The organism is Thalassotalea marina (assembly GCF_014656435.1).
GTDB lineage: Bacteria > Pseudomonadota > Gammaproteobacteria > Enterobacterales > Alteromonadaceae > Thalassotalea_C > Thalassotalea_C marina.
Genome location: NZ_BNCK01000009.1, coordinates 173015 through 226591 on the forward strand (window position 1 = coordinate 173015; position 53577 = coordinate 226591).

General features: G+C 40.1%; 50 protein-coding genes and 1 tRNA gene (1 of these 51 running past the window's edge). 22 read left to right on the plus strand and 29 right to left on the minus strand.

Going from position 1 to position 53577, the window contains the following annotated elements:
• Positions 1-844, plus strand: partial view of a S46 family peptidase gene (locus IE199_RS18115; RefSeq protein WP_189773494.1) — the 3' portion only. 1319 nt of this gene lie to the left of the window's left edge; the window shows 844 of its 2163 coding nt (coding positions 1320-2163); its start codon lies off the left edge, out of view; its stop codon occupies positions 842-844.
• A gap of 535 nt (positions 845-1379) precedes the next feature.
• Positions 1380-2603, plus strand: a complete 1224-nt coding sequence (locus IE199_RS18120; protein ID WP_189773496.1) for an FG-GAP repeat protein — start codon at positions 1380-1382, stop codon at positions 2601-2603.
• A 103-nt stretch (positions 2604-2706) separates the two neighbouring features.
• Here IE199_RS18120 and IE199_RS18125 read toward each other — a convergent pair whose 3' ends face one another.
• The 8 genes from IE199_RS18125 to IE199_RS18160 all read right to left on the minus strand — a co-directional run bounded on the left by IE199_RS18125 (position 2707) and on the right by IE199_RS18160 (position 8783).
• Positions 2707-2850, minus strand: a complete 144-nt coding sequence (locus IE199_RS18125; RefSeq protein WP_189773497.1) for a DUF2986 domain-containing protein — start codon at positions 2848-2850, stop codon at positions 2707-2709.
• A 162-nt stretch (positions 2851-3012) separates the two neighbouring features.
• On the minus strand, positions 3013-3549 hold the full coding sequence (locus IE199_RS18130; RefSeq protein ID WP_189773499.1) for a DUF924 family protein: 537 nt from the start codon (positions 3547-3549) through the stop codon (positions 3013-3015).
• Positions 3550-3719: 170 nt separating this feature from the next.
• A complete protein-coding gene (locus IE199_RS18135) occupies positions 3720-5003 on the minus strand; it encodes a tetratricopeptide repeat protein (protein ID WP_189773501.1) in 1284 nt (427 codons plus the stop codon).
• Positions 5004-5024: 21 nt separating this feature from the next.
• Positions 5025-5645 (minus strand): energy transducer TonB, encoded by a 621-nt coding sequence (locus IE199_RS18140; protein ID WP_229854821.1) that lies wholly within the window; start codon positions 5643-5645, stop codon positions 5025-5027.
• A 2-nt stretch (positions 5646-5647) separates the two neighbouring features.
• Complete coding sequence (locus IE199_RS18145) at positions 5648-6061, minus strand: ExbD/TolR family protein (RefSeq protein ID WP_189773503.1); 414 nt, start codon at positions 6059-6061, stop codon at positions 5648-5650.
• 24 nt (positions 6062-6085) lie between these two features.
• Positions 6086-6613 carry a MotA/TolQ/ExbB proton channel family protein gene (locus IE199_RS18150; RefSeq protein WP_189773505.1) on the minus strand — a complete coding sequence of 176 codons (528 nt, stop codon included), beginning with the start codon at positions 6611-6613 and terminating at the stop codon, positions 6086-6088.
• Positions 6614-6616: 3 nt separating this feature from the next.
• Complete coding sequence (locus tag IE199_RS18155; protein ID WP_189773508.1) at positions 6617-7993, minus strand: MotA/TolQ/ExbB proton channel family protein; 1377 nt, start codon at positions 7991-7993, stop codon at positions 6617-6619.
• A 13-nt stretch (positions 7994-8006) separates the two neighbouring features.
• A complete protein-coding gene (locus IE199_RS18160; RefSeq protein WP_189773510.1) occupies positions 8007-8783 on the minus strand; it encodes a DUF3450 domain-containing protein in 777 nt (258 codons plus the stop codon).
• A 347-nt stretch (positions 8784-9130) separates the two neighbouring features.
• On the opposite strand from IE199_RS18160, the gene IE199_RS18165 reads away from it, so the two are divergent.
• The 5 genes from IE199_RS18165 to IE199_RS18185 all read left to right on the plus strand — a co-directional run bounded on the left by IE199_RS18165 (position 9131) and on the right by IE199_RS18185 (position 13248).
• The gene (locus IE199_RS18165; RefSeq protein WP_189773512.1) at positions 9131-9865 is read left to right on the plus strand and encodes a substrate-binding periplasmic protein; all 735 of its coding nucleotides are present in this window, start codon (positions 9131-9133) and stop codon (positions 9863-9865) included.
• A gap of 101 nt (positions 9866-9966) precedes the next feature.
• A complete protein-coding gene (locus IE199_RS18170; protein ID WP_189773514.1) occupies positions 9967-10605 on the plus strand; it encodes a sulfotransferase in 639 nt (212 codons plus the stop codon).
• A 249-nt stretch (positions 10606-10854) separates the two neighbouring features.
• The gene (locus IE199_RS18175; RefSeq protein ID WP_189773516.1) at positions 10855-11394 is read left to right on the plus strand and encodes a hypothetical protein; all 540 of its coding nucleotides are present in this window, start codon (positions 10855-10857) and stop codon (positions 11392-11394) included.
• Positions 11391-12830, plus strand: coding sequence for a PepSY domain-containing protein (locus IE199_RS18180; RefSeq protein ID WP_189773518.1), 1440 nt, complete (start codon positions 11391-11393; stop codon positions 12828-12830). Before IE199_RS18175 ends, IE199_RS18180 begins: the two co-directional genes overlap by 4 nt.
• Positions 12831-12990: 160 nt before the next feature.
• A complete protein-coding gene (locus tag IE199_RS18185) occupies positions 12991-13248 on the plus strand; it encodes a hypothetical protein (protein ID WP_189773520.1) in 258 nt (85 codons plus the stop codon).
• 73 nt (positions 13249-13321) lie between these two features.
• Here IE199_RS18185 and IE199_RS18190 read toward each other — a convergent pair whose 3' ends face one another.
• Together IE199_RS18190 and IE199_RS18195 are read right to left on the minus strand one after the other, a co-directional pair.
• The gene (locus IE199_RS18190) at positions 13322-16000 is read right to left on the minus strand and encodes a TonB-dependent receptor plug domain-containing protein (protein WP_189773522.1); all 2679 of its coding nucleotides are present in this window, start codon (positions 15998-16000) and stop codon (positions 13322-13324) included.
• 81 nt (positions 16001-16081) lie between these two features.
• Entirely contained in the window at positions 16082-17686 is a 1605-nt protein-coding gene (locus tag IE199_RS18195; protein ID WP_189773524.1) for a beta-helix domain-containing protein, read from the minus strand.
• Positions 17687-18003: 317 nt separating this feature from the next.
• On the opposite strand from IE199_RS18195, the gene IE199_RS18200 reads away from it, so the two are divergent.
• Positions 18004-19164 carry an HD-GYP domain-containing protein gene (locus IE199_RS18200; RefSeq protein WP_189773526.1) on the plus strand — a complete coding sequence of 387 codons (1161 nt, stop codon included), beginning with the start codon at positions 18004-18006 and terminating at the stop codon, positions 19162-19164.
• 27 nt (positions 19165-19191) lie between these two features.
• Here the strand turns inward: IE199_RS18200 and IE199_RS18205 are convergent, their stop codons facing one another.
• Both IE199_RS18205 and IE199_RS18210 read right to left on the minus strand, forming a co-directional pair.
• The gene (locus IE199_RS18205; protein ID WP_189773528.1) at positions 19192-20568 is read right to left on the minus strand and encodes a sigma-54-dependent transcriptional regulator; all 1377 of its coding nucleotides are present in this window, start codon (positions 20566-20568) and stop codon (positions 19192-19194) included.
• The gene (locus tag IE199_RS18210) at positions 20565-21842 is read right to left on the minus strand and encodes a response regulator (protein ID WP_189773530.1); all 1278 of its coding nucleotides are present in this window, start codon (positions 21840-21842) and stop codon (positions 20565-20567) included. Before IE199_RS18210 ends, IE199_RS18205 begins: the two co-directional genes overlap by 4 nt.
• Positions 21843-21924: 82 nt before the next feature.
• Here IE199_RS18210 and IE199_RS18215 point away from each other — a divergent pair, with 82 nt between their 5' ends.
• Both IE199_RS18215 and IE199_RS18220 read left to right on the plus strand, forming a co-directional pair.
• Positions 21925-22473: a heme NO-binding domain-containing protein gene (locus IE199_RS18215; protein ID WP_189773532.1), complete on the plus strand. Its 549-nt coding sequence runs from the start codon at positions 21925-21927 to the stop codon at positions 22471-22473.
• Positions 22458-23891, plus strand: a complete 1434-nt coding sequence (locus IE199_RS18220; protein ID WP_189773534.1) for a sensor histidine kinase — start codon at positions 22458-22460, stop codon at positions 23889-23891. Before IE199_RS18215 ends, IE199_RS18220 begins: the two co-directional genes overlap by 16 nt.
• Before the next feature lie 19 nt (positions 23892-23910).
• Here the strand turns inward: IE199_RS18220 and IE199_RS18225 are convergent, their stop codons facing one another.
• On the minus strand, positions 23911-24750 hold the full coding sequence (locus IE199_RS18225) for a hypothetical protein (protein WP_189773537.1): 840 nt from the start codon (positions 24748-24750) through the stop codon (positions 23911-23913).
• A gap of 263 nt (positions 24751-25013) precedes the next feature.
• Here IE199_RS18225 and IE199_RS18230 point away from each other — a divergent pair, with 263 nt between their 5' ends.
• Together IE199_RS18230 and IE199_RS18235 are read left to right on the plus strand one after the other, a co-directional pair.
• A complete protein-coding gene (locus IE199_RS18230; protein WP_189773539.1) occupies positions 25014-25802 on the plus strand; it encodes a DUF1194 domain-containing protein in 789 nt (262 codons plus the stop codon).
• Positions 25799-26209 (plus strand): hypothetical protein, encoded by a 411-nt coding sequence (locus tag IE199_RS18235; RefSeq protein WP_189773541.1) that lies wholly within the window; start codon positions 25799-25801, stop codon positions 26207-26209. Before IE199_RS18230 ends, IE199_RS18235 begins: the two co-directional genes overlap by 4 nt.
• 36 nt (positions 26210-26245) lie before the next feature.
• Here the strand turns inward: IE199_RS18235 and IE199_RS18240 are convergent, their stop codons facing one another.
• The 7 genes from IE199_RS18240 to queA form a co-directional block, all read right to left on the minus strand.
• Complete coding sequence (locus tag IE199_RS18240) at positions 26246-26671, minus strand: hypothetical protein (protein WP_189773543.1); 426 nt, start codon at positions 26669-26671, stop codon at positions 26246-26248.
• 217 nt (positions 26672-26888) lie between these two features.
• On the minus strand, positions 26889-27317 hold the full coding sequence (locus IE199_RS18245; RefSeq protein ID WP_189773545.1) for a hypothetical protein: 429 nt from the start codon (positions 27315-27317) through the stop codon (positions 26889-26891).
• Between the two features lie 304 nt (positions 27318-27621).
• Positions 27622-28569: a protein translocase subunit SecF gene (gene secF / locus IE199_RS18250; protein ID WP_189773547.1), complete on the minus strand. Its 948-nt coding sequence runs from the start codon at positions 28567-28569 to the stop codon at positions 27622-27624.
• Between the two features lie 11 nt (positions 28570-28580).
• Entirely contained in the window at positions 28581-30428 is a 1848-nt protein-coding gene (secD, locus tag IE199_RS18255) for a protein translocase subunit SecD (protein ID WP_189773549.1), read from the minus strand.
• Between the two features lie 47 nt (positions 30429-30475).
• Positions 30476-30811, minus strand: coding sequence for a preprotein translocase subunit YajC (yajC, locus tag IE199_RS18260; protein WP_189773551.1), 336 nt, complete (start codon positions 30809-30811; stop codon positions 30476-30478).
• Positions 30812-30846: 35 nt separating this feature from the next.
• Entirely contained in the window at positions 30847-31980 is a 1134-nt protein-coding gene (gene tgt, locus IE199_RS18265; RefSeq protein ID WP_189773598.1) for a tRNA guanosine(34) transglycosylase Tgt, read from the minus strand.
• Between the two features lie 76 nt (positions 31981-32056).
• Positions 32057-33103, minus strand: a complete 1047-nt coding sequence (queA, locus tag IE199_RS18270) for a tRNA preQ1(34) S-adenosylmethionine ribosyltransferase-isomerase QueA (protein WP_189773553.1) — start codon at positions 33101-33103, stop codon at positions 32057-32059.
• Between the two features lie 205 nt (positions 33104-33308).
• Between queA and aceK the strand changes: the two genes are divergently transcribed.
• From aceK to rimI, 5 genes are all read left to right on the plus strand, one after another.
• On the plus strand, positions 33309-35033 hold the full coding sequence (gene aceK / locus IE199_RS18275; protein ID WP_229854822.1) for a bifunctional isocitrate dehydrogenase kinase/phosphatase: 1725 nt from the start codon (positions 33309-33311) through the stop codon (positions 35031-35033).
• Positions 35034-35127: 94 nt separating this feature from the next.
• Positions 35128-35204, plus strand: a tRNA-Trp gene (locus IE199_RS18280).
• A 174-nt stretch (positions 35205-35378) separates the two neighbouring features.
• The gene (locus IE199_RS18285; protein ID WP_189773555.1) at positions 35379-38540 is read left to right on the plus strand and encodes an EAL domain-containing protein; all 3162 of its coding nucleotides are present in this window, start codon (positions 35379-35381) and stop codon (positions 38538-38540) included.
• 70 nt (positions 38541-38610) lie between these two features.
• A complete protein-coding gene (locus IE199_RS18290; protein ID WP_189773557.1) occupies positions 38611-38988 on the plus strand; it encodes a DNA polymerase III subunit psi in 378 nt (125 codons plus the stop codon).
• Between the two features lie 2 nt (positions 38989-38990).
• The gene (rimI, locus tag IE199_RS18295) at positions 38991-39437 is read left to right on the plus strand and encodes a ribosomal protein S18-alanine N-acetyltransferase (protein WP_189773559.1); all 447 of its coding nucleotides are present in this window, start codon (positions 38991-38993) and stop codon (positions 39435-39437) included.
• Between the two features lie 19 nt (positions 39438-39456).
• Here the strand turns inward: rimI and IE199_RS18300 are convergent, their stop codons facing one another.
• Together IE199_RS18300 and IE199_RS18305 are read right to left on the minus strand one after the other, a co-directional pair.
• Positions 39457-40653: a M56 family metallopeptidase gene (locus tag IE199_RS18300; RefSeq protein ID WP_189773561.1), complete on the minus strand. Its 1197-nt coding sequence runs from the start codon at positions 40651-40653 to the stop codon at positions 39457-39459.
• Complete coding sequence (locus tag IE199_RS18305) at positions 40646-41041, minus strand: BlaI/MecI/CopY family transcriptional regulator (protein ID WP_189773603.1); 396 nt, start codon at positions 41039-41041, stop codon at positions 40646-40648. The genes IE199_RS18300 and IE199_RS18305 overlap by 8 nt, the downstream gene beginning before the upstream one ends.
• A 1105-nt stretch (positions 41042-42146) precedes the next feature.
• On the opposite strand from IE199_RS18305, the gene IE199_RS18310 reads away from it, so the two are divergent.
• The 3 genes from IE199_RS18310 to IE199_RS18320 all read left to right on the plus strand — a co-directional run bounded on the left by IE199_RS18310 (position 42147) and on the right by IE199_RS18320 (position 44094).
• The gene (locus IE199_RS18310) at positions 42147-42467 is read left to right on the plus strand and encodes a helix-turn-helix domain-containing protein (RefSeq protein ID WP_000122829.1); all 321 of its coding nucleotides are present in this window, start codon (positions 42147-42149) and stop codon (positions 42465-42467) included.
• Complete coding sequence (locus IE199_RS18315; RefSeq protein WP_189773563.1) at positions 42460-43674, plus strand: type II toxin-antitoxin system HipA family toxin; 1215 nt, start codon at positions 42460-42462, stop codon at positions 43672-43674. Before IE199_RS18310 ends, IE199_RS18315 begins: the two co-directional genes overlap by 8 nt.
• Before the next feature lie 225 nt (positions 43675-43899).
• Positions 43900-44094, plus strand: coding sequence for a helix-turn-helix transcriptional regulator (locus IE199_RS18320; RefSeq protein WP_039995236.1), 195 nt, complete (start codon positions 43900-43902; stop codon positions 44092-44094).
• Between the two features lie 52 nt (positions 44095-44146).
• Here the strand turns inward: IE199_RS18320 and IE199_RS18325 are convergent, their stop codons facing one another.
• The 4 genes from IE199_RS18325 to IE199_RS18340 all read right to left on the minus strand — a co-directional run bounded on the left by IE199_RS18325 (position 44147) and on the right by IE199_RS18340 (position 47116).
• A complete protein-coding gene (locus IE199_RS18325; RefSeq protein ID WP_040132767.1) occupies positions 44147-44359 on the minus strand; it encodes a hypothetical protein in 213 nt (70 codons plus the stop codon).
• A gap of 267 nt (positions 44360-44626) precedes the next feature.
• Complete coding sequence (locus IE199_RS18330) at positions 44627-45868, minus strand: tyrosine-type recombinase/integrase (protein ID WP_189773565.1); 1242 nt, start codon at positions 45866-45868, stop codon at positions 44627-44629.
• A gap of 1 nt (position 45869) precedes the next feature.
• Complete coding sequence (locus tag IE199_RS18335) at positions 45870-46016, minus strand: hypothetical protein (protein WP_008845653.1); 147 nt, start codon at positions 46014-46016, stop codon at positions 45870-45872.
• Between the two features lie 125 nt (positions 46017-46141).
• Entirely contained in the window at positions 46142-47116 is a 975-nt protein-coding gene (locus tag IE199_RS18340) for a ParM/StbA family protein (protein WP_189773567.1), read from the minus strand.
• Between the two features lie 482 nt (positions 47117-47598).
• Here IE199_RS18340 and mobI point away from each other — a divergent pair, with 482 nt between their 5' ends.
• Positions 47599-48024, plus strand: coding sequence for a conjugative transfer protein MobI(A/C) (gene mobI / locus IE199_RS18345; RefSeq protein ID WP_425322347.1), 426 nt, complete (start codon positions 47599-47601; stop codon positions 48022-48024).
• A gap of 66 nt (positions 48025-48090) precedes the next feature.
• Here mobI and iteS read toward each other — a convergent pair whose 3' ends face one another.
• The 3 genes from iteS to umuC form a co-directional block, all read right to left on the minus strand.
• The gene (gene iteS / locus IE199_RS18350) at positions 48091-50355 is read right to left on the minus strand and encodes a S8 family anti-phage peptidase IteS (RefSeq protein ID WP_189773569.1); all 2265 of its coding nucleotides are present in this window, start codon (positions 50353-50355) and stop codon (positions 48091-48093) included.
• A complete protein-coding gene (locus IE199_RS18355) occupies positions 50345-51478 on the minus strand; it encodes an AAA family ATPase (protein ID WP_189773571.1) in 1134 nt (377 codons plus the stop codon). The genes iteS and IE199_RS18355 overlap by 11 nt, the downstream gene beginning before the upstream one ends.
• A 526-nt stretch (positions 51479-52004) precedes the next feature.
• Positions 52005-53177 (minus strand): translesion error-prone DNA polymerase V subunit UmuC, encoded by a 1173-nt coding sequence (umuC, locus tag IE199_RS18360; RefSeq protein WP_229854823.1) that lies wholly within the window; start codon positions 53175-53177, stop codon positions 52005-52007.
• Between the two features lie 283 nt (positions 53178-53460).
• Here umuC and IE199_RS22175 point away from each other — a divergent pair.
• Positions 53461-53577 (plus strand): Tn3 family transposase (locus IE199_RS22175; protein ID WP_189773573.1); only part of this gene is annotated, 117 nt, incomplete at its 3' end.

Consider the following 53577-nt stretch of genomic DNA (forward strand, 5'->3'; position numbering starts at 1 on the left):
TCGTTTCGATGCAGACATTGACCGCGAAATTTTATTCGCCATGTTAAAACATTATGCCAAGTTACCAAAAGCTGAGCGTATTGCTGCCATTGATGAGTTTTTTAACATTGGCAAAACACTAGATGAAAAGCGCTTACAAAAGCAATTAGCTAAAATGTACAAATCATCAAAAATAGCGGATGAAAAGTCTCGACTCGCTTGGCTTGAAAAAGACGTTAACGCGTTTGAAAAAAGTAGTGATCCATTCATCAAGTTAGCAGTAGACACCTTTGACGTTCGCCAAAAAATGGAGAAACAATCAAAAGAGCTTTACGGTAATATTCAGGCCTATCGTCCTAAATACATGGAAGCGCTTATTGCATACTTTAATGCCAAAAAGTTACCCGTTTATGCCGATGCTAACAGTACCCTGCGAATTACCTACGGTAATGTTAAAGGCTATTCGCCACAAGACGGTTTAGTGGCAACACCTTTTACCACACTAGAAGGCATTGTTGCGAAAGACACAGGTGTAGAGCCTTTTAATGCACCTAAAAAACAATTATCGCTGATTGAGAAAAAGCAATACGGTGAATATGTTAAGTCTGATCTAAACTCAGTGCCGGTTAACTACTTAGGTACCTTAGATATCACTGGTGGTAACTCTGGCTCACCGACATTAAATGATAAAGCAGAATTTGTTGGCTTAGTGTTTGACGGTGTATACGAGAGTGTAATTGGTGATTGGGACTACGATCCAAAACTAAACCGCTCTATTCACGTCGATGTAAAATATATGCTTTGGGTCATGGAGCATATTGACGGCGCAACAAACCTTATCGAAGAAATGGATATCGTTGAATAACTATTAGTTATAGGTTTTCAAAAGCTAAGCTGTTACAACAGCTTAGCTTTATTTCATTAAACCTCGCTACCACTACAAAAAACACTAAATTCAGCAATTTATTTCAAACTGTAACTAAACTAAACCCATCGTTAACTTAGCTCACTTTATCTATTTTCCTCTTGTTTCATTAAATTAAGTTCAATAGAGTAATACCAATTGAATTAAATATTTGATCAACTTAGAACTTCATTAGCGCGTTGAGAACAAGCTAAATAATTTAAGCATAGTCACTCTATGGTTCGATTATTTAGGGAAGTTATCAGGGCGCTAATGAGTTCCCAAGGGCGAGTTTAAAAGGCTTATAGACTGTGTTATTGATTCTAACAAAGACGCTACACGGATGTAGCTTATTAGATAACGCAGGAGCACGTTCTCCTGAATAACCATTCTTTGCAATCAATGCCTTGCCTATAACCCTTTTAATTCTCGCTAAGTGAGCAAATATTTATTTCAATTGGTATAATCTTCCACTAAATCAATAAGTAAAAACGAGATGAAACTGCAGTCCTCCCTCAAGTTGTTGTGTTGTTGTACATTGCTACTAACGTGTCAAAGTTATGCAAAACAACAAAAACTATTACCTAATGATGGCAAAGCAGAAGATCAATTTGCCTTTAGCGTGGCAATTGATGGCACATCAGCTTTGGTTGGTGCGCTGAATGCTGATATAGCAAACATTCAAAATTCAGGTGCTGCTTATCTCTATTCACTTAACCATAATGGGTGGCAGCAACAAGCAAAACTCGTTGCCAAACAGCCTTATGCTGGCGACACGCTCGGCGGTAACGTTGCATTAAAAAACGAGTTTGCCATGTTAGGAGCGTCCAGAAGTGACTTAAAAGCTGAAGATGCTGGTGCAGTATTTGCCTTTGAAAAACAGGAAAATACATGGTCAGAGCAACAGGTTTTAACGGCAATAGATGCAAAAGCTGGTGACGCCTTTGGCCAAAGCATTGCCTTAACTGAACAATTTCTTGTTATTGGTGCACCACATAGTGACGCGCCATTAGAAGATTCAGGCTCTACTTATGTTTTTATTCGTAAAAATAACAAGTGGCAGTTTCACAGTAAACTTACTGCAAAAGATGGTGCACAAGGTGACTTATTTGGCATCAGCGTCGCCATTCACGACAATACCCTAATAGTGGGTGCTGACTTAAATGATGAACGCGCTGAAAAGGCTGGTGCTGTGTATGCTTTTCAATTTGACGGTGAACGTTGGATTCAACAGGCCAAACTGATGGCCAATGATGGCGCAAATACTGATATTTTTGGTGTTAGGGTTGCATTGTTTGGTGATACTGCGCTTATCTCAGCCAGAAGAGATGACATTGAAGGTGTTGGCAAAGATGCAGGCTCTGCCTATATTTTTGAGCGCAGCAATGGCAATTGGCGACAAATACAAAAATTAGTCGCGCCCGATGGAAAAGCAGATGATAGATTTGCCCGAGGCGTAGCCCTAAACCAAGATACTGCCTTGATAAGCGCTATGCATCACGATGTTAATGGTGATAATGCAGGTGCTTTATACGTCTTTAAAAAACAACAGGGGCAATGGCGTTATTCAAACAAAATCGTCGCAAAAGATGCTATGGCACAAGATAGGTTTGGCTGGAATATTGCTCTGTCACATAAAACCGCCATAGTAGCCGCTCCACACCGTGATGATAACGGTGATAATTCTGGCGCTGCGTATATTGTGGATTTAGCCCACTAAGATGACATAGTGGGCACACAGTCGTCGTTAAATGATGCAATAAGCTATCAATTAATCAATGAATTGGCCTGAGTCGCAATGTTTTAAATATTAGTTCACTAAATTAGTTTTCTAAATCAGTTTGCTCAGCCAATTTTGCTCTTTCAGCTTTAGAAATATACTTAGGTTTAGTGCTTTTGTGCAGTTTAGCATTGGCCTTTTTCTTTTTGGCGAGCAATGTGCTTTTAACTTTCTTTTTACGGTTCATTGAATGTTGGCTTTTTCCGGTTTTAAAATAACTCTAAAAAACTACAGCTTTTAGAGCCATTATACGCCAAATGATTTATTTAATAACAGCTTCATCTGTCGGGTACTAACCCTTCTCGATAAAAATCCTACTTTAATAGTTGCGATATACATACCAATTTAATTAGAAGCTAGAATTGGGCTCTTTAAGAAATTCGACTTCTTCTGGCGTAGACTGCCGGCCCAATATAGTATTTCTGTGAGGATAACGGCCGAACTGATCAATAATCGCTTTATGTTTACATTCAAATTCAAGATTCTGTTCGTTGCCAAGTGCTTGATATAGTGAGAGTGCATGTTTGTGTATCAATTTTGATTCACTATGCATAAAGGGTAGATATAAAAAACTGCGCTCTGTTTCAGGTAGTGTCAAATCAAAACCTTTGCTTATGGCGACTTGCGCTAACGTTAACGCCATTGGGTCTTGTGCAAATGCTGCGGGTTTATCACGATAAATATTTCTGGAGAACTGATCCAAAATAATGATTTCTGCCAAACTACCTAATGCCGTTTCTCGCCAAGACGATAACTCCCCGAGTTTTGCTTGATGGTGCACATGGGCAAATCGCTGCTCTATCAGCAAGTCAAATGCCGTGTCTTTTTGCCACCACTGCGCAGGTGTTGTTTCGACAAACCAAAAATGAATTATCTCCTGAACCACGGTATCGCCCTCTTTGATGAATTTAACTATTTGATAATAACGTTAAGCTTAAGCAATACCAATAAAGGCCAAAAAGTTAACTAGAAAAATCGATAAACGGTTTATCCTAGCTAAGTAAAAAGGCCTGCTTAGTAGCAGGCCTTATGTTCATTACAATAACAAGTATAGCGCTAATTTAACATCGCCAATTGTTCATGTTGTGCTTTTTCACGAGCAACATATTTGCCCCATTGTTTGGCTGTTTTACGAGCTGCTGCAATATCTTCAGCTGCTTTAAAGGCATCAAGTGACTTATCAAACTCTTTCATATTAAAGTAACTCATGCCCAGCACTAAGTGCATATCGCCTTCACGATTAATGCCACCACGTTTTAATGCTTTGTCAGCTGACGCAATGGCTTGTTGCCACTTTTCAGTGTTTAAATAAGCTTGTGCTAGTTGAGCGTCAAACTTGCCAGATTCAGCAATTTCTGACGCCTTAACCAATACTGGTATAGCTTTTAAATCATCACGTGCAGCAATGAACGATTGCGCTAACATCTCTAGATTTTTTTCACTGGCAACAATTTGACCTTGCGCAATTGAATCATCGAGTAATTTTGCTGCTTTGTAAGGTGCATTATGAAAGCGATATAACTGAGCTAACATGGTAATGTCTTGCGGCTTTGTAATAAATCCAGCTTGCCAAGCAGCTTCCATCGCCCCCATTTGTTTTTGCTCTTCCCCTACTTCGCCGTACATGCCAGCCAGTTGGATCCAATATTCTGGTTTACTATATAAACGCACCATTTCTTCCATGATTTCAACAACTTTCTTCGGTTGTTTAAGTTCATAGTAGTTAGCGCGCGCTAAAATCAACCAATTTTCTTCTGGTACTTCTTTGTTCAACTTAGCCAATTCAATAGCATTGTTGATTGAAGTAAGCGATTGTTGATATTTTTTATCCTGATAATACACGTTAGCGTACATCACATGTTGGCTAGTTGTTAGCGCTTTAGTATTTATTGCTTGCCACTGATCTAAAAACTTGATGGTCTGTCCATAATCTTGCTGCTGCATAGAGAGCTGAGCTAATGAGTACAAGGTAGACAAGCGCAAAGTTTCAGGGATAGCTTCTTGCGCAACAACATTTTTAAAACTTGCTATCGCGTTAGGTAAATCGTCATTAGCGTAATGCGTAAAGCCATAAAAATTCCATAACATGGCTACTTCATAACTATTTAAACTATCAATTCGCTCTTTTACTTCATCTAATACCGCTAAGCCGCCGGCTTTATCACCCGCGTCAGCAATTTGCTGGGCACGAGCAAACTGTGTGTAAACACGATTTCGCATCGCAGGTACACGAACAGACTTTTTAGCTTCTTCTGCGTGTACTTCTGCAACACCGTCGATGATTACCGGTGACACATAAAGTGCACTGACAGACAACATGGTACACAGTAACTTTTTCATTATTTGCTCTCTATTTTTCTATTAACCGTCAATTTCGAAGGTGATTCTGTTTTGTACGCCTGCAACCTCAGTTGCCTCACCATCTACAACACGTGGTTTATATTTGAATTTTGATGCGGCATCTAACGCAGCGCGATCAAATATGCCCTCAGGTTGTGCTTCAACTACGATAGGATCTCGCACTGAGCCATTTGTTGTCACAGTAAATTCAACAATGACGTATCCTTCTATACCACGAGATTGCGCTCGTCTTGGATAAATTGGCTGAACCTTAACTATGGGTAAATAATCGCCATCAGCACTGTCTAAACTAAGTCCGCCAGCCAAACCATTATCTGTTTGGATGTCTGCAGCAAAGCTAGTGCTTACCGCTTCTGCATTCGGGTTCGATTGTTGCATTTGCGGTTGTTGCATTTGCGGCGGTGGCTCTTTTGGCTTAGGTGGCTTTTGCGGTTTACGCTCTTTTTGCTGCACGGTTTCTTCTTGCTTTAAGCGAATAAAGTCAAGCACGTTACCGCGTGGTGGCTCAGTAAGTACTTCGTTACCACCAGAAATTAAACGTTGCATACTCCACAATAATGCCAGGGTAACAACCACTGCAAAAGCAAATGAAATGGCGTAACGTCCAACATTGGTCATCATGATTATGCCTCTAACGCTGCAATTGACACATCAAATACACCAGCAGCACGAGCAGAATCCATCACTTTGATTAACACGTCAGTCGTGGCTTTTTGATCTGCTTGAATCACTACAGTGCCTTGCGGGTTTTCAGCTTTCAAACGCTCAATATTGGCTTGTACAGCACGTACATCAACACGACGCTTGTTTATCCAAATTTCACCCGTGTCACTTATCGCCACTAAAATATTTGCACGCTCTTTTTTCACCGCTGTTGCAGCTTCTGGGCGGTTAACTTCGATACCTGCTTCTTTAACAAATGACGCAGTAACGATGAAGAAAATCAATAGAATGAAAACCACGTCAAGCATTGGCGTCATATTAATTTCTTCTGCTTCTTCTTGATCTTGTAATACTTTTGCTAATTGAGAACGCATGTTCTTAACCCTTTTATCTCTATGTTAGTGCGCCATTGGCAGCGCATCTTCAATTTGTTCAGTACGGCGTTTAGTTTTACGTTGTAACCAGGTCACGATGAATACACCTGATAATGAGCCAACCATACCCGCCATCGTTGGGATAGTGGCGCGCGAGACCCCAGAGGCCATCGAACGAGCATTACCGCTACCTGAAATTGCCATTACGTCAAACACTTCAATCATCCCTGTTACCGTGCCTAACAAACCAAGTAATGGACACAACACAACTAAGCTTTGAATTAATGCCACATTGTGATTTAGCATTTCTGTGATCCGCGATACGTTGGCAAAACGAATTTGTTCAGCATTCCAAGATTTACGCTCTGTGCGTGACATCCAATCATTAACCACGTTCGCCTTTACTTTTTTGTATCCAAATAAAAAGAAGTACAAACGTTCAAATATCAGTAGCCACATCAAGCAGATCACGCCGGCGATCACGGTCAATACCTGACCACCGGTGTCTAAAAATTCACGAATGCTATTCATCAATTCGATGAATAAAACCATGAGTTATGCTCCTTTTTGAGCTGGTGCTTCATTCTCAGCACGCTCAGCAATAATGCCTGCACTTTGTTGTTGCAAGATATTGATGATGCCGCGGCTACGCGTGTTAAGTAATGTTGAAATAAAGACCATTGGGATAGCGACAACCAGACCAAGTACTGTGGTAACGAGTGCTTGTGAGATACCACCAGCCATCAATTTAGGGTCACCCGTACCAAACAAGGTAATCGCTTGGAAGGTGTTGATCATACCGGTTACTGTACCTAATAAACCAATAAGTGGCGCCACTACAGAAATGATTTTAATCATAGTTAAACGGCTGGTAAGTTTAGGTACTTCAGCCAAAATACGCTCTGACAATTTAAGTTCTAACGTTTCTGTATCAGCATCTTTATTATGATCTTTCACTAACATGACACGACCTAACGGATTATCGTCAGACGCTACATCTGTTTTCAATTGACGTTTTACTTTGTTACCCACTAAGAATAAGGCGATAAAGCGCTCAAGTGCGATTAGTAAGCCAATTAAACCGATAGCGATAATTACATAGCCCACACTACCACCTTGATCAACACGCTCTTGCGTATTTGGCGCTTGAACCAAAAGGCTGATGATTGAACCACCGGTTGGGTCTAAAGAAAAAGCAACTGCCTGACCATTACTTGCTGTTAAATCAGCAGCAGTACCTAGCGCTCGGCTTGAAGGCTGACGAATAAGCTCAGCAACAGAGCCTGTTTCATCAACATATTCAAGATATTTACCGTTTGAAATCAAGTTGAAGCCACCTACACGAATAACATCTTGTTGCGCTTTTGAACCATCAGCGGCAACAACTTCACGGCTAAACTTGTGGACTTTGCCTGACTCTGTCATTTCACGTTGTAGTTCAAACCACAATTGTTCAATTTCTTCAATCGATGCTAGTTTTGAAGATGAGCCCATGCTTTGTGCAAACTCATCTAAAAATTCACCACGACCAGGCACTTGTGCTGAAACAACAGATGTTTGAAATTTACTTTGTAAATCGCCAGAGACTTGTTGCAGTACACCAAAAAGTTCTTTTAGTTCACCCATGCGTTTGTTTAAGGCATCAGTGCGGTTACCGATTTCAATTTCATTATTTTGAAATTGACCTTCTAATTCTGCACTCATCTTAATAGCGTTATCACGTGTATTGCGTGCATTGGCTAACATCTGATCTTGCTCAGCTTTACGTGAGTTAAACTCAGCTTCACGCTGCTTGTTTTGTTCACTTTGAGCAATTTGACCTTGTTTAAGTTGTGATAACAAGTCATCTAAGTTCGTTGCTTGCTGCGCCATAGCTACAGTAGCTAGTGAGCTAACCATTAAAGTTGATAATACTTTTGTTATTAGTTTCATTGTTCCGCTACCCTTATTCAGCAGAGTTTTGTGCAACAGGCACAACAATTAGATCTGGTGTTAGTTGCTTGCGTGCAATGCGCAGTGCTTTAGTGATATCAACTCGATATTCTGCACCTAGCTCCTGCCAACTCTTTGATGCTTGATCCCATACACCCATTTGCTGACCATCACGACTACGATAGACAAAGCTCACACGACCAATTCTTAGAAAATCTACATCAAGCTCTTGACCGTTAACTTGCTGTAATCCAGTGTAAGCTTCAATGGTGCGGCCATAGTCAACTTCTACTTGATAAGCCTCTAATACTTGGCGGAATTTTTCAGCCACTGAAACATCTGCACGTTCAAGTGTTTTGCGTAAATGCGCGATGCGTTGTGAGCGTTCTTGTGGTAGGAAAGGCACATCAAGTTCAACAAACTGCGCCAAAGTATCAATCATGCGCGCCATTAATGGTGAAACTTGACGCTCAATTACACTGACTTGTTCCATTGAAACAGCCAACTGTTGTAGTTCTTTTAGTTGGTTATCAATTTGGGTTTGCATTTGTTTGTTGTAAACATTCAAACCGTCAATTTCTTTGTTCACTGTTTTGAATTGTTGCAACTTGCTTTGAATTTGGTCGCTAATGCGATCGACACGTTGTTGTGATTGGTTAGCAGATTGCGTAATTTTCTCACCAGCATCAACGACTTTTTCTACTTTAGTCTCTTGAGCTGAAAAGCCAGAAAATGACAAGGTAGCAGCACCCAATAGAACGCTTGCTTGTGCCAGTTTGGACAATTTCATAGTTAAACCTTCGTTTGATTAAACTGCAATGTTGCAGATTGCTAAAAAGCACATTTCCTCTTTTTAGCGTGAAAAATGACTGTGGGAAATTTTAATGAGCAATTGTGACAGTTAAGTTTCAGTATTATTGCAACTTTATTAAATGACAAAAAAGTGACATTTATCTTACAGTTACATCGAGTCGACGCCACAAAGCCTTGGGGATCCCCAATGCAATTACCTTAACAGGCGTTTGTGATTTTTTTATGTCAGGATGATGACAAAAGCAGCAACTAGTAGTATTTTTAAACGCGCTTTACTGCACTAGTGCTGTTATACTTAACTAGTCTTGTTCAAAGAGGTTGTCGATGCAGTTGACAGATTTACGACAAAAATCTCGTGTAAAACACTTGCTTTGTGTTTTGATCACTTGCTGCGCGACTTTTAAGCTTTTTGCCAACGAATATTACTTTGCCTCTATTGACCACCTTGGTGAACAACAAGTAGCGCAGCGGGTGTTACCGCAAATCTATGCTCAATTAGGTCACAATATTCATATCACCCCATTAGCGGCTAATCGCGCTCAATACGAAGCCAATTCAGGGTTAAAAGATGGTGAAATATTACGGATTTTTAGCTACGGCAAGGAAAACCCTAATGTCATCCGGGTACCGACCCCTTATTATTCACTCTCCACAGCGGTATTTGTCTTAGCGGGCGCAGATATAAAAATTAACTCAGTTGCTGATTTAAAAGGCTACCGTATTGGGCGTGTTCGAGGGGTAAAACATACGCTAAACGCCACTAAAAATATTGAAAAGGTTTATGATAGTAACAACACCAAACAGCTTTTTTTACAGCTTATCGTTGGTAACATTGATATCGCATTAACCAATCACCAAGATGGATTAATGACCTTAAAAGAACTTAATGTCGACAGTATTCAGCTAATCAATAAGTCCATTGCAGACGAGCCTTTATATCACTACCTTCACAGGAAAAATATTGACTTAGTAACCCCTGTGGACAATCAAATTAAAGCAATGAAACAAAGCGGTGAGTTACAACAACTAATTGACGAAGCAGAGCTAGCGGTTTATTAACAAAAGTGAACAGCCAATTTAATCATCAAGTTTAATGACCTACCCTGATGTGATTTGTTACACTGCGCCCTTCTACACAGAACTGCCAACGCTATCAACTTATGACTCAACGTTTTAATAAAGTATTTATCGTAGGTTTACCGCGCACAGGCACCACCAGTTTATGCGTTAAATGTTTAGAGCTTGGCTTTAATGTCGCGCATACCGCTTATACTCAACAAACGTTTGAACAGGCTCAGATCATTGCCGATACACCGGTGTTTAACGACTTTGTCTTACTTGATCAATACTACCCAGATAGTAAATTTATCTTGTTAGAACGAGAGATTTCTTTGTGGTTACCTTCAATTAAACAATTACTTAACCGTATGAGTCGTAATTTGTTAAGAACAGACGGCGGCTTTAATCCGATCATTAAACGCTGTTACACAGAAACATTCGCACCATTTGAACCTGAACTTATCAATAACGATGAATTTTTAGCAAACTGTTATTTTTCACATCAAAGCAAAGTGCTTAGTTACTTTGGCGATAAGCCAAATCAGTTATTAAGGTTAAACCTAACAAACAGCGACGCTCCACAACAACTTGCTAATTTTTTAAACATCACAGCGCCAGCCTCTGCATTTTCCGTGATTAACAAAGGCGGTAAAGTAACCGCATGGAATGATTTAAAACACCCCAGCAAAGTACCCTCAACACGAAATGGTAAAACCAGCCCTTTGCTCTATTTGAGTTAAAAAGCAAAAATCCAGAAACAATCCAACAAATCACTTGCTAACCACTGACACTTTAATGATAATACGTCGCATTTAGATTTAAGTGTTCAGATGTCAAATTGATCTCTGTTTTTTCTGTTGGCCACTTGCGTATTTTAGCTTTGCTCAAAGTTGTTGTCGCAAGTTTAATTTTGTCTTACCAATACGCAAACAAAGTAATTATCTTTTATGGTCTTTAACACGACATTTCCCATTTATACGTGGTTAGCAATGGCTGTTTTATTTAGTAGCGCTAGCGTAATTTTTAGCTATGCATTATTTAAAGGCAGCTATCTAAAATTAGGCTTAAGTAGTTTAACGGGTTTGTCGGGTGTTGCTGGGATAGCCAGTTTTCATCAGTTTGCTGGAGGTCAATTGGGTACTGTGTATTTCTGCTTTTTTATTGCTACCGTTGCCTGGCTATTAATCTTTCGAAAAGTATCTTATACGCCGCTGCCTTTAATCAATGTAAAAAACGTAAGTAAGAGCAATCAAGCTAAGACATATACATTAGACTTACAAGGTAGAATAAAGCCTCTCGTTATCCTGATATTATCAGGTGTTTTGGGCATGTTGGCCGTGTTATTTATCACGTTGCTTTTACCAATACCGCACAGCAAAACATTAGCGGTAATAACGCTACTTTTCCCACTCGGCTGGGCCATTTATGTTAAATGGAATTCAATGGCTAATCATTTGTTAAAAGCCATATTTGTTTTGTTATCACTCTCCGTTTTAATTGCTTGGAATATCTTTGGAGTGATGTCATGACCCGAAAGGCCAAAGTTTTCAAACGTATTCTAACGTCATATACAAGTTTGGGATTGTTTATCGGCGCACTTTTGTACCTTATCTGTTTGACCGGCACTTTAGCGATTTTTCATCCTCAATTTGAGCGCTGGGAACAACCTAATATCAACGAATATAAAACATTAACAGTAAGTGGCATCAATAAAGCGTTTAAAGAATATCAATTTGCTTATCCTGATTTTGATTCAGCCGTGTATTTACACTTTCCAAGTGACGAGCTGCCCCGAGCACATATGTCTGCCAATGGGCAAAAGTGGTGGCTAAATCAAGATGGTAGTTTCAGTGTTTTTGTGTCACATCCATGGACTAATACCTTGCGTGACTTGCATGTTTATTTGCATATACCTGAAACCATCACAGCGCTAGTGATTAGCTTCATTACCGTTGTTTTATTACAACTGATGCTAAGTGATTTATCAGCACATAACCGCTTGATAAAAGATATTTTTTGCCGCACTTTTAACAGCAATGAACAAGCTAAACAGCCTACAGATAATGACAAACAATATGCGAGCAACCCGCCTTGGTATTTATTGTCTGCACTCGCCTGCATATTTTTTATATTAACGAGTGTTATTTTGTACTTTTCGACACTAGCCTTTTATCAAGCTAAAGAAGAAAAAGAAAAAGAAGCCATGTATTTACAATCATCGGTAAATAATCAAAAGACCAAATTGCAATTGGATAAGGCATTTATTCGTTATCAACGCATAGCACCAAACTCGTCACCAATTTATATTGCCGTAAAAGGTATGGGATCCAGTAATCCAAAAATTGAAATTGCAGCAATTTTCTCCAGTAAATTATCTTATTCCGAAATTTATCAATTTTCTGCCAACGGTAAGCTGATTGACGCCAGAGGCAGTAATACTAGAGCTGTGACTAAACAATCTAAGTTTGTAGCATATCAACGACACTTTAATGATTTTGCTGATGTTGCCTTTAAGGTTGTTTATGTCATGCTTGGCTTAACACTCTGCTTCATTTGTACTAAAGGGGTTAATAAATGGCTCAGAAAAAGAGAGGTTGTAGATCAAATCACCTACCAATGGACAGGTTTTATTTTTGCTGTCCCTTGCGCCTTGTTAGCGGCATTACTTAGTTCATTTTTATTTAATGATTACACCCAAGAAAGCTTTTGGCTAACCTTAGTTGCCGCACAACTTTTAAGTGCAACGTTAAAAAATACCATGTTAATTAAAGTGACATTAAAAGACTGTTGCATTTTTTTGATTGTAATGGTCATCGTGATTTACCAAGTAAGGTATGGACAATTAGCAGCAGAGATTTATGCAATATTGATTAATTTGGCACTGCTCGCCGTTGTTTTTGCCCTTTGGCACTCAAGAAACAGAAATTGGCGAAACTACCAAATGACCAAAGCGACTCATTCATAGCATCACATTGCGCTAATGATAGTAATGGAGCGGGCTACATAGGTTTATAACAACCACTGTGTACACATAAGCCATTGAGCAAAATAAAAATTCTAAATTTTCGTAATAATAACCAGCGCAGAGCGACTGCATGCAAAAGTTTTATTCAAAGGAGATAAGCATGCGCTTGATAATACAACTCGTGTTGATAACCATCATTGCTTTTTCGATTTACGGCGGGATTAAAAGTAGCGAATGGCAGTACCCCATCGCCATTATTACATTAGCAGCACTTGTCTTAATCGTCAGTAAAGTTCGCAGTAATAACAACTCAACAAAGAATTCAGCTACAGCTACAACAAGCAGTGGATTTATCGCTACAACGACTAGTTCCAGCAGCGATTCTGGTGGTTGTGGATCAGATGGCGGCGGGTGCTGATATTACATAGGACGGTACACTGAAACAAAAAAAGCCCTTATCTAAGGGCTTTTTATTCTAAAAGAGCGTTAAATTAAAACTCGTAGGTATAACTTAAGCTGATACTTGTTCCTACTTCTTTTTCACGAACGGCAATTCCTGACTGTGTCACTTCTTGATTTTCATCAAGCAAGTTTTTAACTTTTAACTTAACTTTAGAGTTAAAATCAGGGTAATAAGTGTAAACAAGGTCAAGTGCGTGGAATGGCTGTTCCATCGCATCTTCACGCCCACCTACACCCGACGCCACAATACGCTCACCAAACACATTGTATACAATTGAACCTGAATGATTACCATCAGCAGAATCATAATTCAATTGGAAGTTAACAACATATTCTGAATGGCCAGTCATACGTTTAGTTGGGTTGGTTAAGTTACCTGCAAGCGCTGGGTCAATCTCTACTTCAGAATCACTAAAAGTAATATTACCCGAAGTAAAGAAACCATCAGCTAAGTAGGTTAAGTCGTGCATCCATTCAACTTCAACCCCTTTAACCTCGCCCGTTTCACCATTAACAAAGCTTGCCGTATACGAAGCATCGTTAGCGGCCAAGATAGTTTCAATTGGCGATTCAATATCTTTATAAAATCCAGCTACGCTGAAGTTATCACCGTTATCTGCGTAATATTCATAACGCAAATCGTAGTTTTTCATTGGGCTGCTTTTTAGTCCCACACGCCCAAACGTACGAAAATCCGTTAACGGGTCAAAGTAGGCAACAGGAACAACTTCACGTAAATCAGGCCTAACAACTGTTTCACCATAACTGGCGCGTACTTGATAGCGTTCGCCACCTAAGTAAGTGAAGGCTAAAGACGTGTATACGTCGTCTTCGTTGATACTACCTTCTTCAATCTTTTCTGGCGCATAATAAATGTTTAAATCTTCTTTGGTGAAGATCAAGCTCGAGGTACCTATTGAGCTTTGTTTAAACTCTTCATAACGTAAACCGCCACTGAAGCGTAAGTTGCCATATATCAAGTCGAATGAACCATAGGCAGCATCAATTTTTTGAGCCGCTAAATAATCATCAGCATCAGGCGCCGACGGTTCATTAAAGTCTACTAATATACGTCGACCTTGGATAAACTCCTCCGTTAAGTAGCTTGCACTATTTAATGGAGACGCAGAGCCTTCGTTTACCACAATACTTGAGCCAGAATTGTTATCTACCGTATAACTTGAGGTGGTGTAATAGCGACCGCGATCTGAAAAGTCATAACCAGTTTTAAGCTCAAGTTCATAACCATCGCCATAAATAGGTAAAGTTAAATTACCACTGTATGACTTTACGTGATCTTCCATGTCCGTATAGTTATATAGCGCACGGTTGTCATCACCTGTAATACTTGTGCTAACGTAGTTACCGTTTTCATAAGTATCAAAAAAACGATAACTCGCATCTAATGGAATTTCAGTGTTCGCTTCAGACTCGGTGTACTGCCAATCTAAACCTAGGCCCCAGTAATCAACAAAAGTATGTTGGCCAATCACTTGGTTAACTAACAGAGTACGTTCTTCATAATTAAACTCATGAAGTCTGTCTGCTCGACCGTCATTAACGATAGTGTAAATATTACTACCACTTGGACTTTGTACTTCTGCTACTTCCACTTCATCTTCGTTATCAACTAAATACAAGTTGTTAAATGATAATGAGTGATTGCCAATCTTATAACCGAAATTTAAAACGCCGTTATAACGCTCTGTTTCTGTTGTTACTCGCGATTTTTTAACCACAGTGTAACAACTTGCAGCAACATCCTCAGCGGTAGCTAAGGTTTTAGAGCAGTTTTCAGCCAAGTTTTGGTTAATAATATTTGTCGACTTATCGGCAGAATCAGCTTCATTTGAATAAGCAATAGCAGCTAAAAAGCCAATGGTGCCACCAAAGAAGTCTTCATCAAAACTATTTCCAATATGCGCTTTTACGTCGTATTTCGGATCTAAAGATTCTTCTTTAATTTCCAAGTCTCTTGGTAAAGCCATCAATAAATCATTATTAGTTTTGAGCGCAATCTGTGAAACAGATTGTGTTTCTGTCGCTGTGATACCGTCACGCTTAATAATGTTGTCTAGACTAAAGTTACCACGATATTGCACAATGGCATCTTTTAAGCTTTTTGGAATGTTTCCGCTTGGTCTATCGTAAGTATAGCCTTTATCAGCACTTGCATTATACCCAAGCCCAACTTCGATGCTTGAAGTGAACTCACTCGGTACAGATTTGGTTCTAATATCAATTGAACCACCACCAAATGCAGCAGGCATGTTCGCAGAAAATGCTTTTTGAACGGCCATGCTTTCGATAATGCTTGAAGGGATAATATCTAGAGGTACTACGTTTCGTGTAAGATCTGGACTTGGGATATTAGCACCATTTAAACGGGCGCTTGAATAACGCTCACCTAAGCCACGAACGTAAATAAATTTACCATCAACTAACGTTAAACCAGTTACTCTTCGTAAAGCAGAAGCTGCGTCACTATCACCAGTGCGAGACATTTGCTCTGAGCCTAAAATATCAGCAACAAATGCTTGGTTTTTACGTTCGGCAATTACTGATGCTGCACTTCCTTGCAAACGAGTTGCCTTGGCAACTACTTCTTCCATTGCTTGCTCTTCTTCAGCAAGGGCTTGGCCAGTAACGCTAAACAAACCCAACCCGACAGCAACCGCTAGCTTTTGGAGTTTGTATTGCTTTGTCATGTTAATTTCCTAATTCAGTGTTTAACAAAAAGGCGCCCGTAAAACTTTTAGCGGCGCCTTATTGATTTTGTAACTAAGTGGTTAGTCTGCTCTTGCAGCAGTTACTGCTGTTTCTACCCACTTATACCAAACTGAACTAGTGTCTTGGTCTGATACTGCACCAACGAAGTTAACTGAATCAAAGAAGCTTGTGTCTAAATCAGCAAGGTTGTTTGCTTCAATAGTAATCGCTGCTGAGCTTGTGTTCGTTGCAAAGCCATTACCAGCAAGTACGTCTGAATCAGCTGCGATACGAATATTAGAGCCACCATTGTCGTACCAGTTTTCTACTGACATGCCAGCAGGCATTTGATTTGCGTCTTTGAATTCACCAGCACACGCCATCACAGAGTTGTTGAACTTGATTTCAGCTGCATTTTTTAAACCATCTGGATCATTGAATTCAATACAGGTTGATTCATTTGTCGAGTTTTCACGTTTAACAAATAAAACATTGTAATAGTTAGATTTGATTGCATCATCAAACTTAATTGCTTGAGACGATTTTTCATCACGAACAGACTTACCATCTGTTGTTACAACAGTTACGTTAGCAATTGTTGGGAATGATGCAGGTGCTTCGCTATAGTCTGCACCACCGTTTTGTTCACCGTCTGTTTCAAAGCCGTTATTACCCATGTATGCCGTTGCACCGCTACGAGTTGTGACAGTACCGTGTTCTACATAAATAAATTGAGCGTTACCTTGCCAGCCAGCATCAATGTCGATTGCGTCATCTTGAGTATCTGTTACAACAATGTGTTTGATATTTGCTGCACCACCAAAGAATTCAATGCCATCATCGTAACCTTGATGAATGTGAATATAATCAAATGAAGAGCCAGAACCAACAGCGTTAAGCGTTAAAGAGTTTAAATCTTCTCCAGGCTCACCACCAATTTTTGGACCAGACCCTGCGTACCAAATTTTAGCAAACTTGATGTTACCGCTACCGTCAGAGTTATCATTACCACCAAAGTAAGTTGTTACACCTTCAAAAGGTTGGCTACAAGTATTTGCGGCACGCTGTGCGTTAGTACAATGGTTAGTTAAACCGTTACCATTGATGATGATACCACCCCAGTCAGCAAATTCTGCGCCTTTACCTTCTAAATCATGACGGTCATAAGCAAAAGCAGAGGTGAAAGTAACTGGCTTGTCAGCTGTACCTACAGCTTGAATTTTTGCACCACGAGCGATTCGTAAGATTGCTTCACCCGATTTAAATGCCAACGTTGCACCAGGTTTAACTGTCATTGTTGGGCCATTAGTTGGAACAACAAAACCTTCAGCAGTATTACCGTCTTCACCGATTAATAACGCATCTTCAAATACGTGAATACCACCGTCAGGTAACTCATCAAATGTGATATTAGAAGTGATAGAAATATTTTTACTTGCAAATGAATCATTGTATAAACAATCTTTACCGTCGAAAGTACCTTCAACAGTACCGGCAGCAGATTCGTAGCTTGCACATTCCACTTGGTCTGTGTTACCACCATTGGTTGTGTTATTTGAATTATTAGTGCTATTGTCAACACTATTGTCATTTACTGTTGGTTCAATTTTAATATCGCCACCACAACCTACTAGTGCTAAGGCACATGCTACTGCGCTAACTTTAAAAAGTGTTTTCATTTGCATCTCGTTTACTCCGAAGAATATATTTTTTGTTTAATGTTTATGTTCAAACTGACTAAATGAAATTTTTATTGAGCTAACCGTGTTCATAAAAACTTCATTTAATCAGCTTGATTAAAAGTTTCGGATATCCTACGGAGAAAAAATGACAAAAATGTTTTGGAAATATGTAGTTTTTGTTTCAGCTAAATGACAACCAGATGACAGCAACACTACGCAAATTTCTATTAATGAGGTACAGTTGTAAGATGCACTGTGCAATTTGCAGGCACTTTCAGGTGATAATGACAGCAGCAGTATAGTTGTAGAATGGTTGTAGAATGGTAACTGTTACGTTAAATATTGAAGAATTGTGTGTTGGAATGTATGTGCAAGATATTATCTTGCGCAACAACCAACACAAAGTTAAAAATCGCGGAACGGTGAATTCTGACCGCACTATCGCGATGTTAAAAAAGCAAGGTGTCGCCCAAGTTGTCGTGCAAATGACACCTGAAGAAGCAGAAAATCTGATAAAACTGCGCAAACAAAGTAATGAATGTGAAGTTTCTGTTGACGAAGAATTCGCTCGTTCATGTCAGATTTATGACGACGCGACAGAAAACGTAAAACAGCTATTGCTAGACACTTCGATCAATAAACCTCTTTCTCCACAGGCGATGAACGCTATTGCAGGTGAAATCACAGAGTCAGTAATGCGCAACGAACACGCTATTACAATTTTAACTCGCTTACGTCAGCGCTCTCAGTATCAATGGGAACACGCGATAAACTGTGGCATTTTGGTGTGTGGTTTTGCACTGTATTTAGGGTTAAAAAAAGCAACGGTCAAAGAAGTAACCTTAGGTGCATTGTTACATGATATTGGCACAGCCAAAGTACCAACCGCTATTTTAGACAAACCTGGCGCGCTAGACTTTAGCGAAATGAACGTCGTCAAAAAGCACGTATTTTGGGGTATTGAACTAGCAAAAAAAGAAGGCTTTGCCAGTCCAATTATCGTCGATATGTTAGTTAACCATCATGAACGGCTAGATGGCTCTGGATATCCTCGAGGGATAAAGAAAAATAAACTGACCAAGTTATCCCGAATGACCGCCATTGTTGATGTTTACGATGCTATGACAGGTGATAAACCGCATAAAAAAGGCGAATTGCCGCTAACCGTACTCAGGCATTTGTTAACACAAAAAGACAAATTTGATGCGAATTTAGTACAGCAATTTATTAAATATCTTGGAGTTCATCCAGTTGGCTCGTTGGTGCAATTGTCCAATGAAAAGTTAGCCATCGTGATGGAAGGCAACCGTATTGAGCCACTTAAACCTAAAATTAAGGTAGTATTTAGCTTAAAACTTAATAAATTTATTACTCCAGTAGATCACGACCTGACGGAAGAAGACTTTTCAATTATTGCCTGTGTACACCCCGAAGACTACCAAATAAACCTCAATAAGGTACTACGAGAGCTGGTCGCGTAAACAATACAGAAGCCTGATGCAGACGTGTTAACTAATGCCCCATTTTTGTAGCTTTCTATATATTGTTGATGGGTTTACGCCTAATTTAACAGCTGCTTGGCTTACATTCCCAGAGCAAGCATCTATTGCCGTTAATATTGCATGCTTTTCAATATCTTCCAAGGTGCCATTAATTTCTGCTTGTACTGTATTTTGTAAAACCTTTTGATTTTGATGTTGTGATTTTTCTGTTGCTGTAGTGGCGGCTAGAGGTTCATTGCCAATAGCACTTTGAATATGTTCTTGGCGAATATCTTTTTCGTTATTCATGATCACCACATGATGAATGACATTTTCAAGTTGCCTAACATTACCCGGCCAAGCATAAGATAAGATAAATTGCTCCGCCCCTGCCGTTAACTTCATTGCAACTTTATTATGCATTTTGACAAACTTATTCAAAAAGTATTGTGCTAACACGATTTGATCTGTTGCTCGTTGGTTTAACGGAGGAATATTAAGTTTAATCACCGCTAAACGGTAATAAAGATCGGGCCGAAACTCACCCGTGGTTGTTGCTTGCTCTAAGGCGGTAGACGAGGCAGAGAGTATTTGCGCGTTCAACTTTAACACCTTGTTATCGCCAAGTGGCGTATATTCACGCTCTTGAATAACACGTAGTAGTTTCGCTTGTATGTTTAACGGTAACGTTGTCACCTCGTCGAGAAACAGTGTGCCCTCTCCAGCCTGAGTTAACAAACCCTCAAAATCTTGATCTGCGCCAGTAAACGCCCCTTTTTTATGACCAAACAATTGAGACTCAAGCAAATGTTCATTTAAATTAGCACAGTTAAATGCAATAAATGGTTGTAGCTTTCTGTAACTTAACTCGTGACACGCTTTAGCAACGAGTTCTTTCCCCGTTCCAGTTTTCCCGTTAATAAATATGGGTACATTGGCACCAGCTACTTGCACAATTTGTGCTTTTAATTGCAACATCCCTGCAGACTCTCCAATAATTGACGTGATATTGGACTCTTCTCCTATTTCCTTATCTAAGTTGCATAAATTTTGCTGCACTAGCGCAATTAACTCGTCATTTTTCCAAGGTTTAGATAGAAACTGATGAATAATATCATCATTAAACCCATCAATAACCTGTTCAAAATCTTGATGAGCGCTTAACAAAATTCGATGACAATCAGGGTGTTTTTCTTTTACTTGCGACAAAAATTCTAAGCCTGTCATAAATGGCATACGCAGATCTGAAATAACCACTTGAGGATTAAACAAAGATAAGTTTTCCAATGCTTCTCGTGGAGAAGTAAACGTCTTTATCTCAATCGGAAACTGAAAAAACAAACGCTCAATTGCTTTAAGGATTTGCGCCTCATCATCGACAATAAATATACAAGCTTGATTCATTTCAGCACTCCCTTGCTATTGTTCTGAACAAAAACAATTAGCGGCTGTTCTATATTTTCTTCTAACAACAATAGCTGCTCGATAGATTTGTTGGTTAGCTTTTCCCCTTGACCAAGCAATAGCTGACCTGAAGAGTTTAATAAATCCTCACTGAGCACCATATCGGCCCGTAACTGTTGGACTAGCTTTGGTGATTCGATAGAGTATGGGCAGTTATCACGGAAAATACCTTCCAGTTTATCAAGCAAAAACAGCTCAAAACCGTCGACTACTTTGTTTTTTAATAAGATAATAGCGCGTTCAACTGACATGACTTGCCCCGTAAGCTTACCTCTAATCGCATAATCAAAAAAAACCACATGACGAATCACTTTAGCCGCCAAAGAAATGCTTTTAACATCCTTTTTATCAAGTTGATTGCACCAATGAACAAATAGCTGTTGAATCAATTCTGCACATGGTTTTAACACGTCAACACTTGCTAGCAATTCTACCGAGGCATCATTTAACTTAAGTCTTAACACCTCATCTTCACGGGTATATTTATCAATAGGTTTATCCAACTCTTCATGTCGCCCGCCAATTAAGCCAATTTGATAAAACAAAATAGCTATATAGATATGAGTTACTTCCGTGTCTGACAACGACAATTCATGCGCCAACGCTTTCCCATAGTTAGCGACCCTTAGTTGTTGATTGGCAGATTCACCGCTTTGATTTGCAGTTAAAATTGCCAATAAATGCAACAGCTGTTTGTTCATATCATTATGACGATACAAGGTGTGCTGAGACTCGTACTGCTCATTCAATATATTTTGCAATACTCCCATAATAATCTGTCTATCCATTTCATAGCGCTCGATGTTTTTTTCCAAAAACATCACTTTGCGCTCACGCTTTTGACTTGCTAATAATTCAAAGCTCAGTTGAAACAACTTTTGTTTTAATTCATGATTTACCCAAGGCTTAGTAAAATACGCTGAAATGTTTGCTTTATTTATCGCCTTCTGTGCAGCTTCAGAGTCGGCATATCCTGTTAACACACAACATTTGGTTTCAGGGCTAAGTCGTTTTATTTGTGTTAAAAAATCTTCACCTGACATATCAGGCATTTTCATATCAGATACCACTATATGAGTGGGGTGTAATCGAAAAAAAGCCAAAGCCTTCACAGGTGAAGTAAACACATGTAATGAAAACTCTCTACCCAATACTCTTTCTAATGACTTTATTATTTGTGGTTCGTCATCAACAACTAAAACACTAGGCCTCATTAAAATTCCTTTTTTACTTTTGAATAAATGACTTATCAAGGTCTATACTCTTTACAAAGTATAGATGAGAGTAGGAAAAATTGTGAAAGGAGCTGTATTTAACGGATTTGAACAATTTGTCACCGAACGATTCGGTTTATCACAATGGCAACAACTTCTCGACAAAAGTAATTTCACTACCGCGGGAATTTATCTCGCATCAGACTTTTATGACGACAATGAACTGGTCACCTTGATAACTCTTCTTTGTCAGGCACAACACATTGAATTACCTGAGGCGTTAAGAGATTTTGGCTATTATTTTTTTGATATACTTTACCGCAAAATTCCGCCTGCCCCTGCGGATCAAACATTGTTCGACTTTTTACGTTCCGTTGATAAGGTTATCCACGTTCAGGTAAAAAAAACCGACCCTCAAGCTTATACGCCTGCTTTGTTTTATGACTCACCTGATGATAAAACTATCTTGCTAAGATATGTTTCTCAGCGAAAGCTTTGCTTTTTTGCTGAAGGCTTAATATTAGGCGCAGCACAAACGTTCAACACACCCGTTGACGTTACACAGACGAGTTGCCAACACCAAGGGGATAAAGATTGCATCATTAAGGTAGAGTTGTGTCAGCAGAACTAGAACAACAAATCGCGTTATTGTCTAAAGCTTTAGAGCGAGAAAAAAAAGCAAGGCAACAGCTTGAGCATAAAATTGAAGCATTTAACGCAGAGCAATTTGAGATAAATAAAGATCTACTTTCCTCCTATGAACATGCTCGTGTTCGTGAAGTGCAGTTGCAGTTTTTAACTTTTTTATCAAAAAACAATATTGATGATAAATCGTTAAACGAAATAACTCATTATTTTGCCTCCAATATTAAAGAGTTATTTTCCCAAGCAAGCTGTTTAATTTACAAGCGAATCAATGGCCAAATTCAAGAGTTAAAATATCAAGCGCATGGCATGCCCGATTGGCAGGCAATACAACTGAGTGATGACGAGCTACAGGAGTTACCCAGAGCAAAAGAGTTAAACAAATGGCAACGGCAAGAATTTACAGCAAGTGCAAAGCAACTTGCCCATTATCGTGGAGAACCGACGCTAGTTATCAATTTTTCAATTAAAGAACGCTACCAAGTGGGCATTGTTCTAGTCATTGAACACTATTGTTACAGTGATGATTTTAAAGACACGTTACAAATTGCTGCCAATCAGTTTGCCACAATCATTTCAAAACGTCTGACAGATGCAGAACTTTCGCTCAATTACCAAAAACTAAAAAGCACCGTAAAAACACTGCGCTCTACACAAAAACAACTCGTTCATGCAGAAAAAATGGCGTCACTAGGCACGCTTTCCGCAGGTGTAGCACACGAAATCAATAACCCTTTAAGTTATCTCGCCAGTAATTTAGAAACGTTAAATACTTATGTCGATGAAATTGAAACGTTTGCTACCCACCAAGGCGTGGCTCCTTTTGTACAGCAAAACAGTAAAATTTCATACGTATTGGATGATTTACCTGATCTATTGTTTGCGTGTGTCGACGCCACTAAACGTATATCAAATATAGTCAGTGGCCTTAATAGTTTCTCACGTAAAAATGACGAAAATTTATCCCCCTTGGATATCAGTTATCCCATCGAAGCCGCCGTTGCTATCACCCATAATGAACTGAAATATAAACACCAAGTTCAACTTGATTTTAACCACCAAGGCGCGTTGGTTTCCGGTAACAAAGGCCAATTACAACAGGTGTTTACTAACTTTTTAATTAATGCTGCACACGCTATGCCTGAAGGCGGAAATGTATCAATTTCAACCCTAGTAATAGAGGGTAACTTACAAATAAAAATTAGTGACCAAGGCATTGGTATGGAAGAAAAAGTACTGGCAAGGATCTTTGAGCCGTTTTTTACTACAAAGGCAGAAAATGAAGGTACAGGGCTCGGATTATCCATAACTTATGCCATATTAACCGCACATAATGCTGTGGTAGAAGTAGTTTCAACAAAAAACAAAGGCACCACATTTTCTATTATGATGCCTTTAACTTAGCGATTTTTGCTTATGGATTTTATAAACTATTTACCCTGCGATCAGGTTTGTAGACATGAAACACGTTGTATCGACTTGCAGATAACACCTGCTCACTTGGTTCACGAAACATAATTGAAATATCTATTTCATCGTCGTTGTAGTCAGATTTTTTATCGCAATAAATCATGCCACTAACAGGGTAAACACCAAGTTCTAAATTTACTTCACCAATATGTAACGCGTCACCATTGTCGTCGCCTACAAGATTAATGCGCTTGTCGATCACTCGTTTTTGATTAACGTAAAACTTTGAATAACAGCTCCCCATTTTACGCACTCCACGCTCATTTTTAATATCGGCATGTTTGCTTACAGTAAACTTAACCGCTATTTGATGACGGCCCTTTTTCATACTGGGTAACAAGCCATTAAGCAAATACATACTTTTATTTTGTTCGGTTATACCATAACGCTTATGGCTAGCAAGCGAAAACTTAGTTTCATTTAATACAAAGGTACCAACGTCTTGCTCTAATTGCATAAGATTAGGGTGCTCTGGCACTGGGTAAACACGTGTTACCCAGCCTGGAAACAGGTTATTGTTTTTTACAGCGAGCTCTTCGATTTTTTCATAAGAGCCTTGATAAGGGTTTATCGCTCTAAGCCACGAAAGCTCAGTTTCAAACGCTTCAATCTTTTTCTCTTGCGCTTCTACTGCTGAATCATGAGATTTCTTTTGGCTATGAATCAAAAAGCCTGATGCGGCAATTGTAATAAGTAACAAGGTAAGCGACACCATAAAATAGATGTTGCCCTTACGTTTAGAAGAACCGTGATAATATCTGTCTTTTCTGTATGCACTGTATGAAGAAGCCATCGCTAATACCTCCAACCTGAAACTTCAGAATATCCAATGCAAAGTTAAGCCCAATTATTTTTAACGATATAATTCAATAGCTTTACTAATTCTAGCCAGCATAAGCCTCAAATATTTTTGCAAAATGCAATGCAAAAACGTAGAACTTATTGCATTTTGCCTAAAAAACAAAAGACCAAATAAAATAAACAATTAAATTCAATTAGTTAACTAAGGCTCACATTTTGCAACACTGCTTATGACACCGAATTACGGAGCTTATTATGTTAAAACCCCGAAAATTATTAGCACTAGCCTTGTTAATTGTTTCTTTGTCGGGACATGCTGTTGAACAAGTAGACGTTGAACTACAGCTTTTAATTGACATATCAGGCAGTGTTGATGCTCAAGAATATGACTTACAAATGCAAGGTTACAAAGCGGCATTTGAAAGTGATGCTGTACAAGATGCAATTTTAGCTGGGGAATATGGCAAAATCGCAGTACAGCTAATTATGTGGTCTGGCGCAGATCAGCAAGCAATCATGATTGATTGGGCACTTATTGATAGTGCACAAAGCGCAGATGATTTTGCCAGTTTAATTGACTCACTTACTCGTCCCTTTTCAGGCTGGACGGCTACAGGCAGTGCTGTCTCATTTGCCTACCCAGAATTTTCCACCAATGATTTTGACGGGACTAAACAAGTAATAGATGTATCTGGTGATGGAATACTCAATCAGGGGAGTTCTGTTGCTGATGCAAGAGATGAAGCCCTAGCCGCAGGTGTTGATACAATTAACGGTATTGTCATCACTACAGATCAAGCGGTAATAGACGAATACGCAAACGAAGTTGTAGGTGGTGATAATGCCTTTTTGCTGGCACCTGCGACTTTCGATGACTTCCAAGCTGCTATCGAAACTAAACTTGTTGCCGAAATCCAAGGCACAACGCCAGAAGGTAACCTTTTAGCCACACCCGTTCCAGAACCACCAGCACTAGGTATTATGCTGTTTGGCTTAATCTATTTAATGTTTACACGAAAATCCAAAATAGGAGCATGCTCATGAAGTATCTATTGTTCTGCTTAACCCTACTAAGCTTATCCGTGCAAGCCTTTGAAGACGATAAACTGAAGTTTGAGTTTGGTCGTGTTATTTTCAATGAGCTTCAAGAAGCGATTGGCTTTGAACACACAGAAAAAATTCCAGTAGTATTAAAAGGTGCCAACGTCATGTATGGCTTGTTAGTCACTAGTGAAACAGACGAGATACTAACACTAGACTCGGTTCACACCATCCCAACGAAAGATAACAAAGTGATAAAAGTGATTGGTAAATCCATCAATATGAAACACAAAGCGGCGATATTTTTGAAAACCGAAAATAAAGATGTCGTTGGTGATTACAAAATGGAAGTTTTCATTGATGGGAGACTAATCAAAACTTTTGATTATCAGTTAGTTTCTAGTACGTAAGCAATGAACAATTGCTGTCCATTGCTTACCTTTGCATTAACCGTTTTCTTTAGCAAAAGATCTTAACGATTTACCATTGCATTGCACGTTATTTAGAGAGTAGCGTGCATGCTTTTGCATTTGTGACAAACCATTGTTTGCAACATTTGCACATAACATTGATTCATATGAATCATCTGTTGCATATACAGTAGTAGACGGCTGTTTAGATTTTGTATTTGCCTTAAATGCAAACGACTTGATACTCATACCATTACAATAAGTTTGCTCTAAATTATATGTGTACTTTGGACCAAACTGTTTTGCTTTTAGTTTAGCCGCTTTTAAACCTGAAGTGGCAGCCGCTAAGCAGATTTCAGTTTCGGGATTGGTATCTGCAGCATAAAAATCAGCATTATCACTGTGCGCTAACGCAGTAAAAGATGTTGCTATTAATAGTGTGCTTACTAAAGACTTTTTCATAACTACTCCAATATGATGCCTCTGTAAAATTTTCGGCGCGGATCCTACGCGAAAAAACGATCAAAAACCAACCAATTAGAGTAAATACTTTATCGATTAACGTAAGGTAAAACGTACACTTTACAAGTGTATTTCAAAAACTCTTTGCGAATAAATTAGTTATAAAAAAAACCACGCCAATTGGCGTGGTATAAAAAACGTGAGTTAGTTTTGACGATTACATACTAGAATTTTGTTTGGCGAAAGCCGTTAACGATAAACCATTGCAAACAACACCGCTTGCTTTGGAACTAAACTGCTTTAATACTGCTTTAGCTCCTTGTTGCGCTGCTAAAGCACACATTTTTGACTCATCACTCATATCAGCAGGTACAACCTTGATTGACTTGCTAACAATCGTTTTGGCCGAATTTGCGAATTCTCGGATCGAGACACCATTACAACTAGTTAAGTGCAAAAGGTTAGCTTTGTAACCATCTACTGACTTTGCTGCAGCCTTAGCAGCATCATAACCTTGTGTTGCTGCTACAACGCAGAAACTAGATTCTAAACTACTGTCAACAGCAACAAATTTTGCATTTTCGCTTAAAGCAAAAGCTCCTTGCGACATAACTAATAAAGAGATACCAAGCGCTAACTTTTTCATATCTACTCCAAATTTAGTGAATAAAGGAAAGTCATCAAAACTAGAGTAATTATACTAATCAAATTTAATAATTCAACATATTTTTGTAATTTAATTACATAAATACACGTACAAACAAGTTAAACCAATAATAAAACTGGATTATTGTGTAATTTAATTTCATTTAGTGATTTTTAACTACATAAAATACAAACACTTAAGACCAGATAAATAATATTCATTTGCATTTAAATAAAAAAGGTAAAAAAAAAGACCAAGTTAAAATACTTGGTCTTTTAGAGTGAACTTAAAAAATTAGTTCAGATTAAGGCATCATCATTTCTTGATCTTCGCCCTCTTTCTCTACCACTTCTGGTATTAAGTCTTCTCGAGAGATACCTAATACTAAAGCGATTGAACTGGCGACATAAATTGATGAATAAGTACCGATAAAGACACCAAACAATAGTGCAGTAGCAAAACCGTGAATTAGTGCACCACCTTGGAAGAACAAGGCAAACAATACTAATAATGTCGTTATCGACGTGATAAATGTACGACTTAGAGTTTGGGTCAAAGAAATATTAATGATTTCAGCTGGACCACCTTCACGTACTTTCCTGAAGTTTTCTCTAATACGGTCAGAAACAACAATAGTGTCATTAAGTGAATAACCAATTACCGCAAGTATTGCCGCCAATACGGTTAAATCAAATTCTAAACCTAGAACAGAGAATAAACCTAAGGTTAATAATACGTCGTGGAATAAAGCAAACACAGAGCCTAAGGCGAATCGCCATTCAAAACGAAAAGCAACATAAACCAAAATACAGATCAATGCAGTAAGCATTGCTAAGCCACCTTGCTCTGTCAGTTCATCACCAACGCTTGAGCCAACAAACTCTATACGTCGCATGTTTAGCTCTTGACCAGTGCCTTGTTTTAAAACCGTTAGTACTTGATTGCCTAACATCTCAGCTTTAATGTCTTCTTGAGTTGCTAAACGAATAACAACGTCTTTTGAGCTTCCGTAGTGTTGTACTACGGCGCCTTCAAAGCCATTGTTATCCATGATTTCTCGAATAGCATCTAAGCTTGCAGCTTCTTCAAAACCAACTTCAATTAAGGTACCACCAGTAAAATCTAAACCAAAGTTAAGTTTATTAATGCTCAAAGACGCAATAGCTGCAAGCATCATCAAGATACTAAATATCATTGCAACTTTGCGTAAGCGCATAAAATCAACAGTTTCTTTCAACTTTAATAATTGCATTATCTACACTCCTAAATTGAAAGTTTGTTGAGACGTTTTCCGCCCCAAACACTGTTCACAACAGTACGCGTACCGATAATTGCGGTAAACATTGAAGTGATGATACCGATCGAAAGCGTGATAGCAAAACCTTTGATAGGTCCAGTACCAACAGCATATAAAATTATCGCGGCAATTAAGGTCGTAATGTTTGCATCTAGAATGGTAGAAAATGCAGCATCATAACCTTGATGTATAGCTTGCTGTACTGACTTACCTTCACGTAATTCCTCGCGGATACGTTCAAAGATCAGTACGTTTGCATCAACAGCCATACCAACAGTTAGTACGATACCTGCCATACCAGGTAAAGTTAGCGTTGCACCAGGAATAAGTGACATAACACCAACAATTAACACTAAGTTGGCAGTTAATGCCAAATTGGCTACTACACCAAACGCGCGGTAGTAGAACAACATGAAGACAAATACTAGGGCAAAGCCTCCAATAATCGCTTGCATACCAAGTTCAACGTTTTCTGCACCTAATGATGGTCCAACCGTGCGTTCTTCAACAATTTGAATTGGCGCAATTAACGCACCAGCTCTTAGCAATAGTGCTAAGTTAGTTGCTTCGGCTTGTGAGTCTATGCCAGTGATCCTAAAGTTTTTACCCAAACGCCCTTGAATAGTAGCGATCTGAATAATTTCTTCATGCTTTTCAAAAATTGTATTTCCTTCACTGTCAACACGATCCGTTGGCTTGTATTCAATAAATACCGTTACCATCGGCTTACCAACATTGATTTTGGTAGCGTTAGACCACTTACTTGCGCCAGGTGAATCAAGTGTAATGTTTACTTGTGGACGAGAGTATTCGTCAAAACTTGAACCAGCATCAACAATATGGTCACCGGTCAACATAACACGCTTTTTAACCAGCGACGGACGACCATTTCTATCGTATAGCAGCTGTGAATTTGCAGGAACTCGACCGTTAAGCGCAGCACTGATATCACTTTCGCTGTCTAACATGCGAAACTCAATCGTTGCTGTAGCATTAAGGATTTCTTTAGCTGTTGCCGTATCCTGAACACCTGGTAGTTCAATAATAATGTTCTTTTGACCTTGGCGTTGTACTAATGGTTCAGCAACACCTAGCTCATTCACACGATTACGAATAATGGTAATATTTTGTTGAAGTGCATATTCACGTATTTCTTTCAGTTTTTGCTCTGTCATTGACACGGTTAATGTTAACTGTGTGCTATCATCAGCAAATAGATAATCGCGGTAACGTTTTTTCAATGCAGACTCTGCTGCATCTAAATCTTCGGCGTTTCTAAAAGTAATAACAACGGCATCACCTTCTTTTTTAACACCACGATAGCGAATATTTTCGTTACGCAAATCAGAACGAAAGTCACCTACCATACTTTCTTGCGCTTTTAATTCAGCTTCGTTCATATTAACTTCCATGGTAAAGCTAACACCACCACGTAAGTCTAAACCAAGTTTCATTGGCACACCGCCAATGCTATCCAACCACTCAGGTGTGGCAGGCGTTAAATTAAGCGCAACAGAATAGTCACCACCTAGTACTTTATCTAGTGAATCACGAGCTTTTAATTGTTGCTCAGTGTCTTTAAAACGCACAAGTACTTGGCCATTTTCTAACGCAATACTTGAGAATTCAATTTGTTGCTCTGTTAGATGTGACTTTACGTTGTCTAATGTTGAAGTTGTTGTTTCAGCGCCTCTTAGCCCTGAAATTTGTACTGCTGGGTCTTCACCATAAAGGTTGGGCATTGCATACAACGCACCAACAATTACGATTAAGAGCACCATCAGCTTTTTCCACAATGGTGAATGGTTTAACACAATATGTTCCTATTAATTTTTATTAGGGACAAAGCAAATGAAGAACCTTATAGGTTCTTCATTGTTCCTTTTGGCAATACTGCTGACACAGCGCCTTTTTGTACAGTTACTTCTGTATTTTCAGCGATGCTAATCACGATAAAGTCTTTCTCATCAGATACTTTAACGATTTTACCAACAAGACCACCCTGTGTTAGAACCTCATCACCTTTAGATAAAGCCGACATTAAACTTTTATGCTCTTTAACACGTTTGGCTTGTGGACGGTAAATCATAAAATAAAACACTAAACCAAAAACCAAAAGCATGATGACCATTTCCATGCCACCACTTGCTTGTGCAGGACCTGCTGCCGCGTGTGCAGTACCAATGAATAAACTCATATTTTCCTCTACTTCTAATTGTTATCTATTTAAAATTAAACTTGTTCATTACCAGCAGCCAATGGTGGCACTGGTAACCCGCGTAATGCGTAAAACTCTTCAACGTATTGGTCTAACTTACCTTGCTCAATTGCATCGCGCAAACCTTTCATCACACGCTGGTAAAACCTTAAGTTATGAATGGTATTTAATTGAGCACCCAAAATTTCGTTACATTTGTCTAAGTGGTGCAAGTAGGCTCGCGAATAATTTTTACAGGTGTAACAGTCACAGTCTTTATCAAGAGGGCCTGTATCTGTTTTATTTTTTGCATTTCGAATTTTTACTACACCTGTGGTGACAAACAAATGCCCGTTTCTCGCGTTTCGTGTTGGCATAACACAATCAAACATATCTATGCCACGACGAACACCCTCAACAAGATCTTCTGGTTTGCCGACCCCCATCAGATATCGGGGTTTATTTTCAGGGATCAAGGGGGCAGTATGATCTAATATGCGCACCATGTCTTCTTTAGGCTCACCAACTGATAATCCACCAATGGCATAACCGTCAAAATCAATTGCTTTTAGCCCATTGACCGACACTTCACGTAAGTCTTCATACATGCCACCTTGCACAATACCAAACAAAGCATTTGGGTTGCCTTGATGAGCATCTTTACTGCGCTGTGCCCAACGAAGAGATAATTCCATCGACTCTTTAGCTTCTTGATGAGTAGCAGGGTAAGGCGTACATTCATCAAAAATCATTACAATATCAGAGCCAAGTTTACGTTGCACTTCCATTGAGCGCTCCGGCGTTAACATAATTTTTTCACCATTAACTGGTGAACTAAATTTCACGCCTTCTTCAGTAATTTTGCGCATCGCACCTAAACTGAAAACTTGAAAGCCGCCTGAATCAGTAAGAATTGGCTTATCCCAGTTGATAAAGTCGTGTAAATCACCATGCTGCTCGATAATATCAGTACCAGGGCGCAACATTAAATGAAAGGTGTTACCTAAGATAATTTCAGCACCGATCTCTTCGATTTCTTCAGTTTTCATCCCTTTAACGGTACCGTAAGTACCAACAGGCATAAAAGCTGGTGTTTCAACTGTGCCTCGTGCAAAAGTTAATCGTCCACGGCGTGCTTTACCGTCTTTCGCAAGCAATTCATATTGCATTGCTTTTTTAGCAGATGTATCTGTCATTTGGTTTCCTCGCCCACCAGCGAAACAGGCTAGCGGCTTGTTTTAAAAATTATTGGTTTTTTCGTGTTAAAAACATGGCGTCGCCATAGCTAAAGAATCGATATTCTTGCTCTACGGCATGTTGATAAGCACGCATAATGTGTTCATAGCCAGAAAAAGCACTCACTAACATCAGCAGTGTTGATTCCGATAAATGAAAATTTGTCACCAAAGCATCAATTAATTCAAATTGATAACCTGGAGTGATAAAGATGCTGGTATCACCATAAAATGGTGCGACAATTTCACCTTGTTCAAGCGCCGCTTTAGCTGCACTTTCTAGTGAACGAACAGAAGTAGTGCCAACCGCAACCACTCGCCCGCCATTTGCTTTTGTGCGCTTAATTTGCTCAGCAACTTCTTCAGTAACTTCGACATACTCAGCATGCATGACGTGATCTTTAATTTCATCAACACGCACTGGCTGAAACGTACCTGCACCTACATGTAAGGTAACAAACGCAAGCTCAATACCCTTCGCCTTTATTTTTTCCAGTAGCGCATCATCAAAGTGCAACCCTGCTGTTGGCGCAGCAACAGCACCAGGCTTTTCACTGTATACCGTTTGGTATCTTTCTTTATCACTATCTTCATCTGGACGGTCGATATAAGGCGGCAGTGGCATGTGGCCAATGTCTTCAAGTACATGAAGTAAATTTTCTTGCGCATGAATTTCGATTTCAAACAATGCGTCATGCCTTGCTACCATAGTCGCCGATACCTTTTCTTCAAGTATCAACTCAGCGCCAGGTTTTGGTGATTTGCTTGAACGAACATGAGCTAAAAAACGCTTATCATCTAAAATACGTTCAACCAAAACCTCAATTTTTCCACCTGAGGTTTTACGACCGAACATGCGAGCTGGAATGACTCGTGTGTTATTAAAGACTAACAAGTCACCTGGATTTAATTGATCTAATACATCAACAAAACCGAGATCTTGGATTTGCCCTGAATTGCCATCCATAACCATAAGGCGACTAGCCGTTCTATCGGCTTTTGGGTAACGAGCAATTAAGTGCTCAGGAAGATCAAAAGAAAAATCTGCGACTCGCATAGCAATAATGGGACAACTCTTTGGTGATTAAAACCGCGTAATTCTAGAGTTCTAGGCCTCGAATATCAAGTAAAACCCACAGAATCACCTAGCAACTATCACTGGTATTGATAACCGCTATTTTTCAAGTTGCGCTACCATTATTTCTATAATTTCGTATGCTGAGGTAAAACAACATGTTAAATGTACAACAGGTCTAGGCAAAATGGATATTCAAGCTAGAGCAATTGCCAGCTGTATTCTCAACAGCTTTGAACGGCATATATTTATATTTTCCCGGGAAACCGCCCTAGCAAAGTCTAGATTTGAGCAAGGTGATTGGCACTTAGTTCACCAAGTAGCTCGTGAAAGAACCGATTATTACGATCTGCGTGTACAAGAAACACGACAAAAATTAAAACATGACTTTGCCATTAACAAATTAGATGAAGTGCAATGGCGAGAAGTAAAAGGCATTTACATCAACTTTTTACAAGACCACCCGCAAGCTGAACTTGCTGAAAGTTTTTATAATTCTGTTTTTTGCCAGTTGTTTCATCGTCGTTACTACAACAATGAATTTATATTTTTTCATTCAACACTAAGGCAACGCCAAGGTGCTAACCAACTATTTACCCGCTATCGGCTAAAAGCTAACAAAAGTTACAAAACCATTTTAGCTATTATTGAAAATGCAGGGTTTTCCACCCCGTTCCCGAAGTTAAAGCGAGAAATAGCGCAGTTGATGCAGCAATTCTCTGCGCAGTCAGGTATTTCCCTGAACGCCAATGAGCAGTTAACACTAGACATAGTTGACTCGGTTTTCTATCGAAATAAAGGCGCATATCTTATAGGCCGTTTAGTTAACAAAAACCAACAAACTCCTTTTATTGTCGCCATAACCCATGATTTAGCCACAGGGTTACATATAGATGCATTGATCACGTCACAAGAACATATGGCCGTTATTTTTGGTTTTGCTCGAGCTTACTTTTTTGTTGATTGCCAATACCCGTCAGCCCTTGTCGACTTTTTACAACAAATGATGCCGCATAAAACTCGTGCAGAGTTATATTCATCTATTGGCTTTCATAAACAAGGTAAGACACAATTTTATCGAGATTTTTTTGACCATCTCAATCGCAGTGATGATCAATTTGTGTTGGCTCAGGGTATTAAAGGCATGGTGATGTCGGTGTTTACTCTGCCCTCTTATCCATACGTATTTAAAATTATTAAAGATGAATTTTCCCCTAGTAAAAACATTACAAAAGAACAAGTAAAAGCAAAGTACCGATTGGTTAAACTTCACGACCGAGTTGGTAGAATGGCCGATACACTTGAATATTCCCAAGTCGCTTTTCCTAAAGCTCGATTTAGCCAGTCTTTGTTGCAAGAGTTAAGGGACGTGGCACCGAGCATTGTCACTGTAGAAAACGATCAAGTAGTAATTGAACACCTTTATATTGAACGTAGAATGACACCTCTTAACTTGTACTTAGCTGATGCAAACGCCCAGCAAATTGAACAAGCGATGTTTGGTTACGGCCAAGCAATAAAACAACTGATCGCTGCCAATATTTTCCCTGGCGATATGTTGTTAAAAAATTTTGGCGTTACCCGTCATGGCCGCGTTATTTTTTATGACTACGACGAAATCAGCTACATGAACCAGGTTTGCTTTAAAGATAAACCCATACCGCAAAACGATGAGCAACGTTACGCATCAGAGCCTTGGTACCCAGTCGAGCCCGGGGATGTGTTTCCAGAAGAACTTGGTACTTTCGCGTTGGCTAACCCCCAATATAAGTCGGCATTTTTAACTCATCACAGTGAATTGCTTTCCAGCAAATACTGGCAACAAATACAACAGCAAGTGGCACAAGGTATTATCAATGATATATTTCCTTATCCAGAAGAGCTTAGATTTTGCCACCTAGACGAACAATAACTCGCCAAGATGACGCTAAATCGAGCAAACAGTAAAAAAATGAAAAATTCCGCTTTACCTTTGTCTTTGCATCAGTATAATTCACCTCCGTTGCAGGGGTATAGTTCCAATTGGTAGAACAGCGGTCTCCAAAACCGACGGTTGGGAGTTCGAATCTCTCTACCCCTGCCATTTTCTCTTCTCTTTATTTTTATCAATAAAATTCTTCATATTACTTTTAATTGTTGTTCTTTCACGTGCATAATGATCACATGATGTAATCAGCCACAATATATTGCTGTCGTTTTAAACAAAACATATCTGACAATGTGTGGTAGCTAGTATGATTTGTATATGCGCAAATGTGTGACTTCTTTATTACTGCTGTTTGTTTTTACTGCTCTCTCTCCTTTGAGCGCAGCGTTTGAAGCTGGCCTAAAGACACCATCTGATAAAACCTATCAACAATATCTTAATATTTTTGATGACACTTCATTAACTAACACTCAAAAGCAGCAACAAGGGCAAGCACTTTTATTTGAACTTGACCCACAACAGTCACCCCAAATTAGTGCCCTAATTTATATCCAACTTCTTAATATTGCTGCGGAAGAGTCAGCAAAGATTCGATTCGATAGTTTAAAAGAACAATTAGCAACGCTAACGATAAATCAAAACGATAAAACAACCATTGACGCTTTACTTAGTATGGCTGAAATCAACTTGAATCGTAAAATGGGGAAACACCCTCTTGCTATTTTGCAAGCTGAAAACCTTCTTCAGCAGATTGAACAACAACCACCGGTTCGCCACAGCAATGTTTACGACGGTGCTTTAGTGTTATCAGTTGTAGATCACGCTTATCTTTATTACTTGTTAGGCAATTCTTTTTTCCTATCCGCTGAATATGCCACGGCACATAAGTACCTTTTGTTGGCCATGGACAAATATGAACAAGTGAAAAACTTGCCAGGACAGGCCGTTATTTACACTAACTTGTCGATGATAAGTTGGGCTCAAGGTAACTTTCCCCAAGCAATTTTTCACACGAATCAGGCGTTAGATATCGCCAATAATCTCAATAATGAAGCAATGTTAATAAACAACCTGCTTAATAAAGGTATTTATTTTCAAAATTCAAAAAAATATGACAATGCATTATCTACTTTTAGAAAACTGTTAAGCCACCCAAATATTAAAAACTACCCGCTTTATCAAATTAAAGCTCTGCTGGCTAAAGCTGACACGATTCAATCTACTGGCATGTATGAACAAAGTCGTATCTTTATTGAAAACGCGATTCAGATAGCGACTGAGCATGATGATTTAGTAAACCTTAACACCGCTAAAATCAGTTTGGGTAATTTACTTACTCAGCAAAAAAAGTATGAACAAGCGCTACCACATTATTTAGAAGCAGAAGCTTATTTTGAGCAAATGCAGTTATCTAGATTGCAATCAGTTGCCTTAAAAGAAACCAGTAAAATGTATCAATACAGTGGTCAATTTGACAAGGCATTAGATTATTTTCAACAGTTTCACGCGCTTAATGAAAAAATGTTGAAAAACGCTCAAAAATCAACGGTGTTAAGTTTACAAGAAAAGTTTTTGGCAGAAAGTAAAACTAAACAGATTGAGTTGTTAAAAAAGCAACAAGAAATTGACCAAGTTCGTATTTTAGAAGTGGAGCAGCAACGCCAGATCACGCTCATCGCCAGCACTGCAATTATTATTATTTTACTCTTGTTAATTAGCCGCTATTTCACACGTAAAGAATCAAAAAATTTAAAACAACTTAACCAAACTATTATTGAAAATGAAAGTCAATTAACCCTATTGTCACATGCTTTTAGACACACCTCGGATGGTGTATGGATAGTTAATGCCAACTTTGAGTTAGTCGCGGTTAACAATGCTTTTGTGCAACATACCCACAAAACCCGCCATCAAGTAATTGGTAAAAAGTTAGCGTTTGCCGCGGTTAATGGTCAGGACGAGATGCTAGCAGAACGTATTTTATTGCAGACAAAGCTGGCAGGTAGCTGGCAAGGTGAATTGTTTGACCAGCGAAGCAACGATGAGATTTACCCTATTGAATTAGAAGTAGATGCAATTGTAGATGACAATGCTAACGTGACTCACTATTTGGGCATATTTCGAGATGTAACAGATAAACGACGTACCCAAGAACAATTGTCACGTTTGGCTACACATGATGAACTAACTGGCCTTGCCAATAGAACTTTACTTGAAGAGCTGGTTTCTCAGTCTTGTTTAACCGCACAGCATACGAAAAAGCTGCCAACCTTGCTGCTGGTCAATGTGAATGGCTTTAAAAAGATCAACGACTCGTTAGGTCATAGCGTCGGCGACAAGTTAATCGTTGCAATAAGTAAGCGCCTTAAAAGCCAACTTTTCAGCAAAGATATTATTGCCAGGCTTAGTGGTGCAGAATTTTGTGTTTTGTGTGAGCTAAATGATCCAAGGCGCAGTGCGGTTAGGGTTGCTCAAAAGGTCATGGAGACCTTCGATCAAGTTTTTAATATTGATGGCCATCAATTGAATATAAGTGCCAATATGGGTATTACCATATACCCTCAAGACGCTAAAACCAGTGACGAATTGCTTAGAAAAGCCGCTATTGCCATGTTAGATGTCAGCAACAGCAACAATATCGGTTATCGCTTTTTTGAGCCCAAAATGAACACTTCGGTAACCAAGCAATTAGAGCGTGAGCAGAAAATATTAAACGCGATTAACAATCAATATTTTGAATTTTATTATCAACCCATAGTTGATATTTCAAGCAAAAATATTGTCGGTGCAGAAGCGCTGATCCGTTGGGTTGAACCCGATGGCACTGTCATCTCTCCTGCTAACTTTATTCCTGTTGCTGAACAGGCTGGCTTTATTGACCAAATAGATCGAATTGTAATTGCTCAAGTATTTTCTCAAGCAGCAGTATGGAAAAAACAAGGTTATGATTTTGGCGTTATTTCATTAAATTTATCTGCACAAATGTTTCTCAATGCCGAAGAGCTCATTACCATGTTGACGGCAAAAATGAGTCAAAATCAGGTAGCTGCTTCAAACTTTAAACTGGAAATAACTGAAGGTATGTTGCTTGGCGATATTCAACGTGGTATCAAAACTATGCGAGACCTGAAAGGCTTGGGCTTTCAACTATCGTTAGACGACTTTGGTACAGGCTATTCGTCACTGAATTACTTGAAAAAATTCCCTATTGATTGCTTAAAAATAGATCGCAGCTTTATCTCCAGCATGCATAAAAATAAAATGGATCAGGAAATTGTCGCTAGCATTATTTCACTCGCACACACCTTAGGCATTACAGTGGTCGCCGAAGGTGTCGAATATGAAGAACACTTGCAGTTGCTGGCTGCCATGCAATGTGAACTGTACCAAGGTTTTTACTTTAGCCAACCTGTACCAGCAGAAACCTTTGAGGTATTACTTACCGAAAAAAGTATGAAGGCAAAACACCAAAACAAATTGAAATTAACTTAACAAAAAAGGCTAGTCACCTTATACTGACCTGCTTAGAATATTCACTGTCAGTTAGTAGAACCACGTTAATATGATCCAAAGCCAAAAGCATTTCAATTATCTGCAGGAAATGGGCGTTTCCCTTTGGCGACGACGTGTACTTGACACAAGTATTGACACTATAAAGGCTAACAACCAGCAGGCATCTTCACTACAAATAAATGTAGCTGACCTGCTCACTCAAACACTTTTCACCGATATATTACTGGTATTATCCATTGAGCCTTCAACAGTTAAGCAAATAGACCAAGCGACAATTAATTTAGGCGATTTTCAGTGGCAGTTCTGCGAGCAAAATACCTTCAGCTTTAGCCAACAACAATTAACAACGCCTGTGTTAAATGAGTTAACAACACCAGCAAACAAACGTGCTTTATATCAGCTATTTATAACCAATCAATTAGTGTAGTTATGACATTGAAATTCACCGCAATCACACAAGATGACGTAAGTCAGCTGATGCCTATAGAAAATGCTTGCCACTCCCACCCGTGGAGCGAAAAAACTTTTCGTTCATGTATAGGTGGTCGCTATTTTTCCTACTATGTAACATTAGACGATAAAATTTGTGGCTTTTATGTGGCTGAAATCGTATTGGACGAAGCAACCTTGATGGATATTTGCATCTCGCCAGACTTTCAAGGTCAAGGACTAGGCAAAAAGGCATTAAACGATTTTGTTTCAAAGGCTCAAGCACTTGGCGCGAACACGTTATTTTTAGAAGTTAGAGCTAAAAATATCTCTGCTTTGATGATGTATATAAATGCTGGTTTTGTTGAAATCGCCCGACGGACAGGTTATTACCCGAGTGAAATAGGCTATGAAGACGCCATTGTAATGCAAAAAAAGTTGGCTTAACTTTGATGAGCTCCTCTCATTAATCCATCACAAAATCCATTTGTAACATCTGTTTGGTTACCTTAAACCCTACAGACTCAAAGCGCCATTTTTCAAGCGCTTTTACAGCATTTTGCTCAAAGGTATTTTTGGGGTTTGCTTCAATCACTTTAACCCTGCTGACATAACCTTCATGGTCTACATCATAAGTAAGCTTAACGTAGCCTTCGACGCGATTCTGCGCAGCGTTTAGCGGATATTTTGGTGATATACGGGTAACAACAGCAAGTTTAAAGCCCTGTTCGATCCGGTGATCACTATACACCTTACCGATAAAACTTAATGACACTAGCGAAGCTAATAGAGATAGTACAACTAAAGATAAAGCAATCTTTGTTGGTACCTGATTATGTTTAATTTGTTTCACTCTTTCGATTAGTTGATGTTGTGTCGAGTACAAATTAAAAGCTAGGGTACTTTGCGGTAATTGTTGCTCACTAATCGCAACCGCTAACAAAGCTTTACTATATTCAACCCTCATAAATTCTGTTTTGTTTGCCAATACTTGAGCATCACAGGCTAGCTCCTGATCGCGCCTAAAATAGCGATAGGCTAGCCAAACAAGAGGAGTAAACCAAAAACAAAGTACAAGAATAAAGGCTAAAGTATTCCACAGATTATCACGACGCTGAAAATGACATAACTCATGTTCAATGATCATCTGTTGATGGTGTTTAGGCAGTGCTTTTTCGAAATTATGCGGTAATACAAGTTTTGGGCTCACGATACCAATAAGTATTGGTGATTTGATGTTTGCACTAAAAAACGTTGGCAAATGATTCACTCGATGTTGTAAACAAACTGAACCCTGTTTGCCCACAGGAACTAAGTTTAACCGGTATAACAACCTATAGTGTTGCCCTGCACTAAACATTAAACCGATAAAAATTCCAGACAACCAAATAAATTGCCACCAACTGTTTGTACTATATTGCCTAACGACGCTTGAGGTTGAAATCACCATAGATTCTATAGGTTGAGCCAACTGTACCTCTTGCCATGGAGCCGGCAATAGGAAGACGAGTAAAGACATTGGCAACATGCTCCACAGCACGTACATAACATTTACGCCTAAATGAGCAATGACGTGTCGCCTGACAGCTAACAACAAGACAATAGCGAGATTAAGAAAGGCGACATACGTCAATATTTCGTTAAATAATGAAAAACTAAGCATCTTGGCCTTTGTTACCGCTTTGTTCTTTTTCCCAATCGTCAATGATCGATTTTAACTGCTCGATGTCCTCGGCTTGTAAGGTGTTGTTTTTTGCAAAACCAGCAACCAAAGGAGAAAGTCGGCCAGAAAAGATCCTTTCAATAAAGCTTTTACTGGCCTTTTGTCGATAATCTTCACGGCTAACTAGTGGAAAATACAAATAGGTTCTTCCTTGTTTTTCAAAGGAAATCGCCTGTTTTTTAACTAATCGATTAATCAGCGTTTTTACCGTTTTATCATGCCATGGTTTATCTTTATTTAACCGTTCAACAAGATCGTTAGCCGTTACTGGATATTCGCGCCACATCGCATCTAAAATTTCGAACTCTGTTGGTGAGATTTCTGCCATATCACTTAATTTTTCCATTCGTCATCCCCTTAGATTACACCTGTAATAAGTTATGTCAATCAATGGAAAGCTGACAAATGAACAACCTAGATATAAGCCTTAAGCATTAGCGCTTTCTTTCACTTAAACTTTTTTATTTACCATCACAAAATTGTACTGTTTTTATTGCTGCCCTTGCCGCAGGTTTGGGGTATAATGCCGCGCGTAATTTTTCATCTATTTTCAATTGATAACATCTAACGGGTAATTTGCATGTCTGTACAACAGCAGGAAGTCGATATTCGCAGAACCTTCGCGATCATCTCGCACCCTGATGCCGCCCAGCCTTTCAACGCTTAAAACCACCTTTCATTGCACACCACAATCACATCTCTACGTACTGAATTTAAAGGTTTTTTGTCTTTTTCTCGTTTCTTTGCTTTTCAATGATGTTCAAGCGTAACCTCGGAAAGTGTGTACAAACTTGAGTACAAATTCCGTTTTAGAGGCCTTTGGCGAAAATTCCATGACACAAACCTGGCTGTAGGCCTTTTCGTTACTGGGTTTGACGTAAAAAGTACTACCGTTAAAAAGAGTCTCTTTTTTTTGGTAAATGTTTTCTTCTGTGCCAAATTACAAAATTTAATGAGGGAGTTTATTGTTGGTGTAATTTTTGCTCTAGTGTTTGTTTTTGAAGATGCTTGAAGCGAACCAATACGGTTATTTCTAATTGAGATATCAGACTTACCTTCAAATTTAGTTGCTGTTTACACCATCATTTTGCACTTGTTTTTCGACTTGTGTGTACAAAATTTCCTGTAACTGTGTACAAACTTCCTCTTTGTTGCACTTATCTTCTGGCGATTTGACGCGAGTTCTTCTGTAGCCCTTGCTGTATAAGGTCTGAGCGACAAAAGTACTTAGGGAGTTTGATGCGTCAGTTCGCGATTATCAGCGAGAGTATCGCTCTTTTGTCGATGACAAAAATCTCCTTCTACTTATATATAATTATGTATCAGTTCATCACTTTTGATATGTAATGGCTAATCGAATTTGTGTTATTTGAGTTACTGTGATATGTTTTTGTATATAATTATTCTTAAGTGATGCATTAAGGCGTATCGAAATGAGCTATGTAACAGAGCAGATACTAGAAAGTCTTCGAGAAGCTCGGGTACGAAAGGGGTTTAGCCAGAGAGAGTTAAGTGCTCGTTCGGGGGTGCCTCAAAGCCATATTTCGAAAATCGAGTCTGGCAGTGTTGATTTAAGAATATCCAGTTTGATTGCACTTGCCCGTGTACTAGACCTAGAGCTATTGGTTGCGCCTAAAAAATCTGTACCTGCCATCAAGTCGATCATTCGAAGTGGACAAGGTATTAACGGCATCAGCGACGAGGGTGAGCCAATGTCGCCCGCATATCAGTTAGAGGAAGACGACGATGACTAACCATGTCTCTACGCTCAACGTTTTGCTTTACGGTGAACCCATTGCAACGATCACCAACGTGGGCAATGACAGAACGATTTTTGCCTTTATGGATTCGTACATTAATGACGAATCACGGCCTGTGTTAGGGCTTGGCTTTAAAGATTCGCTAGGTGGCTTGCTGACTAGCTTCAAACCTACCCAAACTAAGTTAACCCCGTTTTTCTCTAACCTTTTGCCAGAAGAAACCATGCGTAATTACCTGGCTGAGCGTGCTGGTGTGAACCCAGCACGGGAATTTTTTCTATTGTGGGTACTGGGGCAGGATTTAGCTGGCGCGATCACGGTTGAGCCTGCGGATGATGAAGCCTTACCACCTAATGTGCATCAAGACATAGAAGGTGAAACGAAGACAGATGGGCCAATGCGTTTTTCATTAGCGGGAGTGCAATTGAAGTTTTCAGCTGTGCAGCAGGCAAATGGCGGTTTGACGATCCCAGCAACCGGTCAAGGTGGTTCTTGGATTGTAAAATTGCCGTCGTCTCGATTTGAAGCTGTGCCAGAAAATGAATATTCGATGATGGAACTGGCTCGAATGTTGGGAATGGACGTGCCAGAAACGCAGCTACTCCCTATTAATCGAATTGCTAATATCCCAAATGGAATTGGCAAATTTGGTGACAGTGCGTTTGTGATTAAGCGTTTTGACCGTGCAGATGGTCAAGCTGTGCACATTGAGGACTTTGCGCAAGTGTTTGGCGTTTATCCTCAAGATAAATACAAAAAAGCTAGTATGCGGAATATTGCTCAGGTTATCGGTATTGAAGGCCAAGACGAAGACATTGCAGAATTTACTCGCCGATTGGTGTTCAATACTCTAATTGGTAATGCTGATATGCATTTGAAGAATTGGTCTGTGATCTACAAAGATAAGCGCACAGCGTCTATTGCACCTGCTTATGACTTTGTTTCAACCATTCCCTATATCCCAGATGATAGTGCATCGCTTAAGGTGAGTCGTAGCAAGAGATTCAGCGATTTCACGCTGGATGAGCTATCACACTTAGCGGCTAAAGCCATGTTGCCAGAAAAATTGGTGTTAGATACCGCAAAGCAAACTGTAGCAGGCTTCCATGAGGTATGGGCGAAAGAAAAAGCGCATTTACCCCTCACTAAGTCAGTGATTGAAGCCATCGAAATGCACTTACGAAGCATACCGCTACGCTGAATTTCTGGAAGCTAGAGTGTGAATATCGATGTTTGTCGTAATGATGGTTTAACTTCACGCTAATTTACGGCGCTTTGCGCCGAAAATTGGACGTTTGGTAAACTGAATAATGATACCAGTGTTTTTATACGGCTGATCTTCTGAACAAATCATGCATCTTTCTGACCATCAACAAGTGATGAATCAGGCGATGATAGCTTTACATTGATTTTCAGGAGAATGCAGATGACAGCAGTAGCGCACCAAGTAACCCCTTTTCTCACGTCTTACGAAGTTATGGCTCGTTACCACATTAGCTATACGACGCTCTGGCGAAGAATAAAAGATGGCAGCTTGCCTCAACCTCGTATCAACCGAAATACACGAAACAAGCTTTGGCACATTGAAGACTTGGAGGAGTATGAGAACAGTGAAGGTTGAGCAGGGTTTAAAGTGTTAAGGGCAAAGTACAGCCCTTAACCTCTTATCAGTATTATTCGTTGATGTTGTCAGGCTTGTCGTGATTTGGATTGTTTCGGGCGTACTCCACACCATTGCGCTTGTAAATGTGCGTGTCTGGATGTTTACCTTCCTTAACTTCACGAACCAGTGTTTTTCGACTTACTTCGCCGCGCCCTGTAATTGTGTAGCTATCATTTCCACCATTTTTACCGCCATTGCCGTTGATACTTGAACCTTTCGCCATCTGGAATCCTCAATAAATTGAATCTAACTGGTTGTGCATTCAAGAACAGCAATTGAACCAGGGTTTCACTTCCTAGAGCACTACAAAATACATGTGGTTTCAAACTGAGAAACTCAAGAGTTCAGGCTGAAAAATGACCAGATTAAACCCTGATGATAGCTATGGGGCTTAAGCCTAGTTTTAAAGCGACCAGTCAAAAAACAACATTGAGAAGGTTTTTGACATGGTCACAATTAGGAATACCAATCTACTGGTAGCGACAAATTCTTACTGTCCGAAACGCCAGTTGAATGGAAAGCCTGTCGGCTCGATGATGGTTTCTAGTTGTTGATACCAAACGTCGTAAGCATGACGCATTTCATCCAGGTACTGATATTGGTTGTAGATAGCATCCAATCCTTTTTTGCTGTGGCCAATCATCAACTCGGCAACTTCTTGCGTCGTGATGGCCGACATTCGTGTTCGCATCGTTCTTCGAAGATCATGCATAGACCAATGTTCCATCTCAACACCAAGCGACCTGCGAGCCCAGATTTTCACATTGTTAGGAATAGTGGTATCAAAGCCATTTGTGGCAAGCTCTTCTTGTCCGTTCGCGGGAAACAAGTAAGTTGATTTGCTCATCTGCATCGCCAATTCAATCAGCTCAATTGCAGGCCTAATCAATGGTCGCATGATTGGCGCTCCAATTTTCTCACCTTGTTTGCGGATCTCTATGGGCACTGTCCACATTGCAGATTGCAAATCAAAGTGATGCTTTTCAGCTTGAATGAGTTCACCCTTGCGACCGCCCAATAGCAGAAGCAGTTTTATGTAGATGCGGTTCTTCTCAGTGATTTTTGACTCATGCAAATAGCGCCAAAGTATCCTGATCTCGTTGTCATTTAGCACCCGAGTTCGTTTGCCTTTCTTACCGCCAACCTTTTTTGCTGTGATCCCAGCGGCAGCGTTAATTTCCAAAATTTGTTCATCAATCAGCCAGTCATAAAACTTGTGCAGCACAGACACCAGACGTTCTGTGTTTGAAGGGGACGACTCCGAAACCTCACGAAGACAGTTTCGTAAGGACAATTCATTGATGTCAGTTATTGGGTACTTGCCAAGTCGGGGCAGCAAATATATTTCACTGCTGCGTTTTTGGTAGTGCCACGTTTTCTCCTTTAGCCCTTGCTTACCGGCAGAGTCTATCCAGTCTCGAAAAATCGATTCGAAGCTTTGGTTGGCAGAATACTTGGCCCGTTCCTGCTGTAGGTAGAGCTTGGGGTTTCTGCCCTGGTCGAGTACCGCCCTTAACCTATCCAGCTCATTCCTGGCTTCAGCAAGCTTCATAAGTGGGTAAGTACCTATGTCTACCCGCTGTTGCTTGCCATCGAACCGATAACGAAACTGAAAAACAATTTTGCCCTTGGGCGAGACCCGAGCACTTAGTCCATCTCGGTCAGCTTTTACTACGGTTTCTTTTGCTTCTTTATTTAACCTGGCATCGAGCCAGCTAACTGATAACGCCATGTTATAAGCCCAGCCCTAGTTTTGATTTTAATGATTGTTTGCGTGATTCTGCTTTGGGTTCTGGCGCTGTACTCATAGAAGTCACTTCACCATCTGGTGCATGGCCATCCACCGGTGCAGATGTAGTGGATAAATTGGGTTGGCTCATGTGGATTAAGCCAAAGGTGGCCAGCATCCTCAGACGCTCAGCGCGTTCCCGTGGCGGCGTCTTTTCTAATTCTTTGAGCAGTTCAGGGTGGCTCCCTGGGGGAATGTTGACGACGACTCTCATGATCACGCCCCATAAAACCAGAAGCCTCGGACGTTCGCCAAAACAGACTGTTCCGGTACGATAATCTTGCTTCGTGAAAAAATCTCCTTGGCCGCTTCCTTATAAGCCAAGGCTCCACCTCCGGCGATCAATACCAAGTCCGCATTAATGCTTTCGTCACGCATGGATTGGCGCATGGCTGTAAGAGCAATAGGCGCTACCTTTTTCATGGCAGCATTCAGATAAGGTGAAATATCGACTTTTTCTCCAAATAGCAGCACCTGCAAGTCGCCGGTTCTCATGGCTTTTTCAAGTCGATCCATACCCACTTTGGCACCATGATCTTCCGAAATCAGCTTATCAATCGTTTCCAGTAGCACGGACATTGCCTGAAGACTGGTTCCTGATGAGCTGTAGCGAATTTCTCCGGCCTCAAGGGCAACCCAGTCAACAGAAAAGAAGCCGGGATCGATGACGACGACGCGACCTTCTTCAATCAAGCCCAAATCACCACCTGTTTGAACCAGATCCATGTAGGCACCGGCAGGCTGCGGCAGCACTTTGACGTCATGAACAGTGATGCTGCGCTTAGGTGTCACTTGATGGACACCTTTTAAACGCTGCACAAGGTCAGACTTACGTTGTGGTTCATGAAACTGGGAAACCGGTAATCCAGTGACAACCAAATCGATGGAGTCAGTTTCAGCCATTAACAAGGCGGCATGAAAAAGCGCCTTATAGGTCTTTGTGGTGGGATACTCCGGGTGAAGCTCTCGCTCCCAGCCTTGAAGGCGTCCAGCAGGCACTCCAGCGGCCCAACGCTCATTATCGACAGACACATACAAACAAGTTTCATCATCGCCTCCACCGATACGCTCCGGCATACGATCCGCAGGACCGGCACCCGCAGGCAGAATAATGGTTTTCGGTTCACTGCCTGATTGGCCAATTGCCAGCTTCAGGTTTGAGTAACCGATATCTACGCCTAGTACAAACATACTTATCTCCTGTGCACTCAAAGTGCTCTAACGGTTTTCAACTAACCGCGCTGTTCACGCTTGGGCATGTCCAAGTGCTCTGGCGGTTCACTCAAATGTCATTATCAGGATTCGGTGTACTGGCGGTGGGCAGAAAGGTGACAAATCCTTTCATCTATCTGCCTATTGCATTTTCGCAAAAGTATGAGAATAGGCTCTGTTTGGCGGCGGATGACTGAGCCAGAAAAATCGAGACGCCAAACGTCGTTTGCATTCTGGCCTGAACTTGCCAAACGGTTTGTATTTTCATGGCAATACGTCTTTTTAGGCGTTTTTAAGTGAAATCGGCCTGTATCCCTTGTCAGGTATGGGATTGCGCGAGTTGATTTATATCGAGACGCCAAACAGTGATTGTTACGGCAGTTTTACGTTTGGCGTTTCGATCCAAAAGCCAAACGGATAGTGGTTTTGGCTTTTGGGGTTAATTGGATGGGGAAATTGGTTTGGTAGAAATCGTCAATGAACAATGGAAAGCAGAGGTATCAGATTTACTTCAGCAAGAAACGGACAGGCTAAAAGCACTGGCACGAGCTGAAGTTGATGACTTTTGGGTTACCCATTACAAGGTTCGCGAGAATGCGCCTTTTAAAGACTGGGGGCTGCTTGGTGTCCGTATCAGAGACTTTAAGTATGGCTTTGGCATAGAGTGGTATATCAACAGCTTTCACGGTCAACGAGGCAAGCGTGTAGTCTTTAGTAAAGGGCTGCGTATTTCAAAGACGAAGCTGAGATACGCATTTTTGGACTGCCAAGGTTTGGCCAAAGAATGGGAGCTAGCGCTGGCCATGGAGAAAGAAGAATTCTTCAGTGATATTCGACGCCAGGTTGATAAGCTCAACATGCTGCGTCGAAGGGTTAATGCATATTGAGATCGTAATCTTCGTAATAGTTGTGAACTAATTAAGATTACGACCCACAATTATTATGCCTCATAACTATTGCTGGATAGTAATTGGTACATTTACTGCAACTGGGTTTAGTATCCAGCCATTAGTCTTTAGCAATCTCACAGCATCACTGTAAAGATTTGTTCCTTCTTTGATTGATTTTATTGTAACAAGTAAAACTGTTTTTTGGGGCGTCGCCGGATTTTGTTCTTCTGCCCTGATGGTCGATTCCATCTTGAGCTTCCATGCAGCAACTCCAGTACCTTGAGGATATCTTTTCTTGTGAGCTTTTGTAGGTGACCACTTAAAGGAGTTCTTTAGCTGGTTAATTTCATATAAGTCTTTTTTCTCAGAAGGCAAAGGCGGTACTTTTCCCTTAAATATAGTTTTTAGCTCCCCTGTTTTTTCGTCCAGAACATCTTTTGTTTCCCCCATTGAGACGCTAATGTTTACACGACTGTATTCTGAACCAAAAGATCTATCAAAAGGAGGCGAATAAACCAGTGTCATGGCTACTTCTCCCTTAAACATTCCAGCGTCTTGAACTGAAGTTGGCAATGGAATTGGACTTCGCTCAAACTCAACTAATCCATGACGAACATCGACTTCAAACATCAGTGTGATTTGATCATCTGTGCAATAGAGTAAGTCGTCGATATCTCCAGGCTTTCCAAACCCTGTAGAATACTCGTAACCATTGCAGCCAAGTACTGCTGAATGAATTACTAGTGCTTTTACCTTCTCTGGTGTAGCGACAATTGTTCCGTCTATTGATTTCCATGCATTTGCCGCTATAGAAGAAACTATAGGGGTAGCAAAACTAGTCCCAACAGATTCGAACATTTGGTTGTCTGGCCCACATGATAAGACTCCTATTTGTGCAAAACTTCCGCTGGGAGTGCAGTTTCCTCCATAATGGATCACTTCTGGTTTTGGAGTAAATGCAGGTCCTGGGCCGATTCTCGAAAATGGTGAACATTGGCCTGTTTCAGAAGCGGACAGAGGGTTTTCCTTATGAGCCATTGATCCAACAGTTAATGCTCTTAATGAATCTCCTGGTGAAGATACTCGACTTTCACGGAGCTTTTCTTCTTCAGGTTTGCTCGAAGTAAACGAATTATGATTTCCTGAAGCAACAACAAACAAAATACCATGCTTCTCACTGAGGTCATCAAGGAAGCATCCAAAGTCCGAAAACGCATTAAGTGGAGTTGGCTCTGACCGACCTATTGATAAATTCCAAATTTTGATTTCGGGAAACTCTTCAACTGCTTCTGAGATCATATCCATCAGATCGTCTTCGGAAGCGCTTCCTGAAGTATCAAATACGGTAATATCTACTAGTTTTGCTTGCGTGTTAGGGAAACCGCTACCTTGATAATTTAGAGAGCTTGGAGAGGCAATTAACCCTCCTACCATTGTGCCATGAGATGTATCAAGCAGGTCTTCAGGTACAAAAGACTTTCGACCTACGACCCACTTATTAATCTGTATTGATTTTCGGCAAATACCCGAGTCAACAACAGCTACCACCGGATAATCAACGCCTGTTGTTGGGTCGGGTAGCAATAAATTGTCAATCGGACCAACTGGGCTTGTCGCTAATTTATAGTCAGTAGGAGTGTAGGTTGGCATTTCTTCGATAGAGCGCACAGCAACGTTATTTGCCAAGTTTTGAATAGAGAGTTTGCTCTTAGCTTTTACCGTGTGAAATCTGGTATGCGGCGAAAACTCTCTAAAAGTGATATCGAGAGATTCGTTTGCAGTTGATTCATCAAAGTAGTTCTTAACAACAGCATTCTGGCTGTCTTTTAAGTGATCAAATAGATGAATTTTGTATTTCTGAACACCAAAATCATCGTCATCTAAACTTCTAACTTGAAGCCTATCTTCACTTGAAAATACGCTAATCTCTTCAATTGCTGCGATATCTGGTTGAACTGTTTTTGCCCTAGATTGAACTCTCTGTCTGAGTTGCCCTAACCCCTCCTCATTAGCGCTAACGAGCAAAATTCCAAAATCAGCGCTTCCAATGATAGGGCAAGTATTATCTTTAAATACATTGTCTGGTCTGTGCGATTTAGCCAATGCATTCTCTAGTAACCTGACTTTTAGAACAGCTGGCACGTTGGGATGCGATTGAAAGTGCTGTTTTAGTTCTAAAGTAGACTTATCTATATCCGATTGCAGTTTATCAACCAGCTCTTTGGTAACTTCGCGAAGTGGCTTTGGTCCGCTTTTGGGAGGTGGCGTATCCCTGAAATCGCGTTGTGTAATTTTTACAGCTTGTATTGGGTTATTTTTATTGCTCATTTTCATCCCTATTTAGCAAGTTTGATATTTTTCCTGTAGACATTCCAAATATTTTTGAAAGCAGTCGCACTGTAAAAAGTTCTGAGTTTAGATTTTTCAACTCTACTAGTTTGTCCGTGGCTTCTTTTTCAGACTCAATTACATTTGAGTATCGAACCATTGCAATCCGATACAACAACTCTTGCTCAGTAGTCTGATTTTCATCATTCAAAATCGCTTTTCTTTTTGCTGCAACGCATATTTGAGCAATAATTGCTCCCGATAGTCCAACTGAATGCTCAACTGTTTTCTGTAGCTTAGATGGAGAAAACTCTGCTAACTCATTACGGTAAATCTGTTCTCTTGTAACAGAATCTGGAGCATTTAGTTTAATTCGAAGCTCGAAGCGTCTCCAAACAGCAGGATCCAACAATTGTTCGTGATTTGTTGCGGCAATGATTATTGTATCTTTAGGAAGTGCATCGATGTTTTGAAGCAGACTGACTACCACACGTTTTAACTCTCCCAACTCATGTTGATCGTCTCTTGCTTTAGCTAAAGCATCAAACTCATCTAAAAACAAAACGCATGGCTGCTGCGATGCAAAGTCAAAAAGTGATCTTATATTCTTAGATGTTGAGCCAAGAAGCGACGATACCAAAGAATCGCAACGAGCAGTGAACAACGGTAGTTCAAGTTGTGCGGCTACATTGTGAGCAAGTAGTGTTTTACCGCAACCAGGAGGACCATACAACAATAGCGATGGGGCACTACTTAGGCCTGCATCAGCTAATTTTTCTGCTTTTAAAACAAAGGAAATAAATTCATCAACTTGAGCTTTAGTTGTTGCATCAAGAACTGCCATGCCAGAATGATTAGACCCTGGATAGGTAATATCAGCTAACGCCATATGGCTATCTTTATCAACAGGTGCTCTCAACTGACTTGCTGGCTGTGCCGATGCTAAGTTATAGCCAGAAGCCAGAAGACTATCGGACATGGAAGTTCTTAATCGTTTGGCAATCTTATGCTCTCCATCACTTTCTAATTTGTCTGCAAGAAATTCTGTATAAGCTTTTACCTGATTGATCTTTCCAAGCACTCCACCTTCAATAATTTTTGATAATTCTCTCGCATACTTCATTTTTAGGCCTTTATGTGAACATAGGTGCTGAATTTTGAACATAATAGCACTAAATTGAGTTTTAGTGTAGGTTTTGTGAACGCATTTTCGTGGGGCTTCGTCAATAGTTACGTGAAAAAACTTAATTCAATCGCCCGTTACACAGAGGAGGTACGTTATGCCAACAGGGGCTTAAGCCTGAGACAAATCTTGAATCGTCACATTGTGTAGGACTTCAGCTTTTTCTGGGTATCCGTGTTCAAAAGCTCACATGGAGATCTCTCAGTCCAGAACCCTTTTCAGTAGTAAAATCGAGTTTTTGATCATTTTTTCTTTTATGAATAGTCAATGTCTTGCGCTTGAAGTCGCGTCCTGTTCATTCAATATACAGTTCTACACTGCATTGAACCCGGCATAAGAAATAGGTTCTAAGGTGGTTAGCTTTCTCTGGCCATGGAGAAAGAAGAATTCTTCAGTGAATTTCGACGCTAGGTTGATAAGCTCAACATGCTGCGTCGCAGAGTGAATGCCTATTGAGTTAACTGCGCTACTTCACTCGCGGTAATTGGTCCCAGCGTGTTGTATAAGCGGGAGATAAATGCTCTCGCTTCATCGACCAATCTTTCTTTGTACCCTGTCCAGCAAAGAAAACCTTTCCGGCACCGCTTTGGTTAATGGTGTCCAATACAGACATCAACTGTTGGCTATTAGAGCGGGTCGATACGTCATCGAATAGTCCTGGTTGAAACATACCAGGATCGTAAAAGTCAGACAGCATGACGCCCGCTTTGGCATAACGAAAACCATCCTTCCAAATTCGCTTGAGTAAGTGACTGGCCAGCTCGATAAAATCCCGCGTATCGCAACTGGGTATCAACAACTCGCCCGATGCAGAGTTGCTGTATTGCGGCTCGTTTTCCTTGAAGGGGCTGGTACGTATAAACACGGTCATCACTTTGGCTTGCTGCTGTTCTTTGCGAAGCTTCTCAGTGGCGCGGGTTGCGTATTCGCAGACGGCTTCACGTAACAGTTCAAATTGCGTTACTTTTTCGCCAAATGAACGGCTACAGACAATTTGTTTTTTAGTTGGCGGGATCTCTTCAAGCTCAATGCACGACTCGCCATTGAGCTCTCTGACGGCTCTCTCTAAAACCACCGAGAACTGGTCTCTGATGGCTCTAGGAGAGGCATTGGCTAGGTCTAAGGCTGTGGTGATACCCAACGCATTTAAACGCTTAGAAAGCCGTCTACCAACGCCCCAAACATCATCAACCGGGACTAATGCGAGCAATCGACGTTGCCGATCTGGATTGGTCAGGTCTACAACGCCCTGAGTGGCTGGATACTTTTTGGCGGCATGGTTAGCCAGCTTAGCGAGTGTTTTAGTCGGTGCAATGCCTACACAGACGGTGATCCCAATCCAGTGGCCTATGCGCTCTCGCACTTGTTGTCCGAACTCGCCAAGAGATATGGCAGACTCAATACCGGTTAAGTCCAAAAACGCTTCGTCAATGGAGTAGACCTCTACTCGTGGTGCCATCTCTTCCAAAGTGCGCATCACTCGACTGCTTAAATCTGCATACAGCGCATACAGTTGGCTAAGAATTCCCGCTAAAAATAGACGAGTAAGTGAGCAACCATTCTGCCGCATGGGTTGCTGGCGTCTAACACCAGAAAAATCACCCAGCCCAACCCGCTGTCTATTTTTTAAGGTGGGCATTCATCTACATGTCTAATTTTTTACCAATTTGATCGCTAAGATGTACTAATTTGATTACCGAGGGAGACTGACGGACTAATTACTTAGGGGCTTAATCGTACAATCTCCACTCGACACCACACAACTCACTTCTGGACATTTCTGAGTTGCATTTTAGCTAATTTAGAAAAACATGAATTAGATAAAGTATGGAAATTTCAAATCAATATGAGGCGGACATGAAGAAATTGAAAAAAGTAGCTTAACTGGGTTGGTCAATTTTGGTTGACCACGTCATGTTCCGGTGAGTACGCAAGTCATTGGCGCTAACGAATATGAAGGTCACTTTGCTTTTGACTTACTCTATAACAACTCTTCAGATATACAGCCTAATACCTTATCGACCGATACGCATGGTACC

Bases quoted from the DNA above. Each gene is read 5' to 3' on its own strand.
- IE199_RS18325 (WP_040132767.1), bottom strand. From the start codon at position 44,359: ATGGCGAAAGGTTCAAGTATCAACGGCAATGGCGGTAAAAATGGTGGA.
- IE199_RS18150 (WP_189773505.1), bottom strand. From the start codon at position 6,613: ATGGTTTTATTCATCGAATTGATGAATAGCATTCGTGAATTTTTAGAC.
- IE199_RS18125 (WP_189773497.1), bottom strand. From the start codon at position 2,850: ATGAACCGTAAAAAGAAAGTTAAAAGCACATTGCTCGCCAAAAAGAAA.
- IE199_RS18175 (WP_189773516.1), top strand. From the start codon at position 10,855: ATGGCTGTTTTATTTAGTAGCGCTAGCGTAATTTTTAGCTATGCATTA.
- IE199_RS18240 (WP_189773543.1), bottom strand. From the start codon at position 26,671: ATGAAAAAGTCTTTAGTAAGCACACTATTAATAGCAACATCTTTTACT.
- IE199_RS18185 (WP_189773520.1), top strand. From the start codon at position 12,991: ATGCGCTTGATAATACAACTCGTGTTGATAACCATCATTGCTTTTTCG.
- tgt (WP_189773598.1), bottom strand. From the start codon at position 31,980: ATGCAATATGAATTGCTTGCGAAAGACGGTAAAGCACGCCGTGGACGA.
- IE199_RS18310 (WP_000122829.1), top strand. From the start codon at position 42,147: ATGAGCTATGTAACAGAGCAGATACTAGAAAGTCTTCGAGAAGCTCGG.
- IE199_RS18305 (WP_189773603.1), bottom strand. From the start codon at position 41,041: ATGGCAGAAATCTCACCAACAGAGTTCGAAATTTTAGATGCGATGTGG.
- IE199_RS18145 (WP_189773503.1), bottom strand. From the start codon at position 6,061: ATGCGTTCTCAATTAGCAAAAGTATTACAAGATCAAGAAGAAGCAGAA.
- yajC (WP_189773551.1), bottom strand. From the start codon at position 30,811: ATGAGTTTATTCATTGGTACTGCACACGCGGCAGCAGGTCCTGCACAA.
- IE199_RS18335 (WP_008845653.1), bottom strand. From the start codon at position 46,016: ATGAGCCAACCCAATTTATCCACTACATCTGCACCGGTGGATGGCCAT.
- IE199_RS18210 (WP_189773530.1), bottom strand. From the start codon at position 21,842: ATGAGGCCTAGTGTTTTAGTTGTTGATGACGAACCACAAATAATAAAG.
- IE199_RS18165 (WP_189773512.1), top strand. From the start codon at position 9,131: ATGCAGTTGACAGATTTACGACAAAAATCTCGTGTAAAACACTTGCTT.
- IE199_RS18135 (WP_189773501.1), bottom strand. From the start codon at position 5,003: ATGAAAAAGTTACTGTGTACCATGTTGTCTGTCAGTGCACTTTATGTG.
- IE199_RS18355 (WP_189773571.1), bottom strand. From the start codon at position 51,478: ATGAAGTATGCGAGAGAATTATCAAAAATTATTGAAGGTGGAGTGCTT.
- IE199_RS18320 (WP_039995236.1), top strand. From the start codon at position 43,900: ATGACAGCAGTAGCGCACCAAGTAACCCCTTTTCTCACGTCTTACGAA.
- queA (WP_189773553.1), bottom strand. From the start codon at position 33,103: ATGCGAGTCGCAGATTTTTCTTTTGATCTTCCTGAGCACTTAATTGCT.
- IE199_RS18170 (WP_189773514.1), top strand. From the start codon at position 9,967: ATGACTCAACGTTTTAATAAAGTATTTATCGTAGGTTTACCGCGCACA.
- IE199_RS18315 (WP_189773563.1), top strand. From the start codon at position 42,460: ATGACTAACCATGTCTCTACGCTCAACGTTTTGCTTTACGGTGAACCC.
- secF (WP_189773547.1), bottom strand. From the start codon at position 28,569: ATGCAATTATTAAAGTTGAAAGAAACTGTTGATTTTATGCGCTTACGC.
- IE199_RS18235 (WP_189773541.1), top strand. From the start codon at position 25,799: ATGAAGTATCTATTGTTCTGCTTAACCCTACTAAGCTTATCCGTGCAA.
- IE199_RS18205 (WP_189773528.1), bottom strand. From the start codon at position 20,568: ATGAATCAAGCTTGTATATTTATTGTCGATGATGAGGCGCAAATCCTT.
- umuC (WP_229854823.1), bottom strand. From the start codon at position 53,177: ATGCCCACCTTAAAAAATAGACAGCGGGTTGGGCTGGGTGATTTTTCT.
- IE199_RS18190 (WP_189773522.1), bottom strand. From the start codon at position 16,000: ATGACAAAGCAATACAAACTCCAAAAGCTAGCGGTTGCTGTCGGGTTG.
- IE199_RS18340 (WP_189773567.1), bottom strand. From the start codon at position 47,116: ATGTTTGTACTAGGCGTAGATATCGGTTACTCAAACCTGAAGCTGGCA.
- IE199_RS18180 (WP_189773518.1), top strand. From the start codon at position 11,391: ATGACCCGAAAGGCCAAAGTTTTCAAACGTATTCTAACGTCATATACA.
- IE199_RS18155 (WP_189773508.1), bottom strand. From the start codon at position 7,993: ATGAAACTAATAACAAAAGTATTATCAACTTTAATGGTTAGCTCACTA.
- IE199_RS18200 (WP_189773526.1), top strand. From the start codon at position 18,004: ATGGTAACTGTTACGTTAAATATTGAAGAATTGTGTGTTGGAATGTAT.
- IE199_RS18230 (WP_189773539.1), top strand. From the start codon at position 25,014: ATGTTAAAACCCCGAAAATTATTAGCACTAGCCTTGTTAATTGTTTCT.
- IE199_RS18330 (WP_189773565.1), bottom strand. From the start codon at position 45,868: ATGGCGTTATCAGTTAGCTGGCTCGATGCCAGGTTAAATAAAGAAGCA.
- IE199_RS18120 (WP_189773496.1), top strand. From the start codon at position 1,380: ATGAAACTGCAGTCCTCCCTCAAGTTGTTGTGTTGTTGTACATTGCTA.
- IE199_RS18300 (WP_189773561.1), bottom strand. From the start codon at position 40,653: ATGCTTAGTTTTTCATTATTTAACGAAATATTGACGTATGTCGCCTTT.
- IE199_RS18225 (WP_189773537.1), bottom strand. From the start codon at position 24,750: ATGGCTTCTTCATACAGTGCATACAGAAAAGACAGATATTATCACGGT.
- IE199_RS18195 (WP_189773524.1), bottom strand. From the start codon at position 17,686: ATGCAAATGAAAACACTTTTTAAAGTTAGCGCAGTAGCATGTGCCTTA.
- IE199_RS18160 (WP_189773510.1), bottom strand. From the start codon at position 8,783: ATGAAATTGTCCAAACTGGCACAAGCAAGCGTTCTATTGGGTGCTGCT.
- IE199_RS18140 (WP_229854821.1), bottom strand. From the start codon at position 5,645: ATGATGACCAATGTTGGACGTTACGCCATTTCATTTGCTTTTGCAGTG.
- aceK (WP_229854822.1), top strand. From the start codon at position 33,309: ATGGATATTCAAGCTAGAGCAATTGCCAGCTGTATTCTCAACAGCTTT.
- IE199_RS18290 (WP_189773557.1), top strand. From the start codon at position 38,611: ATGATCCAAAGCCAAAAGCATTTCAATTATCTGCAGGAAATGGGCGTT.
- rimI (WP_189773559.1), top strand. From the start codon at position 38,991: ATGACATTGAAATTCACCGCAATCACACAAGATGACGTAAGTCAGCTG.
- iteS (WP_189773569.1), bottom strand. From the start codon at position 50,355: ATGAGCAATAAAAATAACCCAATACAAGCTGTAAAAATTACACAACGC.
- IE199_RS18245 (WP_189773545.1), bottom strand. From the start codon at position 27,317: ATGAAAAAGTTAGCGCTTGGTATCTCTTTATTAGTTATGTCGCAAGGA.